This is a genomic window from Planktothrix serta PCC 8927 (genome assembly GCF_900010725.2).
GTDB classification, from domain to species: Bacteria; Cyanobacteriota; Cyanobacteriia; order Cyanobacteriales; family Microcoleaceae; genus Planktothrix; species Planktothrix serta.
In genome coordinates this window covers 346,028-389,108 of the sequence record NZ_LR734877.1, presented here as the reverse complement: position 1 = coordinate 389,108, position 43,081 = coordinate 346,028, and the positions used below count along the sequence as shown (strand labels likewise).

Here is a 43,081-nt window from a genome sequence, read left to right as displayed (position 1 = left end):
AGGAGGCTCTGCCTCCGATAACAGCAGGCGGAGCCTGGAAGAAGGCATTGCTAGGTAGAACCTAGCAACGAGGGGATATCCCTGGTTCCCTGGTTCCACCAGGGAATGCTCACAGGAGGCTCTGCCTCCGATAACAGCAGGCGGAGCCTGCGAGAAGGCATTGCTAGGTAGAACCTAGCAACGAGGGGTAGTCCCTGGTTTCCCTGGTGGAACCAGGGAATGTCCACAGGAGGCTCTGCCTCCGATAACAGCAGGCGGAGCCTGGAAGAAGGCATTGCTAGGTAGAACCTAGCAACGAGGGGGACGAGGGGTAGTATAATCATCAAATCACTTAACCCTAAAAACCAAACTAAAATTAAATCGAGATGGGACGTAGCCGCTATAAAGTATTAGAAGATAGACCCCATTTTGTGACTTGCACAACCGTTAACTGGATGCCCATTTTCAGCCATCCAGAATTTGCTCAAATTATCCTAAATTCCTTAAAGTTTTTACACGACCAACACCGCTTAATTTTACACAGCTACGTTTTAATGGAAAACCATCTGCATTTAATTGGAACTGCTGAAAACTTATCCAAAGAAATCAGAACCTTTAAATCCTTCACCGCTCGTTCTATTATTGATCAACTCAAGGAAAATCAAAGTCATCATCTATTAACTCAACTCAAATCCGCTAAACTCCCCCATAAAACCGATCAAGAATATCAACTTTGGCAAGAAGGCTTTCATCCTCAAGCCATCCTCACAGAAGAAATGTTATGGCAAAAATTAGACTATATTCATAACAATCCAGTTAAACGTGGCTATATTGACGATCCCCTCCATTGGCGATATTCCAGTTATCGAAACTATCAAGATTTACCCGGATTAATTCCCATCGAAATCATTTCATAAACCCTTCCACCCTCTGCTTCCCTGGTTCCACCAGGGAATCCTCACAGGAGGCTCTGCCTCCGATAACAGCAAAGCAGGCGGAGCCTGCAAGAAAGCATTGCTAGGTAGAACCTAGCAACGAGGGGATATCCCTGGTTGGATCGAAGTGCTGGAGCAGAAAATCTATTACTTTAGATCAAGAAAACAATCACCAGATATCAGATCAACATCTAGTTACTGTTCAGTCAAGTTGAAGGAAAAACATTATGACTGCCAACATTCTCGATAAAATTGATCTCCGCCAATTGGGTGAACGACTGCAACAAGCGCGTAAGAAATGTGGCATGACTCAAGCTGATGCTGCTCAAATTATTAATGCTGCAAGAACAACTATTGTTGCAATTGAAAAAGGAGAACGCCGCCTTAAACCCAACGAACTTATTAAACTGGCTCGTGCTTATGGGCAAGCTGTTAGTAATTTTGTTCGACAAAGCCCCATTATCGAGCCTTTTGAGGTTCAATTTCGCGCTGCTTATCGACGTAGTGAGACAGAAGAAGCTCAAATTAATCCTGCGATTTTGCGCTTAGAGGAACTCTGTCAAAACTATTTAGAACTTGAGAAGATTATGGATGCTCCTCTTCCTCGGAATTATCCTCAAGAATATGATGTCACAAATATGCCAATAGAGGTGGCAGCAGAAAGTATTGCTATTGCAGAACGTCAACGATTAGGGCTTGGTGATAGTCCAATTCCCATTCTTCGGGACGTTTTAGAACAGAGTGTAGGACTGCGTATTTTCTATTTAGAAATGCCATCTAAATATTCAGGTTTATATAGCTACGATGAACAACTGGGTGGCTGTATTGCGATTAATGCTAAACACCCAGAGGAAAGACGGCGTTGGTCATTAGCTCATGAATATCTTCATTTTCTTGCCCATCGACGGAAGCCTGTACTGGACTATGAAAATCAGTACCAAAGAAAGCCAGATACTGAACGACTAGCTGACAGTTTCCCTGACCATTTTCTAATGCCAACCAGTGGTTTATTGAAACGGTTTAATGATATGTACCAGACTCACGGAAAGTTTACTCCGACTAATTTATTTACCTTGGCTCATTATTATGGGGTGTCTATTGAAGCCCTGGGTAATCGATTAGAATCGATAAAATTGATCCCTTCTGGTACTGTAGAGCGACTGCGCGATCGCGGATTAAAAGTTAGAAAAGTGCAACAGGAACTTGAGTTAGAAGAAATTCCACAGCGCACTGATATGCTTCCCATTCACTATCAATACCTTGCCATTGAAGCGTTTGATCAAGGACTGATTACTGAAGGACGTTTTGCTGATTTCCTGGGTGTTGATCGCTTAGAAACTCGTCGTATTGCCGAGATATTACGACAGCATTCAAGTGGAATGATGGAGGAAATTGCTCATTTAGATTTGCGTCAAGGGTAAGATTGGGGAGAATTATTTATGTTGATTAAAAGCTCCCATATTGTTCTTGATACCTGTTGTATTTTGAACTTTTGCGCGTCGGGCAATTTCCTATCAATATTAAAGACTATTCCTGCCCAAGTTGTGGTAACAGAAGTAGTCAAAGAACGAGAACTATTGACCCTGCGAAGACTTGAAAATCAGGAAAATGAAGATGCAACTCAGTTAGAAAGGGCGATTGAACAAGAGTTACTTTTTGTTGTAGATTTTGAATCAGAAGCAGAGGAAGAAACCTTTATTAATTATGCGTTTGAACTGGGAGATGATGGTGAATCAGCGACTTGTGCGATCGCTGTTCATCGAGAATATGCTATGGCAACAGATGATAAAAAAGCAATTACATTTTGTAAAAAAGAAGCACTTAATCTACAAATTTTTTCAACCTTAGAAATTATTAAATATTGGTCAGAATCAGCTAATATTAATCCAGAAAAATTACGGACTGTACTTGATAATATCAACGTTAAAGGACGGTATATTCCCCATAGAAATCATCCTTTGCTGAGTTGGTGGGAAACTGCTACTATTAGATAAATCTATTTTTTCAATCATCTATCAACAACAGGAGGTTTATGGTTGGACTAGAAGAATGGTCAAAAACCAATATTATTTACCCCGATAGCGATGGAAAACCCATGTCCGATAATACTAAACAATTTCGCTGGATTACGGTGATTTACCATAATTTAGAATGGTTATTTGCTCATGATCCTAACGTATTTGTAGCGGGTGATTTGCTGTGGTATGCGGTTGAAGGAAATAATAAAATCCGTCAAGCACCGGATGTTATGGTGGTCTTTGGTGTTCCTAAAGGCGATCGCGGATCTTATATGCAGTGGAGAGAAAATCATATTTCTCCCCAAGTCGCCTTTGAAATTCTTTCCCCTGGAAATACCTTAACGGAAATGAATAAAAAGCAAGTATTTTATAACCGTTATGGTGTAGAAGAATATTATATTTATGATCCCGATAAGAATGATTTAACGGGTTGGTTACGCGGAGAAGAGGGTTTAGAAGTGATTGAAACAATGGAAAATTGGGTGAGTCCTCGTTTAGGAATTCGTTTTAATTGTTCAGAGGAAGAATTAAAACTTTATCGTCCCGATGGTCAACCTTTTGTTAGCTATTTAGACATTTCTCAACAACTCAATACCGCCTTACAGGAGGTTGAACAAACCCAGCAACGTTTACAAGCCGTTGAACAACGAGCAGAAAGGTTAGCAGAACAGTTGCGATCGCTCGGAATTAACCCCGAATAAAAAAGTAGGGTGCGTAAGCGCAGCGCACGCACCATCCCATCAACTTTATCTATTTCTTCCCCGTGCGATTATCTTGAAAAGATGTACCAATCCCTTGTAAAAGACCTTTTCCAATTAAACCTAATCCTCGACCGACAACATTCGTTAAAATATAAATAATTCCACTCCCTAAAAAGGAAATAGCTGATCGTAAACGAGGAGCAACAGCATCCCGCGTTTCTAATAGTAATGTTACCGCTAAGGGAATTCCTGATAATTTTTCTAATTCCTCCCTTCGGGGTGAATAAATCACTTGTTTTTGAATGCCTCTTTCCCCTAAAATAAAGAGTAAATATGAACTTTCAAAAATCGCTTTGGGTTCGGCTACATATTGATAAAGACGATATCGCCAAGATAAATTATTTCTAAATCTCTCAATTTCACGGGTTGACAATAAACGTCGATCATAAAATTTGAGTTTGATTTCTTCATAATCAGAAAAATAATTAAGTAAAGGTTGAATTACCGCATTAGCGACTTGAATTAATAAATTTTGTAATAACGCTTCTGAACGTTGCATGGCGTCTAAACCTCCAGCCGGACAGGATAAATTATCAATTTTTAAGGGTTTACAAAATACCAAATGCTCAAGTAAGTCCGCTACTAGAGGAATTTTATTTAAAATATCTCGTTGAATCAGGTTAGCATCTTTTAATAAAATCGGAATGATTTCCATATCTTTTTTATTGGTAGTCAAAGTATAATATTTCCCAAAAAAATCTGTTAGGGAAGATTGCCACAATTCTTGTACTAAATTAGGGATTTTTTCAGAAAATTGTTCGGGTTGAACCTCGGATAAAATTAATTCATCTAATAAGATTTCTAATTGTTTTAATAATATATATAATAATTCTCGTTTTTTAGACAATCTCAAAATATCGATTTCTAAAGGTATTCCTGTTGAATTGATTAATTCTGATTGTAATTTTAGGACGGTTTTATCAAATAAAATAGCTTTTAACTTACTGGTTACAATTGCTGAACTTTGAGAGATAATTGGGTTATTATTTAAAACTAATGCCCCTGCTGGAGAATCGTTTTGGGGTTCGGAATTTAAACGATTAAAGGTTGGTAAATCATCAGGAGTAAGAGTTGCAGAATCTTCACTAATTTGTGAGGTCGTATCCGGCAAAAGTTGACTAGCAATCCAACGCGCTGCTAAAAGTTCTCGCCGTTTTCCCGTCAGAATTAATTGGTTGATAATTGAGATTCTATCTTGTTGATTTAAGCCTTCTAAATTCTGTTCAATTTCTTGGTTAACTTCGGCGATCGCTTGCTCAATTTGTCGCAGTCCGGGTTGGACTAACAACCCTTGAATTTTTTGGAAAAAAGATCCTGTTTTAGGAGGGACAATTTCAGCAACAGGTTCTCGATTTAATACAGCTAAAGATTCTAACCAATAACGTTCTCCCGCAGCCATTTGACGAATAATTGAAACCAATTCTGTCACTGGAATTCCCTTAGCACAATAACCGTCTACCCCTAATTTTTGAGCATTTAGTAATAAATTAGGTTGTTTAATCGCCGTTAATAATAAAATCGGAATTTGAGGATATTGGGTTTTTAACTGTTGACAAAAATCGCAGATAGGATGAGTTTGAATCCCTGGATTTTGCTCAATTTTTAACCCTAACTCTAAAATAATTAAATCAACAGGTTTCTGATTATTGCCATCAATATTGATCTGACTGCGACTTTCTAACACCTGTAATGCAGCATCCCGACTTTCAACATCTGCGATGACTTCTAAATCAGAAAAGGGTTCTAATGCCGTTCGCAACCCCATCTGAAAAATAGGGTCATCATCGATTATCAGCAGTTGCACAGGAGATGGAGTCATAAACGAATTTAGGAGGCAGATGTCAGGTTAGGGCTAATTAAATCCACTAAAGTATTAATCATACGATCTCGTTCCATTGGAACAATCTCTTTTCCTTGTAAAATTTCTTGCAGTAATACATAGTGGGCTAATGTGCCAATAATAACTCGCGCCGTTGCTTCTGGATCACGAATCATAATATAGCGCTGATTTGTTAAATATTCTGTTAACACTTGAATCCCCGGTTTTCCTAAATTATGCACAAAGGTTTTAGCTAATTCTGGAAATCGCCCAGATTCTCCAATCACTAGGCGGATAAACGCTAAATATTCCTGATCTTGCATGGAATGATCTAAAATAGTATTAGCAAGTTTTCGCAATGCAATTGCAGGTTCAGCTTGCATCAATTCCGCTTTGTGAGACTCAACAAAAATTTGATATTTTTTCTGGGCTAACCGCTTCACTAAGGCAATAAATAACCCTTCTTTATCCCCAAAATGGTTATAAATTGTTGCTTTGGACACTCCCGCCGAGGTCGCAACCCGATCCATACTGGTTCCCGCATAGCCATGCACTAAAAATTCTTGCAGCGCCCCTTCAAAAATCTGTTCTGCCTTTTCACAAATAGTATCTAATTGAGAGAGTTCGGTCTGTTCTACTCCGTTCATAAAAACATAAAAAATAGGTGGGAGATTGGAAATCAGTTTATTTTCAGATCTGAGAGTAAAATTAACTCAGGTTAATCAATTCCAGGGAAATTCCTGATCTTAGAACTCCCTACATTCTAGCAATTCTAGCCGATAATCCTCCCTCAGCAATAATTAGAAAATTTTTTCTGGAATTTCTTGCCCAGTTTGTGTAGCAAGCGGTATCGGATTTGTGAAAAAAAATCTAGGGGTTTGCAAAGCAGTTACCCGATTTACCTTTGGGTTTGCCGGGACATTACCCCTGGGATAAAAATTAGAACCTCAACCCAGATTGCTATAATCATAGATTAGGAATCAATCAGTTTAGAGTCTAAATAATAAAATTAGAAAAAACTATCTAACTCACAGAAAACAACTTAAATTATGAACAACTTCTTTGAAAAACTTAGACAAAAACTAAGCAAACCTATACTGTTTGGCTTATATGGTGCATTGGGTTGTTTAGGGGCTGCAACGATATTGGGTGAACCTCTATTACTATTAACAAAACTTCCGCCTACTGTTGATCAAACGCCCTTAGCAATTCTGCTATTAATTGATACTTCGGGTAGTATGAATGATGATGGCAAACTGCAAGAAGTTAAAGCCGCTGCTCAAGCTTTTGTACAACGGCAAGATTTATCAGAAAATCGTCTGGCTGTGTTTGGTTTTGGGAGTAATATTCAAGCGGCTGCGCTTTTAACTGATAATAAATCAGTTTTAGAACAAGCGATCGCTCAAATTTCCGATGGTGGCGGTACGAATATGGATCAGGCTATCCTCGCGGCGACTCAAGAACTCCAGTCAACCTCCCACAAGCGCAATATTCTGCTGTTTACCGATGGACAACCTGGTCATGCTGGGACTAACCTCAACCGAGAACAAGCGAAAACCTTGGCGGCGGGGGAAACGGCTGCATCACAAGGGATTAACTTAGTTGCGGTGGCTACAGGGGATGCAGATACTAATTTTCTGGCTCGACTCACAGGCGACCCTTCCCTGGTGTTCTATGTCAACTCCGGTGACTTCGATCAAGCCTTCCGACAAGCCGAAAAAGCCATATATAGCAGTCAATTAGTCGAATCTGGCCCAACGGGAAATTATAGTGTTGTTTACTCAGTTTTACGGATAGGCGGGTGGACAGCACTTTTGGCCATTGGTACATCCCTGGCCTTAATTGTAGGTCAAAACCATTATCTCCGTCGCCGTCTTCTGACTCCCAAACAAGCGGGTATGGGTTTTACAGGGAGTTTAATCGCTGGACTGGTGGCCGGAGGAGTCGGTCAACTGCTGTTTATCCCCGTTGCGGGTATTCCGATTTTGGCCATTGGGGGCAGAATCATCGGTTGGGCCATTTTAGGCTCCCTCGTCGGAGGAGGAATGTCTTTGTTTGTGCCTAATTTGCAAAGAGGACGGGCTTTACAAGGAGGAGCAATGGGTGGGGCGACTGGAGCCATTGGATTTTTAATTATTTCTGCGGTATCGGGTGATTTAGTCGGGCGATTAATTGGGGCGGCAATTATTGGATTTTTTATTGGTTTAATGATCGCTTTAATTGAACAATTTAGTCGTGAATCTTGGTTAATTGTGTATTGGACTCCTAGCGAACAAACGAAGATCAATTTAGGAGCAGAACCTGTTTTATTAGGTAGTTCAGAAAACAACCATATTTACCTGAGAAAAAGTCAAGGATATCCTCCAATTACTGCCAAAATTTACACAGAAGGGGAAAAAATTATTATGGAATTTGACGAGGAAATGAAGGAAAGGGGGATGAAAATTCTTAAACAAGAACTCCATGACGGGGAGCAACGAAAATTAGGAGATGTCACCCTAGAAGTTAGAACTGCTAACAGCAATATTACTAAACAATTAGCAGATTCTTAAACTCTCACACCCCGTTGTTGGGCTTTAGCCCCTCTTGGAGCGCTGAAGCGCAACAACGGGATTTTAAATTAGGAAGAATGGTGAAAAGAAAGCCTCATCACCAGAAAAAAATTCACTGTTGTATTATTTTACCAACCTTAAAACAGGAGTTTCACCAGCGGTAACACTACCAGACATTTTGATCAGCTCTTTAATTTCATCCAAATTAGAGATAACAACCGGGGTTATAGTTGATTTTGCTTTTTCTTCTAAAAGAGCTAAATCAAATTCAAGAATAGTATCACCCACTTTTACAGTTTGACCTTCTTCAGCGATACGGGTGAAACCTTCACCTCTTAGTTCTGTGGTATCAATACCAAAGTGTACAAATACCTCGATACCAGTATCTGATTCAATAGAAAAGGCATGGTTTGCTTCAAATATCTTGCCAATAGTGCCATTGCAAGGAGCAACCATCTTGTTACCAGTCGGCTTGATAGCAATACCATCACCTACAATCTTCTCTGCGAAAACCACATCCGGGACATCTTCAATAGGAACGATTTCACCAGAAAGTGGTGCAAAAATTTCTATACCTCTGGTGTCAGATCTGTCGTCGGATACTAGTGTCTTCAATTTGTCAAACAAACCCATAATAAATCTCCCAAGAGTTGTTATGTTTCTGCTACTAATCTTAACAGATGTTATCAATCACAACTAATTTTGCTTGAACCTCGCAATCATCCACAAATTATTGAGGCATGATCAGGGCACGCTAAGGATTAGATACAAAAGATGGTATATTAGAGATCAATTATGAAAATTAACACCCCCAGGAAAACAAATCTATCTGTACACAATAATTAAGTAAAATCATGGCTAAACAATATATACCCAATGCCTTTTTAAAAGTAGAGAATTCTCAAGTTTATGGAGTATTTAGCTGGAGTCACTGTCCACCCGAACTAATTCTAGCCCAATCTTGGTTAGCAGTTCTAGAGATATTTATTTATCAACATGATATTGAATCAGCTTACAAAACTTTTCAAAACATAAAATCAGCCCCTAGCAGTGAGAAGATTACTGAAGCCATCCAAAACCATAGCTCTATCATCTCCAATCAAGCCTTAGTCTTATTAAGAGAAGGACATTTAACAATATTAGAAAAAGACTTTAGTAGTTTTTTTGACGCAACACAACAAGTTGATCTGAGTGCCTTAAGTCAGATTAATCCTCAAGTTCTCGTCCATTTATTTTCTCCCTTCTCCCTCAAGAATGATTTAGAAGAAATTAACAACATAGAAGACTTTACTAAAATAGTCTTTCATCTGGAAAAAGCGGGGTTATTATCTATTGCTAATAAATCCATAGACTGGGGTGATTTAAAGAGAACAAACCCCATTTGTCAAGCCTTCGGTTTTTTGAGGGGACAACCAATTGATCGGTATTATCTGGACAAGTTTATTGAAAAAATTAGGCCAGAAATTGTTGGTAATATTCTGGAAATCGGCGCTATAGAAACAGCCAAAGAATCTTATCAATTAACTGAAGAATCTTCCTATCATGTTCTGAACATGGATAGGTGGTCAGGAGTAGATATCGTTGGCGATGCTCATGATATTAACGTAATTCAACCGGAATCTTTTGATACAATCATCCTATTTAATGTTTTGGAACATTGTTATGCACCTTGGATAGTGATAGAAAATATTCACAGGTGGTTAAAACCAGGAGGTAAATGTTTTGCCAGCGTTCCTAGTGCTTTAAAAATCCATGATGCTCCTCAAGATTATTGGCGACCTCTCCCTGATGCTTTTGCTTGGATGCTGAGAAACTTTTCCCAACAAAAAATATATACTTATGGTAATCTGATCACTGTAGTAGCTGCCTATCATGGCATCGTTACAGAAGAATTGACAACTGAAGAATTAGATGCTTATCATCCAGATTATCCGGTTATTACTTGTATTTCAGCGACAAAATAGACACTCACTAAGAACTGGTTAAGTAGGTATTTATTCGAGGTTTCTTCATCCATACCTTTTTATGGTATACTAAACTAAACAGTTTAGTATCAGGTTAAGCGGGAGGCACAATTATGGTGCGCGAAGCGACAGTTGGTAAACTTTCAGCCCCGAAATTTCCTAAACCGGGGATTCTCATTGCTGCAACTACCCTAGCCATGACGGGTTTAATGGCTTATACCTTCTGGCGATATCGGCCCACTCCCGCCGAACCCGTAGCCATACCGGAAAGCATCGCCCCAGAAATCAAAACGGTGACGGCGTTGGGTTGGTTAGAGCCCCAAGGGGAGATTATTAAACTGTCAGCGCCCCAGTCCAACCAAGGGAGTCGGGTGGATCAATTATTGGTGAAAGAGGGAGACTGGGTAGAGGCGGGAAAAGCGATCGCTGTGTTGGATAGTCGAGATCGACTCCAAGCCGCCCTAGAACAAGCAAAAACTGAAGTGGAAGTCGCCCAAGCCCGTTTAGAGCAAGTTCAAGCCGGGGCGAAACAGGGGGATATTCAAGCTCAAAAAGCCCGATTTCAGGGCAACCAAGCGGAGTTAGAGGGGCAAATTATTACTCAAAAAGCCTCCATTGCCACCTTAGAAGCTCAACTGCGGGGAGAACGTAGCGCCCAAGAAGCCACCCTAGACCGCATTCAAGCGGAACTCAACAACGCCGAAACTAACTGTCAACGCTACGAAACCTTATATCGAGATGGGGCTGTGTCTGCCCAAGATCGGGATAGTCAATGTTTGCAAGCTGAAACCAGTCGCAAACGCTTACAGGAAGCCCAAGCTAACCTCAATGAAACCGTTACTAGCCGTCGAGAACAAATTCGAGAAGCTCAAGCCAACCTCAGCCGTACTATTGCCACCGTTGACCAACAAATTGCTGAAGCTTCGGCGACGTTAACGGCCGTTGCAGAAGTTCGTCCGGTGGATGTGCAATTAGCCAAAAGTGAGTTAACCAAGGCCCAAGCTGCTGTTAAACAAGCGGAAGCCAATTTAGAACAAGCTTATGTGCGATCGCCCCAAGCGGGACGGGTGATCGACGTCAATACCCACGCCGGAGAACTCATTTCTAATGAAGGTATTCTGGAATTGGGACAAACCGAACAAATGTATGCCGTTGCTGAAATTTATGATAGCGATATTCCTAAAATACATTCGGGACAAACCGCAACTATTGCCGCCGATGCGTTACCCCAAGCGTTAAAAGGGACTGTTGAAGAAGTTGGGTTAAGAGTCAAAAAACAAAGTGCTTTAGATATTGATCCGACGACAAATATTGATGCCAGAGTCATCGAAGTTCGCGTTAAATTAGATGAAACTTCTAGCAAAAAAGCGGCTAGTTTAACTAATTTACAAGTTAAAGTTACCATTCAAAATTGATTGGTTAACTGTTGACACCCTCCTTGCTAACAGTGTACGGGGGGTTTAGGGGAAGGTTGATTTTTGATTTTTGGCAGATGATCTGTTGGTGCGTGCGCTGCGCTTACGCACCCTACACACTGATAACTGATAACTGAAATTATGATTGGATTTATACAACGATTAACGAACAGAACACCGTTAGGATGGTTGCAATTAAGTCATGATAAAGCCCGAATGTTAGTGGCTTTATCAGGAATTGCTTTTGCGGATGTTTTAATCTTTATGCAATTGGGATTTCAAACGGCATTATATGATAGTAATACTCGCTTGCATAAACATTTGGATGCGGATATTTTTATTATTAGTCCCCAAGCGAGAAATTTAGTGAATTTATCAACCTTACCCCGACGGCGTTTATATCAAGCAATGGATGTTCCAGGGGTGAAATCCGCAGAACCTTTATATGTTAATTTTTCGGATTGGAAAAACCCGAAAACGGGTAAAAAAACAGCGATTTTAGTCATCGGATTTGATCCGCGTCAGTCGGCTTTTAATTTACCGGAAGTTCAACAAAATTTAGACGTGATTAAATTAGCGGATCAGGTGTTATTTGATCGAGCTTCGAGAGGAGATTATCAAGAAGTTATTGCTAAAGTTGATCAAGGTGGAATTGTTAGTACGGAATTAGAAAAACGCACGCTTAAAATTGCGGGATTATTTAAAGTGGGGGCTTCTTTTGCGGCGGATGGTACATTAATCACGAGCGATCGCAATTTTTTACGATTATTTCCCCGAAGAAAACCGGGCGGAATTAGTGCTGGACTGGTTAAAATTGAACCCGGTTATGATGTTGAAAAAGTTGCAACAGACCTACAAAATTATTTACCCAAAGATGTAAAAGTCTTAACCAATGAACAATTTTTAGCCTTTGAAAAGGATTATTGGTCAAAGAATACGGCTATTGGATTTGTGTTTAGTTTAGGGACAGCAATGGGGTTTGTTGTCGGGGTGATTATTGTTTATCAAGTTCTGGCTACGGATGTCGCTGATCATACCCCAGAATATGCTACTTTTAAAGCAATGGGATTTAGAAATGCCTATTTATTAGGGATTGTTTTTGAAGAAGCAATTATTTTAGCAATTATGGGATTTATCCCCGGTGCTACGATTTCTTTAGGCTTATATCGGTTAACCCGACAAGCTACAAATTTACCGTTATATATGACCTTATTTCGAGCAATTCAAGTGTTAGTTTTAACGATTATTATGTGTATGTTATCCGGTGCGATCGCTACTCGTAAATTACAAGCCGCCGATCCCGCCGATATCTTTTGATTCTTACTTTTAAGTGTCTGGTTGTGAATGAGGGGTAAAAGAACGGGGTTGATATTTATTTGAGTTCAAAAAATTGTTCAAATCCTTTATTTTTTAAGCCTAGTTTTAATTTTTTATCTCCAGTCCATAATAATCCATCCAATTGCAGCGTTAATGCTACATGAGGGGTATCACTCACATCAACACCTTGGCATAGTTCGTAAGCTATTCTACGATATTCTAAAGTAATTAAATCTTCTTTATAGAGATGAAGACGTTTTAGCAAAATATAATAGATTTGAATAATTTCTTCTTCGGTTAAATGACTAAGTTGAATAATTTTTTCCTTGCGCTTAAAGAGTTCTACAAATACAAGTTCGCAGACAAAAAACGCATACTCTGAAGTTAGCAATAATTCATTGAAACGAGAATTTTCCCTCAGTAATGCAGAAAACAATATATTGGTATCAACAATAATCGGCTTTTGAGTTAACATCATTAACTAACCCAAGACTTAGACGTTAAGTTATCCCAAACTTCTTGATTAACTTCTTGACTCAGGTTAATTATTTGTTCTGCTGTCAGTTGACTACGATTACGAATTGATTCTAACTCAAGATATTCTAAAAATTGAGTTAATAAATCCAAATTTACCATCTCTCGATTAAATTTAATAATAATATCTTGATTTTCCAGACTAATACTGTATAGACTTTGATTTGACATCAGTTTTATTCCAGCTAGACTTGATCATATCTATTATAGATTATAAAAGCCGTTATTGTGTAATTTTGAACGGGGTTTCTGAACACATCTTTAGTTAGAATGCAAAAGAAACCCTGTTTCTGGAGCGCGGGTGAGTTAGACACTTATCGCTATAATTATTAAGCAGTTTGAAGCGTCATGGCTTGAGGGATAATTTCGCCTTCTACTTGCCAAGCTTCCAAATACATTTCAATCACTTCTTCACCATTATGAATAGCTTCCTCACGAGTTTTACCATGAGTGCAAGGCATAACAACTTTGTCGGCAAACTCTGGGATTGTTACCAGAAAAAGTTGATCTTCATCAGACCATTGAATGATCATACTGTATTGATTCATAAGTTCTTATCCTCCTCATTGAGATTTTTTAGTTCAGTCAGTAACTTTTCGAGTTGTTTTTCTAGGTAAAATGGATACTATCTTAATATTACATACTATTTTATTCCTTGCTGTCCATTTTTGTGTAAAAAACTCAGCTTCTTAAAAAAATCCTTGTTAGGATGCAAAATTTATCGCAGAAACCCTGTTTCTAGGGATATTTCGGTATTTACCCACCCCGACTATATTTAACAGCTTGACGTTCTTCAAAGTTAAAATAGGGGAGTTGATGTTCACTAAATCTAAACTGTTTTTCTAAAGTTAATCCTAGCTTTTCCATCACTCGAATTGAACCTTGATTAGCCACTAATGCCCAAGCAATAACTCGTTTTACTCCCCATTCTAAAAAACCTTTATCGATTAAAATTTGACAAGCTTCCGTTGCGTAACCTTTCCCCCAACTATTATAAATTAACCGATATCCTAACGCAATTTCATCAGGTTGTACTAGATTTAACGCGACTGCAAAAGGATGATCAATCGCTGGAAAAAAATGTACCCAACCGATTAACTCTCCCGTTGCTTTTTCAACAACAGCCCAAACCCCAAAATATGAATATCTGCTATAATATCCCATAAATCTCGGTAATGTTTGAGTCTGAATTACTTCTTTGGGTGTGGGATGTCCCCCGTTAATATATTTCATCACCCTGGGGTCGTTATCTAAATTCCATAAAAAATCTGCATCCAGTTCAGTAAACTGCCGTAAAATTAACCGTTTTGTTTCTAAAAAAATATCCATTTTTAGGTTAACTCCATGCAAACTCAAATCCAAGATATCAAAGATTCCACAAAATGCAATGCTGCGATCGCCATTCAAAATTTAGATCATTATTTTGGTAAAGGGCAATTGCAGAAACAAGTGTTATATGATATTAACTTAGAAATTAGCATTGGTGAAATTGTGATTATGACTGGCCCCTCTGGTTCAGGAAAAACCACGTTATTAACCTTAATTGGAGCCTTACGTTCTGTACAGTCTGGAAGTTTAAATATATTAGGACGAGAACTTTTAGGTGCTAGTGCAGGAGAGTTAGTTAAAGCCAGACGAAATACGGGTTATATTTTCCAAGCTCATAATTTACATCGGAGCTTAACGACCTTACAAAATGTGCAGATGGGGTTAGAAGTTCAGGGGAAATTTTCTCGTTCAGAAATGCAGCAAAAAGCCACTGCAATGTTAGAAAAAGTTGGGTTAGGAGATCGCTTAAATTATTATCCTGATAATCTTTCTGGAGGACAAAAACAACGAGTTGCGATCGCCCGTGCATTAGTCAGTCATCCCCCCATTGTATTAGCAGATGAACCTACGGCTGCTCTTGATAGTCATTCAGGGAGAGATGTGGTTAATTTAATGCAAACCTTAGCCAAAGAACAGGGTTGTACTATCTTAATTGTTACCCATGATAATCGAATTTTAGATGTTGCTGATCGGATTATTCACATGGAAGATGGCGCATTAGTTACTAATTCCGAACTGACACCCAATAATAAGTTGAAATCAAACACTTAATCTGGGTGTCCTGTATTTAGAGTTAACTGTTCCCTGCTATATAGGGTTAAAGTTTTTGGGCTTGATAGAGTTGTTTAAACAGGCGTTGCTGTTGATTATGATCAACAATAGGTTCAGGATAATCGCAGGATTGGCGATCGCGGGATGATATTTTTCCAGTGACTAATTGTTCGATTTCTAAACTTCTTAATTCTGGCAACCATTGGCGAATATATTCGGCTTCTGGATCGAATTTTTGGGCTTGACTGGCGGGGTTAAAAATCCTTAAAGGTTTCGTATCCATCCCACTGGAAGCACTCCATTGCCATCCCCCATTATTAGAGGCTAAATCTCCATCTATTAAGGTTTGCATAAAGTATTTTTCTCCCCACTGCCAATTAATAATTAAATCCTTAGTCAAAAAATTAGCAACAATCATTCGACAACGGTTGTGCATCCATCCGCTTTCGTTTAATTGTCGCATTGCTGCATCAACAATCGGATAACCTGTTTTGCCTTCACACCAGGCTTGAAAATGTTGTTCATTATTGTTCCAAGGAAAGCTTTTAAAGGGTTCTCGATACGGCCCTAATTCTAATTCTGGAAAATGATATAAAGCGTGTTGATAAAATTCTCGCCATGCGAGTTCCTGTTGCCAAGATTGAATTTGCTTTCTACCTTCATCGCTGCGAGAATTTTCCATCGCTTCAACGGTTTTTTCCCAAACGTTTCTAATACTAATTACTCCAAATTTTAAGGGGGCACTGAGTTGAGAAGTGCCATCAATAGCCGGAAAATTTCGCTGTTCATCATATTCATATAAGGCGCGATCGCAAAATTCCTCTAGGCGTTCTTGGGCGGCTATTTCTCCCGGTTCTAAGATTAAGGGATTTTCCCAAATAAAGCCTAATTCTTGAGCAGAAGGTAAAGAAATTACACCCATTGTTTGGGCTAATTCTTGTTCTGTTTCTGTTAAATTGATTAAAGTTTGAGAGACAGTAGATTTAGGTTTGGCTTTGGGTTTAATACTCCAATTTCGCCAAAACGGAGTATAAACTTTATAGGGTTGTTGAGATTGGGTTGAAATTTGATCAGGAGCATGAAGTAACTGATCCCAAGTGGTTTTTGTAATTATTCCTATAGAATTTAACGCTTCTGACACAGTGCGATCGCGTTCTCTAGCAAAGGGTTCAATATCTAAATTAAAGTAAACAGCTTTAGCATTTAATTCTCTGGCTAATTTAGGAATAATTTCTTGAGGGTTTCCTTGTAATATTAATAATTGACTCCCTAGTTTTTGATATTGTTCTTGAAGATATTGCAAACAGCCGATCATGTATGTTACCCTTACAGGGGCAATATCATCTCGGTTTAAAATATTGGGATCTAAACAGAATAGACCGACAACTTTAGAACTAGATTGAGAAGCGTTTGTCAGTCCTAAATTATCATTGATTCTTAAATCCCGTCGATGCCAAAATAAAATTAAATCTTCAGACATAAGATTAGATAACGGTAAAGGCTAATTTAACCACAAAGACACAAAGACACAAAGAAGTTTTAAAATTGCAAATGAGGTTTAGCTAATAGAAAACTAGAAATTGTTTTAGCATCCACTGGTTCACCGTCTAAAATGGCTTGTTCTAGTTCTTGAGGAGTCATTAAAATGGTATCAATATCTTCATCATCATCCTGTTCGGGGGGTGTTTCTAATTTCTCTAAATCTTGGGCTAAAAACGCATAAATGATTTCATCGGAATAACCTGGTGCTAATATAAATTGCCCTAGTTTTTGCCACCGATGGGCACGATATCCGGTTTCTTCTTCGATTTCTCGCTTAATAGTTTCGGCGGGATCTTCATGGGGTTCAACAGTTCCAGCCGGAAATTCTAAGGTACGTCCTTCCACCGCAAACCGATATTGTTTAACTAAGACTAATTTTCCCTCTGAAGTTACGGGAACAACTAAGGCTCCACCCGGATGACGAATACATTCCCAGTCTCCTTCTACTCCATTGGGAAGACGTAAAGTATTGACATCAAAATTGAATTTTCGTCCTCGATAAAACAGACGATTTTGTAACATAATTGGCGGTTCAGACCCGGGTTTTGTCATAATATTTAATAAAAAATCAAAGTTTTTGAATGCCTGAATAATCGATAGTTTTCAACAGTTGATTGATGGTTTTTCCGGTGACAGGATCAACCCAATTCGGGGCAATTTCTGCTAGGGGAACTAATACAAATGCTCGTTCTCTCATCCGAGGATGGGGAATTTCTAGGGTTGATGTTTCCCAGATTAAATCATCGAACAAAAGTAGATCTAGGTCAAGGGTTCTTGGCCCCCAACGTTCTCGTCGAACTCGTCCTAATTGGGTTTCAACGGCTAACAGGGTCTCTAATAGAGTATCCGGTTTGAGTTGAACATCCAGAATAGCACAACCATTAATATAATCGGGTTGCGGGGGGCCGATCGGGGCGGTTTGATACCAACTGGAACAGGTTTTTACTTGAATATAGGGAGTATGATTCAGAAGATCTAATGCGGTTTCAACTAGCGTTTTAGAGTCTCCTAAATTACTCCCTAATCCGATCGCAACGGGCGTGAATTTCATCTTTTTATGTTCCTTCTGTGCTCCCCCCAGCAAATTGAATCGGACTACCCGGTAGACCAATATTCGTATCAAATTGAAAATCAACAATCCCATCAAGAATTGCAATTAATTCGGTTTGTTCTCCAGTTAACAAATAGATCGCAGTTCCTTCTGGTAAACCATCTGGCCCTCCGGCGGCTAAATAATTACCAGGGCCTAAAAGTAGCACATCTTCGCTAGGATTAAAATTGAGAATCAAAGCATAATCAACAAATCCAATTTCACTTCCGGCGCCATTAACATAATAGGTTTGAGTGCTATCCCCCAAAACAAAGGTATCATTGCCAATACCTCCACTCAAAGTATCAATTTCAACAAATCCAGCAGGTACAGAATTAGGGTCAACGCCAATCAGAATATCATTCTCTTTATCACCACTGAGGAAGTCATTTTCTGTTCCCCCTGTTAGGGTATCATCTCCTTGACCTCCATAAAGGCTATCATTACCTTTGGAACCAGCGACAATATCATTTTGCTGATCTCCTAGCAGAAAATCATTCCCCTGACCCCCCTCAACGGAATCTTGACCTTGGCCCCCATAGCCAAAATCATCATCCTCTCCCCCCGATAGGGTGTCATTATCTTGTCCGCCATATAGGGTATCGCTGCGGAGTCCGCCATCAACACTGTCATCCCCGGTATCACCAAAAATCAGATCTCGACCATCCTCACCCAATAAAGTGTCATTATTAACCCCACCATAGAGGGTATCGTTATCCACGCCACCATTAATAAAATCATCGCCTTTATTCCCTTGTAGAAAGTCGTTTCCGCCTTCCCCAACCAGGGTGTCGTTATTTTGACCCCCATAAATAATGTCATTCCCGCTATTTCCATTCAGGGAGTCATCCCCTTGAAATCCTAAAATACTGTCATCCCCGCCTAAACCTGCGACTAAATCTTGTCTCTCGGTTCCTGATAGAATATCATTCCCCTCGCTTCCCTGAACTAGGGACGCTGTTACTGGGGTAGGTGTGGGAGTTGTGGGAGTTGTCGGGGTTGTGGGAGTTGTCGGAGTTGTGGGAGTTGGAGTTGTGGGAGTTGGAGTTGTGGGAGTTGGGGTTGTGGGAGTTGGGGTTGTGGGAGTTGGAGTTGTTGGCGTTGGAGTTGTGGGGGTGGGAGTAGGAGTTGTGGGAGTGGGAGTTGTTGGGGTGGGCGAAGGAGACGGGGGGAGGGTGGGAATGGGGGGAGTTACAGGGGGTTGAGGTTGAGGAATAACTGGGGTAGGAGGTTCAACAACCCCGTCTAAAGGTCTGGGAATTAGTCGAGTGGACAATAGAGATGTATTGGTAGAATTCGTTTCTCCCTCCCTACCTTGGGGAATAGGAGAGAGGATGTCTTTGTCCGGGTTGAAGGTGATGGCAATTTCGGGTTGGTGATTAGAGGAAGGGTTAGAGTTAAACAGGTTAAATACAATATTTGTGCTATTATTTTCTCGAATACGGTGGGCTTGGAATTCGTTCATAGAATTGACCTCAGTTGTTGTTTAAGATTAACTTGATCCTTATATATCTCATAACTTTAACGGCTTGTAAATTTTTTTGCTAAAGTTTCTATTGTGCTTACTGCCAGAACCTCTGACTTTTGACCAAATTCTGTCTAACAATCTTAACCCAATTGCTCCAAAATAGCATTGAGATAAAATCCTTTATTTTTTAGCTAAACTCAATGAGTCGTGAAAATTTCTATTTTTACCTATTTTTTAAAAGATTAAAAGGTTATATTCAATCTTTTATCAATCTGAAACGGATTAAAAATTTTGCTTTCTGTGGTGTAGTCATTGCTATTTTTTTATTAATTAATTTTCAGCAATTGTGGAGTCAGAGTTTACCAAATTCCTCAGAAATTCGTGGAGTTTGGTTGACTAATATTGATAGCGATGTTTTATATTCTTCCCAGCAGTTAACCTCTGGATTAAAACGTTTAAAATCTCTGAATTTTAATACCCTGTATCCGACTATTTGGCAAGGAGGTTATACTCTCTATCCGAGTTCTGTTGCTCAACAGGTTTTTGGAGTCTCTATTGATCCTAACCCCGGATTAAAAAACAGAGATGTTTTGCAAGAAGTTGTGACTCAAGGACATCAACAGGGTTTCACTGTTATTCCTTGGTTTGAATTTGGGTTGATGGCACCTGCTCATTCTAAATTAGCACAACAACATCCTGATTGGAGAACTCAGAAACAAGACGGTAGCTTGATTAAAAAAGAAGGGGTTGAAGAACGGGTTTGGTTAAATCCTTTTCATCCTGAAGTCCAACAATTTATTTTAGATTTAATTGCCGAAATTGTTAAAAATTATGATATTGATGGCATTCAATTTGATGATCATTTTGGCTTACCTGCGGAATTTGGCTATGATGATTATACCGTAAAATTATATCAACAGGAACATAACGGACAATCTCCTTCTTCAGATTTCTATGAGACTTATTGGGTGCGATGGAGGGCGGATAAAATTAATCAATTGATGAAAAGAACCTTTGAAACGATTAAATCAATTAACCCTAATTGTATTGTCTCTTTATCCCCAAATCCTTTACATTTTTCCTTACCTGCTTATTTACAGGATTGGTTTACTTGGGAACGAAAAGGATGGATAGAAGAACTGGTTTTACAAATTTATCGTCCTGATTTGAATCGATTTATCACGGAGTTAGAACGTTCGGAAGTGACTTTAGCTAAAGATCATATTCCTGTAGCCATTGGAATTTTAAGCGGGTTAAAAAATCGTCCAACTTCCCTAGAAATTATAGAACAACAAATCGCAGAAATCCGCCAGCGAAACTTTGCAGGGGTGTCTTTCTTTTTTTATGAAAGTTTATGGAAATGGTCAGAAGAATCGGAACAAGAACGTCAACGGAAATTACAAATTTTATTTCCTACTTCTGTTATTCGCCCCATTATAGAGAGACTTATTGATACTGGAGGGTAGAATTGATTAAATAGTCAAGAGTATAGACGAATGACCCCCTATAAATATTATCTCTCTCGCCGAGAAGTTTGTCAAGGGCTTACCCAATTTTGGAAAAATTATAATCGTGTCAGAGTCAGAGATAGAGATAGAGATAGAGATAGGGGCAGGTTTAGGTAAATGGGAGTGATTGCTATAGATTGTATCAAACCCGCCCCTACTGGGGGAATTTATTGTTTGTTGGAATTAGGCGTTGATTCAGTAACGGGGACGTTAGAAGGAGTCGGTTGATTGTATTTTTCTAACCAATCTTTCCCAACTTGAATTGTAATATCAGATTCTAAATAACCCGTACTTTCCACAACAACTTTACCAAAACCCAATGATCTTTGTAATGCTTCTGCACTTTTAATATCCCCATCCTGAGCCACAATTTTAGTTTCTTTCAAGGGTTCTGTCCAAGGTTTAGAAATTTTTACATTCCAGAATCCTCCATCATTCAAATTCCCGACTAATCGATCAATTGCGTCCGAATTATCATTACTATCTTGAAGCGCAATTCTTAAATCTTTGGGGTCAATATTATCAAATTTCCAAACATCCTGACCAAAATCAAAATGTTGAGAAACTAGATTTTCTAAGCGGGTTGCATCCGGCAACCAATAGCTGGCTCGATATTCTTTCGGGTCACTAAATTCGCCCGGAACCATGAGCATTTCGACATTTTCGCGCTGAATACCCGCCGCAAAATTTACTAACGCGACTAATTCTTCCAAGCTTAAATTCGTATCAATATGAGATTGAATAATCGATACAACTTGAGGCAATTTAGAAATGGTACTCACATCTAACGCCTGTTCCATAAAGGCTCGAATTAACATTTGTTGACGTTGTACCCGTCCAATATCTCCTAGGGCATCATAACGAAATCGTAAAAATTGTAACGCTTGCGCTCCAGTTAAGTGTTGTTCCCCTTGTTTTAAATTAATATAGAGATGCTGACTATCATCTTGATACTTCATATCCTTGGGAACGTAAATACTAACGCCTCCCATAGCATCAATTAATTTTTCTACCCCTTGAACATTGACTCGTACATAACGGTCTATTCCCACACCTCCTAATAATTCACTGGTGGCTTTTGCACTTAAGGCAGGGCCGCCATAATAGTTAGCATCATTAATTTTAGTCATTCCCCGATTTTCTACATAGGTGCGAGTATCACGAGGAATTGATAAAACTTTTAACTTGTTGTTAGCCGGATCAAAGCGAATTAATAGCATTGTATCCGATAACCCTTTAAAGGAATCGACCAACGCATGGTATCCCAATTGCGGGTGAGTTTCATCTTCCAAATCTGAGGTTAAAACCTTCACCCCCATCACCAGAATATTCACCGGACGGGTTAGTTCTGGCAACTTCATATTAGTAGTTGCCATTTGACTTTTAGAAAAAACCGCCGCTTCTTCTGGGGTTAACTTTTGCTGTAATAGGGGGGTTGTGGATAGAGACACCGCTAATAAAGCTCCGGCGGTGGCTGAAATCATGGCGACTCCAGCGAGACCCAAACCTAATCCCAGCCATCGACCCGGACTAGATTGAGCTAATTTTCTCAGGCTAGGTTTTGACAGTTTTGGCAATGGCTTTTGACTCTGATATCTTGGTACTGACACGGACTTCCTCACACACTCAATAAATAATCTAAATTAGAAATAACCGACTTCCACCAAAAGAAAGAATTCTTTTAGAACCAACTTATTATGGCAGATGTTTGCCTAATCCTTGTTCAGCAATTCGGCTGAGTCCCGGCAGCCAAATCGGTTGACGTTTCCACACTCGAATCATTAACCCTAAACTGACAATAAAATAGCTGGTTGTCAAGAGACTACTGGTTAATAACATCAGTAAGGTGAACGATTCCGCACTTTGATAGCCAATTTCTAACAATAGCAGTCCTGTTAACCAACTGAACGCTAATACAATTACTAATCGACTCACTGCTTGTTGTTGTCGTGTGCCTTCGTGTCGATATAATGTCCACAATGCGGGGAAAAAACCCAAGATGGGAATTAAATACACAAACAACTGTAAACGTTCTTGTTCAGGATTCTCGTAGAGGTCATGCGTTTTCATAGTGAAAAATAAAGAAGGTAAGCAGAAAAAAATAAAATATTTCCGAAAGACTCAATACCCGAAACCCAATACCCAACACCCGACACCCCGATTCTGATACACTGGTTACAACTTGAGATGCAGGAGAACAGATTCCCCAATGACCACAACCCAAAAACCGATTGTTATTGCTCCTTCTATATTATCAGCCGATTTTAGTCGTCTGGGTGAAGAAATTCGAGCCGTGGATGAAGCGGGTGCTGATTGGATTCATGTTGATGTAATGGATGGTCGCTTCGTTCCCAATATTACGATTGGGCCATTAATTGTGGAAGCCATTCGTCCGGTGACGCAAAAACCTCTGGATGTCCACTTAATGATTGTGGAACCGGAAAAATATGTCGAGGGTTTTGCCAAAGCTGGTGCTGATATTATTTCAGTTCATGCTGAACACAACGCTTCTCCCCACTTACATCGAACTCTTGGCCAAATTCGGGAGTTGGGTAAACAAGCGGGTGTGGTTTTGAATCCTTCTACTCCCTTAGAATTAATTGAATATGTGTTAGAGCTTTGTGACTTGGTGTTAATCATGAGTGTTAACCCCGGTTTTGGCGGTCAGAAGTTTATTCCGGGAATTCTGCCCAAAATTCGTTCCTTACGCCAAATGTGCGATGAACGGGGTTTAAATCCCTGGATTGAAGTCGATGGCGGTTTGAAAGGAGATAATACTTGGCAAGTGTTAGAAGCGGGTGCTAACGCGATTGTTGCAGGTTCTGCGGTCTTCAATGCGCCAGATTATGCGACCGCAATTGAAGGAATTCGTAATAGCAAACGCCCTAGCCCTGAGTTAGCAACTGTCTAATCTTGATGAGATTGAATGTTTTTACATAATTAACCCTTTTGAATGATCAGGAGGGTTAATTTTTTAGGGTTTCGGGTTTCGGGGTGTTAATTACTTTTTTATCTCTCCCTCTCAGGTGCTTCCTCTTTTTCTATCTGCCTCCTGATGCTAAGATTCAATCAAGAAACTTAAATTGAATACAGTCAAACTTTACAAAAATAGGGTAAAGGTCATGGGTATCAGAACTGCTATTATTGCTGGCTTGTTTTCTTTGGTTCTTCCTGTCTTTGCTCCCGTAGCATTAGCGACGTCGGGTTCAGGACTAACAGAATCATTGGCCGAAGGCAGCAATTCTGGGTTAACCTCCAGCTTTACTGGCACAGAAAATGCCACACGGGAACTCTTTTCTGAGCCATTCTATCAAGTTCAGCCTCAACCGTCTCGCCGACGGGAACGGGTGTTATCCCAGGGAACCGAAGGCTCCCAAGTAACGGGGTTACAACAACGCTTAAAAGCGCATGGCTTTAGTCCGGGGAAAATTGACAGTGTTTTTGGCCCTCGGACAACCTCTTCGGTTCGGGCTTTTCAGGAGGCTAAAGGATTAGAAGTGACGGGGGCTGTAGACCGCAACACTTGGCAGGCGTTATCGGCCGATCCTCAAATTGCGAATCCCGTTAAACAGGATAGCATTTTAGCGAAAGGTTCACGGGGAAGCGATGTCCGCGTCCTACAAGCACGTTTAGAGGCGAAAGGGTATAATCCTGGCCCCATTGATGGGATTTTGGGTTCTCGCACCCTCTCAGCGTTGCATGAATTCCAAACCGCGCAAGGGTTAGAAACGAGTAACCGAGTTAATGAAGCGACTTGGACAGCTTTAAATGGAAGTTCATTGCTTCAAGAAACCCCTGCTAATTTGACGGAAGAAAAGGCGATTTCTCCCGAAGAAAATTCTAATTTATCTGAACAGGAAAATCGGGATTTAGGGAGTAATTCTGACGAAGAAGTTTTCAATTTAGATGGGTTCACAAATTAAACCAAAATCAAACATTATTGTAGAGACGTGCCCCGGCGCGTCTCTATGTTAAACTTAAGATAAGAAAAAGTATGTAAATATTATTTCAATGGAAATTACTAAATTGTCAAGTCAAGGTCAAATTACTATTAAGTCAGGGAGAACATGGACTCCTTGATGAGTATAGTATCAATTTAAACTTTATTTAGAGGAAGGTTTTATGGCTTTTTATGTAATGTTAATTAAAGTCAACGAAGATGAGCAAGGTGTTACTTATAATTTTGGAAGTGACTCTGAACATTTAGGAAAGATTCATCTTGATAAACATCAGGGAACAATTCAAGAAATTGAACCTATTAATAGTGAAAATTATCAACATCTTTTAGTTAGAGCAGAGGTTAAGTTACGTCAACATTGGAAAGCGGGTAACTTTCCTGACCACACTTGTTGGGCTTCTTGATTTTTAAATTGTTGTCTAATAATTTCAGGAATTTCAATAAATCCTGATTGATTTAAGGTGACTAAGTTCATAATTTTTTCCTAACCTAAAGTTACCTGTGTATATTATAGCAGCGATCGCACTCCTAACTCCTTTACACCCTATATCCCAAATTCTCCTAAACCCCTTACGCCAACAAAAGGATATCTTTGGACATCATCGGGCAAGATTTCTGTAATATGCTAAGATTAGAATGGTTATATAATTGTATTTGAACGGAGGCAATCAATATGTTATCAACTGATATTAGACAAGAGTCCATGATGAAAAGAATTGAGCAAGTTGTTTCGATTTTAATGGAAGAACGCCCTTTATTTAAAGAAGAACTGAATCAGTCAGAAATGATTGAAGAGTTATTTAAACTCTTTCAAGAAAACTTACCTTTTGAAAAATTTAACACGATGTCAGATCAGGAATTAAAGAAACATTGTAGTCTGATTATGGTGACAGAAGCAGTGGCGGGAACTTTGAATGAATTAACACCTGAACAAATGGCTATTTTTGATGAAGTAATTAAACGAAAATAAATCAGTATGAGTTATTTATTAGATACTAATATTGTTTCCTTATCCCTGAAAAATAATCTTAAAGTTAAGGAAAAGCTCAAACAATTAGAATCTCAAAAAGAATTACTCTGTATCAGTTGCATTACTTATTTTGAAATTAAAAGAGGATTATTTGCAGTAAAAGCAACTAAACAACTAGAGAGATTTAATGAATTTTGCCAAGATTATCAAATTATTTTATTAGATGATTTAGCAATTTTAGAGAAAGCAGCCGAAATTCATGCTAATTTAAGGTTAAGAGGATTACCGATACAAACTGAAGATATTTTAATTGCTGCTACTGCTATTGTTAAAGGTTTAATTCTGGTTTCTAATGATAGTGATTTATTGAGAGTTGATGGTTTAAGTTTAGAGAATTGGGTAGAGTGATAAGTTAAGTTTTGTTGAAGGTGTTATATTAGCGATCGCACTCCTAACTCCCTTACACCCTAAAAAGCGATCGCATTAAAAACTTTATTCCAAATCAAGGGGATTAAAAGTAATTGTAGATTCTATTTCTAGTTTAGCATTCTGGGTTAATTTAACTTGAAATTCCATGTTTATGCTGCATTTCTTCGATGAATTGATTTAGGGGTTGTGTGTCACCTGTTGCTATATCTTCTAATCCTTTTTTAATCCCAATAATAGTTTCTAATTTCTCTATAAAATCTAGTAATTTTTGATAAGATCCAGCATCTTGTACTACTAATTCGGCTTTCCCATTAACAGTTAAAACGATAGGATTACCTGTTTCTTTCATCTGGGTAATCATTTCATTTGTATTCCGTTTAAAGGTTGAGAGGGATTGAATATCTCGATTTAGATTAATCATGGTTGGGGACTTTGCACTAAATTTGCATTAAATTTAATGTTAGCACAAAATAGCAAAAGCGATCGCACTATGAAGGAACTTCTACTAATTCAGCAATGCGATCGCCCAGACGAATAAAATGTTTAGGATTAAGGGTTAATATTTTATCAATTTCCTTTTTCATGGCTGCATGAGCGATTAAATTATCATAAATTGCTCCACCAGTCAACCCTAAATTCACCATATTTTCTATGATATTAATTGATTTCTTCTTTCATTTCTAAGTTCTTCAATTACTGTATTAGCATCGGTTAATAGTTCTGCATCAGAAACTAATACATGACCTTCATAGTAAAGTAATGCTTCTTCTTTAATCGGGTTTAAGATTATTTTTCCATCTTGAATTTCTAAAGATAGTTTTGAGTCGTTATCTAAACCTAATTGTTGTCTAATAATTTCGGGAATTTCAATAAATCCTGATTGATTTAAGGTGACTAAGTTCATTATGTTTTCCTAACCTAAAGTTACCTGTTTATATTATAGCAGCGATCGCACTCCTAACTCCCACACATCCTAAAAACCCGGTTTCTTAAAGAAACCGGGTTTTTAATCCCCATAGTGGTTGAGATTATCAAATATCTAAGTCTAACTCCATCTGATTAACTTTCACTTCTTTTTGTTTTTCAGCACTTTTAACAACTTCTAAACTCAAACGAATATTTAATCTTTTTTGATTTTCAATAATATCTTGGACTGTGACAATTTGAATCTTATCACAACTTTGACTCATGTATTGACTTTGATAAAAACCAGCAGATTTTGCCGTTTTTATCATATCTTTAGTGGGATTTTCTAAAGTTATAAATATGGCTATACTAGCATTTTCTAGTGTCATTGTTCCTATTAAATCTCGGATATCTCCTGGTTTTACTTTTCCTGATTTGACTTGAAAAATTATCTTTTCAGGTTCATTTTGATTACCTTGAAAGTAAGCAATTCCGTCTACACCTTGATCAGAACCTTTTTTTGTGTTAATTATTGCTCTATTATTAGTATAAGTTAGGATTGCCCATTTTTCAAATTCTTTTCGAGTGCGATCGTCTGCTTTATTTGCTAATGCTGTTGCACTTTCTATATCTTTAGGAATACCATGCAGTTTAATCGTATCTAAAACCCCTTTACCAAAGCTATCTTCTAATCTTCTTAAGATTAAACTAATACTTTGATAAGTAATATCAATTCCTATCCATTTTCGGTCTAATTTTTGGGAAACTGCAACGGTTGTACCACAACCACAATAAGCATCTAATACTATATCATTTTCGTTAGAACTTGCTTTAATTATTCTTTCTAATAATCCTTCTGGTTTCTGTGTTGGATATCCTAAATATTCCTTACCACGAATAAAAGGAATATTAATCCAATCTTCAGGAAATTTTCCCCCTTCATTTAACTCACAAATTTCGCTTTTAGGTTTACCACCACCTAAATTAGTTTTCTTATACCCAGCACGGGCTTTACTTGTTTCTGCATAAGGTAGTCTAATTTCATCTACATTAAAAACCCATTTTTCAGATTTAGAATACCAAAAAATTATATCATGACATTTACTTAATTGCTTTTGATTTTTAGCAGCCATACGAGAATAAATCCAAACAATTTCATTTCTAAAACTACCCACTTTTGCACAAAAAACAGCATCTAATACTAATTTTAAATAATGACTTGCATTGGGATCACAATGTAGATAAAAACTACCTGTAGGTTTTAAAACTCGATGAATTTCTGTTATCCTTAAAGTCATACTCACTAAATAAGCAAGTAAACTTCCTTTTCCTAAAACATTCCTTAAACCTATAATTAAATCAATACATTGCTGGGTAAATAAACCATGATAATTAGTGATAATTTCCTCTATTCCATGAATAGCGTGATCATCCCATTCCCAGGTATCAATAAATGCCTGTGCTTGAGCTTTATCCTCGGAACCAATATTATTATAGATTTGATTATAATTGCGTTTAGAATTAAAAGGGGGATCAATATAACATAAATCAACTGATTCATCTTTAATATAACGTCTTAAAACTTCTAAATTATCGCCATAATAAAGTTGATTAACCATTATTTTTAGCAAATTACTTTGCTTGAGTAAAACCGGATTAATCATTTTTATACTAAATTGATTTTTTGTGATACCAGAAAATATCTGATATTACCTGATGTTTTATTAAGAAGTATTAATAAAATATCTGAAAAAACCTGATAATCTGGAAGGAAATTGAGTTATAATGACTAAAAGTGTTACACCATTTAACTTTTATGACTGTTACAGAAATTTTACAATTTGTAGATAGCTTAGTATTTTCTGAGACAGAGAAGCATTTAGATGATCTGCAAAAAAAGATTATTGAAGAAGTATTTAAAGGTAAAACTTATAAGCAAATAGCAGACATTTATGATTATGATGAGGGTTATATTGGTGATGAATGTAGGAATTTATTTAAAATTTTATCTGAACAGTTAGGAGAAAATATTAATAAATCTAATTTTTGTTGGACTATAGAAAGAGTGATAAATTCTCATAAAGTTAAAATTATTAATTTTGAAAACAACCAAATAAATTATTGTCCTAATTATCCCTCGCCAAATCAATCAAAAAATCCAGATAATAGTATTATTGAAAACAATAAAAAAGCTAAACATTATTTAACCCTAGCTCCTCAAATAATAAATTTTTATAACCGAGAAACTGAACTTAAAACCCTTTCTAATTGGATATTTAAACAAAATAGTCGTTTAATCTCAGTATTAGGATTATCGGGAATGGGTAAAACAGCTTTAGTTAAAAGATTTATTGATTTAAACTTAGAACAATTTGAGGTAATTATTTGGAGAAGTTTAAAATATCCTAAACCCTTAGATTTACTTGTTAAGGATTTATTGAATATTATTAAACCCGAAGAAAAACAGACTATAGATGAGCAATTCAAAGAATTATTAGATTTTCTCACAAATAAAAAATGTTTAATTATCCTTGATGATGTTCAAAATATCTTTACTCCGGGTGAATTTGCGGGACAATATCAACCGGAATATCACAGTTATCAAAACTTTTTTACCCTGATAACAGAAACCGAACATCAGAGCAGTTTAATTTTAATCAGTCAAGAAAAATGTGCAGAAATGGAATGTTTAGATAACGACTTATATCCGATTAATTGTTTAGATTTATCCGGTTTATATGATCTCGAAATTCTGAATAATAAAAGATTAGAAAATGACGAGTGTTGGTTAACATTAATTAATTTATATGAAGGAAATCCCGTTTATTTAAAAAGTATTGCTATTTCAATTAAAAATATCTTTGATGGTGATGTTGCTGAGTTTTTAGCTGAGAATGAATTAGTAATTACTCAAGAAATGCGATCGCATTTTAACCAACTCTTTAACCGACTCTCACCTATTGAACAACAAATCGTTTTAAAATTAAGTCAATTTGAGCAACCCTTATCCAGAGAAACATTGAGAGAAAGTGTAGAGTTATCATCAACGGATTTAATTAATGGGTTACAATCTTTACAACAACGGTATTTAGTTACTAAAATAAAACAGGATAAAATTATGTTTAAATTGTCTTCTATTTTTGGGAAATATGTAATATGAAATCTAATTATAAACGAACCACGATGATCCCCCCTAACCCCCTGTAGAGACGTTGCATGCAACGTCTCTACAGGGGGAATGTTTAGAAAACATTTACAGATTGGGCTGCATAGATGATAATATTACTATCAAGTAACATACTTTAATCTCGATTAGGAAGCAAACGATCTTGACGAATTTCTTGTTGCCATTTTTGAGGATTAATTTTAGAATAGACATTGTTTTTTGATAATTTATTTAAAGCTTCAGTCATTTTTTTACCATTAGACTTGCTTTCCGATGTAGATACTTCTTCTAAAAAAGTGATTTTAACTTTAACTGAACTCTCTAAATTGATGTCGGGAGTTTGATCCAGCCATTGAATAGAATTGTTTTTTAAAATAGCGTTGAAAGTTTTTGGCATGATTTTTTAATAATTAATAATAGGCTAATTCTGGTGAACACCCACAAGAAACATAAACTAATACTTATACTATATAGCATTAAAATTTTTTAGCATCATTTTTTGGCTTTGGGCTGCTGAGAGCGATGATGGCTGTATTCCCGCCCTCCTGCTGCTCTCCCAGATCAGCGACCCTGCTTTTTTCCATAGACCGTTAGCAGGCGGGACGCCTACTCCACAGACCCGCCCTCTTGTTCTTCACAAAATTTACACTTTTTTGTCTCTGCACCGCCCTATACTTCTAAATGTAGGCTATTGCAGGATAATGTTGAACAGGAATTCAAGACTTCAGTGTTTTGAACCAGCAGGCAAACGGATAAGGTAACATCCCGCCACAACCCAATCTAACCTAACCCTCCTGTTGACTTAGTTTATTGAGTTAGCAACTTTGGGGGGTTAGGTTTAACAGCATATTAAAGCTGAAACCCCTACAAACATCTATCCTCCACCGAAAGTCTACCGCCATCCAATCCATAAATTTGGGATAAATGCTTTTAGATTTGGGGTTGAGTTCTCTCTCAAACCTTTAAAATCTAAAATTCTGGGCTCTTAAGTGAAATTTTTAAGGAATATAGTCTCATGTCCACTAATAGAAAAAAACGCACTCCTTCTACTTCCCGTCCTACTTCTGCCATTAGTGACAAAGTAAAAGTTACGGTTTCTTTAACGGCTGATTCTGCTCAACAAGTAGAAGCTATGGCTAAAGAATTAGGATTATCAAAATCCGAGTTATTTGAACATCTTGCTAAAGAGAAGTTAAACCATGGGACAGAACAAAAAGAAACAACCCCTTCTACTTCCTCGGAAACAACAGAAACCGTTAATGTAGAATCTGCTGCACCCTCGACTAAGGAAGCCGAGCTAAAACAGCAGATTGAAGAACAGGCGAATACCATTCAAAATTTACAGCAACAACTCGCTAGGGTATCGGAGTTAGAAGCTCAACTGGCACAAACCGTTACTTCTGCAACCTACGAAGCCTTAAAACAAGAAGCAGAACAGCTAAAACAAACTGTTGCTGATTTACAAGCTCAACTCAAACAAAAAGTAACACAAACGGTTGACTCAAAAACGTATAAGGCTTTACAAAAAGCCTCTGAAAAACAACAATCAACGATCACTCAATTAGAAACTCAATTAACTCGAATTTCAGAATTAGAGCAACAATTAGCCGCCGCTATTCCAGCAGAAACTCACCAAGCCTTGCAACAGGAGTTAGAACAGGAACGAAACACCAAAGGGCAATTAAATCAGCAGATTGAAGCTCTGGAAAAAGAAATCCATGAAAGCAATAGTTCTCTAGCTCAACTCCAAATGAAACAGGAGAAGATTACCGAATTAGAAGCAAAATTAGCTCACAGTATTCCGGCGGAAACTTATAAGCAGTTAGAATATCTTTGTACAAACCAAAGAACTCAACTGGCGACACTGGAACAAAAATTAGCGGATTTAGTTTCGACTAAAATACAACAGCAAGAAACCACGAATCCAACGGTTAATTATGATGCCCTCAAAAACTATTTGCAAGAACAAGATAATTTAATTAACGTTTTGCAAAAACGGGTTGTAGAATTGCAAGGGTTAGCTTCCTTTGGAGAATCTCAACTGTCTAAATGGCGAAATCGTAGCTATAACAGTTAACCCAAAGTAGGATGGGCTATGCCCATCTTCAGCCTCAAACCCGTAAAGGTTAAAACCCTCTAAGACTGTAACCAACAGAACAATATTAAAATAAATTAAGTTTTTCCGGTTTTTTGACCGAATCCCTAACCCGGTAACTGTAACTGAAGTTTAGAATCAAGTGCAAATGGTTTAATCATTAACACAACTATGGTAACTCTTTACGTTAACCCCGCCACTGGAAACGATTTCAGTTCCGGGGAGTCAAATTCCCCCTTTAAAACCTTAAAAAAAGCCCTGTCTCAAGCCCAGTCGGGAACAACGATTTACCTCGAAGCGGGCACTTATAACAGTTTCAGTGGTGAAGCGTTCCCTCTGAATGTGCCTTCTGGGGTAATTGTTATTGGCAATGAATCAGGGAAAGGCAGTGGGATTTTAATCGAAGGCAATGGACTTTATACCAGTCCCAGTGCGGCCAGTCAAAATATTACTATTTTGATGCAAAATAACGCCCAATTGCGAGGCGTCACCGTCACCAATATTCAAACCAGAGGAACAGGCATTTGGATTGAATCTCAATCTCCGATTATTGCTAACTGTACGTTAACCCGATGCAAACGAGAAGGGGTTTATGCCGTCGGTGCAGGAAATCCTCAAATTCTCAATAGTATTTTTATTCAAAATGAAGGGTATGGGGTTTCTATTGAAGGGGAAATCAAAGGAGAAATTCAAGGCAATACCTTTCAAAATACCGGATATGGTCTTTCCATTAAAGATCAAGCGGCTCCCTTAATTCGAGATAATGCTATTGTAGAAAATCGTTCTGGATTATTAATTGCCGATCACGCTAAACCCATTCTGCGTCAAAACCTCATTGAACGCAATAGCGGCGATGGGGTTGTGATTATGAATCAAGCCACACCCGACTTAGGAACAGTACAAACTCCAGGGGGAAATACAATTCGCAATAATGGCGGTTTTGATATTCAAAATGCCGGAACTGCCAGCTTAACTTCTTTTGGAAATATTATTAGTCCTACTCGCGTTAAAGGAACTCTACAAGTCGTGACTCAAACTGTACCGATGGCTGCATCTGCTACCTTATTTGTTAATTCTGCCACAGGCAATGATTCCGCCACAGGTGGTCAATCTGACCCCTTGAAAACCATTGCTAAAGCGATTAGTCGTGCCCAATCAGGAACCCTGATTCAAGTCGCCCCAGGAAGCTATAACGCAGCCAGTGGGGAAGTATTTCCCTTCATTGTGCCATCGGGAGTTACAATCGTCGGGAACGAAGCCACAAAAGGCAAAGATGTAATGATTGTGGGGAGTGGTACGTTTACCAGTCCCAGTGCAGCGTCTCAGAATATTACGATTTTGATGCAAAATAACTCGACGGTCAAGGGTTTGAGTATCACCAATCAGCAAACGCGAGGAACAGGAATCTGGGCTGAATCCGTTTATTGTACCGTTGCCAGTTGTACTTTATCAAAATCTAAACGAGAAGGGTTATTTGCAACGGGAACAGCTATTCCTGCGGTGCTGAATAGTGATTTTATTGAAAATGTTGGCAATGGTATCGCTTTAGCGGGAAATGCGAAAGGAGAAATTCGGGGGAATAAATTCCAAAATACCGGATATGCGATCGCCGTGCAAGCCTCTGCCGCCCCATTAATTATTGAAAACGAAATTTTAGAAAACCGTTCTGGTCTGGTGTTATCAGGACAATCTAAACCTGTATTACGGAAAAATCAAGTTAAGAAGAATCTCCAAGATGGATTAACCGTAATTGCTGATTCTACCCCGGATATGGGCAACCCTCAAGATAATGGCGGGAATGTGTTTGTTGATAATGGCAAATATGATGTGCAAAATGCCAGTAAATTCACCTTAGTTTCAGTGGGAAATCAAATTAACCCGACTCGGACATTAGGAAGTATTGAATTTAGCGCCAATGAAAGTCCGACTCCCTCCCCCACCCCAACCCCAACTCCTGGCTCCAGTCCCACACCGACTCCGGTTCCTGGGGGGGCAAAATTCAGCGATATTGGTTCTCATTGGGCGAGAGCATTTATTGAACGGTTAGCAGAGATGGGAATTATTAGCGGGTTCCCCGATGGCTCATTTAAACCCGATGCGACCTTAACTCGCGCCCAACACGCCGCGATGTTAATGAAAGCGTTTACACTCACCCCTATTCGAGAAGCCATCGCCTTTACCGATGTTCCGGCGGATTTTTGGGGGAAAGAAGCCATTGATAAGGCAAATCGGGGGGGTTTTCTATCAGGTTATCCTGATAAAACCTTCCGACCCAATCAAAATTTAACTCGGTCTCAAGGGATTGTTTCTTTAGTGAATGGGTTGAAATTAACCGGGGGAACCTCGAATAGTTTAAGTGTTTATACTGACCGTGCTCAAATTCCGGCTTTTGCTGTTAATGCCATGATTACAGCAACGGAATTAAATATGGTTGTTAATTACCCGAAAAAAGAGGTATTTAATCCGTTAAGAGATGTCACCCGTGCGGAAATTGCGGCGATTTTCTATCAAACGTTAGTGGCTGTTAATCGGGCGCAAGCGATTGATTCTCCTTATATTGTTTAATTTCCTCTGGTTCCCTGGTTCTACCTGGGAACCCACTCAGGGAGGCTCTGCCTCCCGTTAACAGCAGGTAGAGTCTGCTAAAAGGCATGGCTAGGTAGAATCTGGCAACAATAAAGCATTAAAGTTAGGAAATGTGTAGCACTGTAATATCATTTAGGGTATCATTGTTGAAGATATGAGGAATTAACCCCAGTAGATCGAGAGGATGTTAAATTATGACAAAGAAAACCTATCGAGATAAAAACTGCGATCTAGATGTCTTAAATAAACAGATCGAATCCTGGTTTTTAGATCAAGGATATGAAGTCCAATCAAATAAAGCTGAAGGCTCTTGGTGCTTACAGGCTCAGAAAACAGAAGGCTGGAGAAAAGCAGTCGGAGCATCTAGAGCTTTTACGATTTTGATTTTGGGACAGCCAAATGACTTTTCTGTTGAAGTCGGAACGGGAGAATGGGCTAGCAACTTAGTGGCTGGTGGAGTTGCCGCCGTGCTGACTGGAGGTGTTAGTATTATTGGGAGCGGATTAGCAACGGGATGGGCTAAAAAGATAGAAGGAGATATCTGGAAATTTATAGAAGAACAGATCATCTTTAAAGCACAGATAAAATCTGAACGAGAAGTTACAATTTTAAAAGAGAAAGAATCTATACAAGAAAAGCTGAAGCAGCTAAAAGATGCTTTCGACCAGGGTTTTATTGATGAAGTAGCCTATCAAGCAAAAAAAATAGAAATCGAAAATAAAGCTCAGGATACCCAAAAGAATAGTGATCTAAATGAGAAATTGCTAAAGCTCAGAAAGGCTTTGGAAACTGGTATTTTAAGTCAGGATGAGTATGAAAACAAAAAAGCTGAATTAATGGCTCAGTCATCCCATGCCGAACTGGATAGTAAACTGTCTCAACTTCGAGCAGCTTTGGCGTCGGGAATTTTGAGTCAAGAGGAGTTTGATCGTAAAGCTGCCCAAATTCAGAAAGAGATTACCTTTGCTGAAAAACTAAAGCAACTAGAAAATGCCAAAAATGCAGGCATTATCACGTCAGAAGAATTTGAGCAAAAGAAAGCAGCATTACTTTCGTAGACATAACGAATTCTGTAAAGACATTTCTCTCGGTATAACTTAGCAATTTTAATGACTGTAGAGACGTTTCTCCCTAGTTCCCAGGTAGAACCTGGGAACCTTGTTCAGGAGGCTCTGCCTCCGATAAACAGCAGGCGGAGCCTGATTAGAGTATTGCTAGGTAGAACTTAGCAACAAGAAAAAAGAAATGAGCAATTAAGCAGAAATTTGGCTAAAAAAATCAATCATTTTTTGCTTTTGTTCAGAATCAACTGTTTCCCACTCCCTAGCAATATTAAAATCTTTATTAACCTTAGATAATTCTAATAAATTCGGCTCAATTCTATTTCGATAATTTTTCTCCTCATATAACCAGTTCAATATATCTGATAAGTGCCAGATCGAAGGAGTTCCCCCATAGATAGGTTTTGGAGATTTTAGTTCATCCTTGCTCATCAAATTACGAATATTTTGCCGGGTACATCCGAGCAATTTAGCAACATCGGTTAAACTAACAAAATCCGGGCTAACTTCAGTTAAAACTGCCTGGGGAATAGCCCGTTTTACATCTCGAATTGCGCTATAAACCGCTTCTGTTGCTGATGGTGATTTTCGTATAAAATTGAGAGCAATTCTTCCTTTTTTCCCAATTCCAATTAAGGCATCATCACAACCTTCTGTTGCTAAAGTCTCTAAATAATTACAGACATTGACCTGAGTATCGGGAAGATTAAAGTTTAAAATAAAATCATATTCTAGCATTTTTTAATTTTCCTCTTCCTCTTGTGCTTGATGATGAACGGTGCAGTTATCAATCACACGACGGATTTGTTTAGCATGATTGCCTGCATTGCTAGGGGTACTCCAAACACTGACAATACAAAATTCTCCACAGCGACAATCGTTGTTATTATAAGGACAGTAAATTTTTCCCCAAGCATGAGATCCACCCACTTCAATACGCCATCCATTTTGTTTAGCATACTTCAAGGCTTTTTCAATATCTGGGTTAGGATGTTTTTTTTAGACATAAAACTTTGAGTTTGTATAAACTATAGTTTATTGTACTCAAATTGTCAAGTGACAACTTCAATCCTGATTTTAATTGGTGTGGAGCAGGTGGGCCTAAATCAATGTAAAGTATTGCTAGGTAAACTTGTTTCTGTAATTCTGAATGGAGCGTTAGCTCAGTATGACAATAGAAAAGATTCTAAAACTTGTTCCTGTCATTCTGAATGCAGCGTTAGCGAAATGAAGAATCTATCAAATACTAATCTGCAAGAAACCAATATCTCTAAGATACTTCGCTTCACTTTGTTACACTTAGTATGACAATAGAAAAATATTGGTCTAGAAACCTGGTTTCTGATCTTAATCGGAAAATGCCAGATGGGGTTTATGGTGCGTGCGCGTTGCTTACGCACCCTACGATAGTTTAGAATGTTTATTATTGTGGAAAATTATGAATAATCCTCAAGTGATTTGTATGGGTGAAATGTTGTTTGATCGGTTATCGAATGAATTAGGACAACCGTTAGAACAGGTTAAATTGTGGACAGATTACCCCGGAGGTGCCCCCGCTAATACCGCTTGTGGATTAGTTAAATTAGGAATTCCGACGGCGTTTATGGGATGTATTGGGGAAGATACACCCGGAGATCAATTAGTGGAATTATTAACGAAAACTGGGGTTAATATTACAGGAGTTCAACGTCATTCTAGCGCACCGACTCGAATTGTTTATGTGGTTAGAGATGAAGGGGGCGATCGCAGTTTTGCTGGATTTGGAGATAGAGATACAAGGGAATTTGCCGATACCTATTTACAAGCTGAACAACTTCCAGAGAATTTATTTAAAACCGCAGAATATTTAGTTTTAGGAACCTTAGAATTAGCGTATCCAGAAAGTCAACAAGCGATTTTAAAAGCTATTCAGTTGGCAAAAAATTATCAGGTTAAAATTTTTATTGATATTAACTGGCGACCCGTGTTTTGGGAAAATCCTGATCAGGCAATTGAACTGATTTTAAATATTGTTCAAAATGCTGATTTTCTGAAATTAACCAATGAAGAAGCAGAATTATTATTTAATACGATAGAACCAGAAGCGATCGCTCAACAGTTACAAATTCAAGGGGTATTTATCACCGCCGGAGAACAAGGTTGTGCCTATTATTTGGCAGGAAATTCAGGAAGAATACCCGCATTTTCTGTGAATGTAGCAGATACAACCGGAGCCGGAGATGGATTTACCGCCGGAATTCTTGATCAATTCTGTACATTAGGATTAGAATCGATTAATTATGCTAAAATAGCTGAAGAAATTGTGAGATTTGCCAGTGCAGTCGGGGCCTTAACGACAACAAAACCCGGTGCTATTGCTGCCCAACCCACCTTAACAGAAGTTGAAACTTTTTTAAAGCCCTATTTGTAATAATCATCCCCCATTGTTAACGGGAAATAGGCAGAAATGAATAAAAATCTATTTTGGTCTGGGGATAGATCCTGATTTTGACTATAATTTTTAATGCCAGTTCTCATCAAGATCATGAAAAAATACATTTCTCGCCTGTTAGCTCTTGTTCTTGTAGCTGCCATTACTTTAGTCGGATGCAGTGGGACTACCACTGGAATGTTGACAGGTAATTATCCTCAAGATACTTTAGCCGTTGTCGATAGCTTAAGAACCGCGATTATGTTACCTGAAGATGCGCCGGACAAAGCAGAAGCCCAAGGCCAAGCGCGTGAGGTGATTAACGAATTTATTGCCCGTTACCGTCGGGATAGTTCGGTGACCTCCCTGAGTTCCTTTACCACGATGCGAACGGCCCTCGATGCCTTAGCAGGTCATTATAGCTCCTACCCCAACCGTCCTATCCCTGATAAGTTAAAACAACGTTTGGCGCAGGAATTTAAACAAGTGGAAATGGCTGTTAACCGAGGAGCGTAATCAGTTATCAGTTATCAGTTATCAGTTATCAGTTATCAGTTATTAGTCAAAAGTCAACCCTCAACACCCTTTTTTCCTACGGATGTCTTTGAGGATGTTGTGAATCATTTAATATAATGAAATCCTGTAAGAATTTATGTTTGGTTTAATGATTCATCAACGCCGTTTTTCTAGCTTCTTATTCAGTTGTTTGATAGGTTTTTCCTTGAATCCCTTGCTATTAGTTTCCTTAGCCCGTTCTCAAACCTTAGCCTATTGTAAATTATCTCCGCAAGCGATCGCACAAAAAGAAAGTTTACGACAAACTGCCTTAACCGGAAATCCTGAAGGGATAAAAAACTATAATACTATTTTAACTCAACACGCCCAACAAATCAATCAATGTCGTCAACGAATTAACCCTAAAAATCAAGCCATTTGGTTAAGATTATATCCCTGTGATACTCGACCCGGAGAAATTGATCGGATTTTAGATAATATTATTAATCGAGGATATAACAAGGTTTATTTAGAAGTATTTTATGATGGTCAAGTCTTATTACCTTCTGGGAAAAATCCTACTGCTTGGCCATCGGCAATGCGATCGCCTGGAATGGAAAACCAAGATTTATTAGCAGAAACCATCCAAAAAGGTAGACAACGGGGCTTAAAAGTTTATGCTTGGATGTTTATGTTAAATTATGGTTATACCTATACCTTAAAACCTGATAAAAATTCAGTTTTGGCGCGCAATGGTAAGGGAGAAACCACCACAACCGCAGTTATTGACCAAACGAAAATAGACGAATATGGGGAAAGTTTCGTCAATCAAGGATTTGTTGATCCCTATCACCCCACTGCTAGACAAGATTATTTAACCTTATTAAATACTATCTTACAACGTCGTCCAGATGGCGTTTTATTTGATTATGTTCGCTATCCTAAAGGGTTAGGAGGAGAGTCCGTTGCTACCAAAGTTAAAGATTTATGGATTTATGGAGAAGCCTCTCAACAAGCCTTTTTAAATCGGGCTAGTAGTCAAAAAGGGAAAGACTTAATGCAGCGTTTTATACAGCAAGGATTTATTACTGAAAATGATGTTAAAGCTGTGAATGAAAAGCATCCCGATGAAAAGGATAAACCCTATTGGCCAGATGAGAAACAATGGAAAACCTTAGCCTCTATTCCCAAAATGGGAGAAACCCTACAATTACAATTATGGCGGCTCAGTGTTGCCCATGCCAGACAGGGGGTTTTAGATTTTTTAGCCCTAGCAACCCAACCTATTCAACGCCAAGGAATTCCTGCGGGAGCAGTGTTTTTTCCTGAAGCAAATCGTAAAATAGGAGGGATGGGTTTTGACTCCAGAATGCAGCCTTGGGATCAATTTTCCTCATCAATTGAATGGCATCCAATGTCCTATGCGGTTTGTGGTCAAGTTAACTGTATTACGGCGCAAGTGCAGCAAGTGATTCAGCAAGCTCTCCCAGGAACTCAAGTTATCCCAGCCTTAGCAGGAGACTGGGGAAAATCGATCAAAAATCGCCCTTCTTTAGAACAACAAATGGTTAATATTTCTGCAACAATTCCTCAAATTAATGCGTTTAGTCATTATGGTTATGATTGGCAGGATTTAGAAGAAACCCGACAACGAAAATTTTGTAAACGATCCTGATCAAGATGATTAACTCTAAAAAATGACTTGTTATAGTTCATATTGGGTAAATCCCGCTATAATGAGTTTATCAATTGGAGTGAACCTTATGAAAAGAGCAGAACCTCAAGCAGGTTTAACAGGTATTATTTTAGGAATTGCCTTAGCAATAGTGGCATTGATTTCAGTCAATTCCTTTGTGATTGTTAACCCTGGCCAAGCGGGAGTATTGAGTATTTTAGGAAAAGCTAAGGATGGGGTATTATTAGAAGGAATTCATTTTAAGCCCCCTTTAGTTTCTAATGTTGACATTTATGATTTAACGGTGCAGAAATTTGAAGTTCCCGCCCAAAGTTCTACTAAAGATTTACAACAATTATCAGCCAGTTTTGCCATTAACTTTAGGCTTGACCCGATACAAGTAGTTAGAATTAGACGAGAACAGGGAACGTTACAAAATGTTGTTTCTAAAGTAGTTGCTCCCCAAACCCAAGAATCTTTTAAAATTGCCGCAGCAAAACGAACGATTGAAGAAGCAATTACTCAACGGGAATTATTGAAATCAGATTTTGATCAAGCCCTAAATGAACGATTAGATAAATATGGAATTATTGTATTAGATACCAGTGTAGTTGATTTGTCATTTTCTCCTGAATTTGCTAAGGCAGTTGAAGAAAAACAAATTGCTGAACAAAGATCAAAACGGGCGGTTTATATTGCCCAGGAAGCAGAACAACAAGCTCAAGCTGATATTAATCGGGCAAAAGGAGCGGCGGAAGCACAACGTTTATTAGCAGAAACTTTGAAAGCAACGGGAGGGCAATTAGTCTTACAAAAAGAAGCGATTGAAGCCTGGAAACAGGGAGGTTCTCAAATGCCAAAAGTGTTAATTATGAATGGAGATAATAAAAGCATGGTTCCGTTTTTATTCAATTTAGGAAATCTGGCAGAAATGAGTTATGAATAACCGTTAGGGTTCAGACTCTTGTGAGGGTTGATATTCCCAAATTTTGTTTTTTTGGATTATCCATAATTTACCTTCTAATTCTGCTTCCTCTAACCCGCTAATTAGGGTATCAATTGCCTTATCCAAATCTTGTGGGGTAGGTTGAGAAGGTAAACGGATAACCACAATTCCTGAATAATTAGAGGGATTATAGCGGAAAGAATTGCTAAACCCTCTATCCAAAGTAATTAAACATCTTTCTTCAAGATGGCAAATTTCAATTAAGCTTAAATCATCCGTTGAACTCAGATTTTGACTTCTGACGGTTTCAACATCATGACCTCCTAAACGTAAGCGTGCTACAACACGAATATTACCTAAGTTTTCATCAAGTTTTGTTTTCATTTTACGACTAATTAGCGAGTTCTAACCGGAATTTCCACATAACAATCACGCGACATTTCAGCGCCATAAGCAATACAAGCTAGAATATCTTCACGTTCTATTCCAGGGTACTCCTCTAAGAGGGATTCAAGGGTAACTCCACTGGCTAAAAAATCTAAGATGAGAGAAACCCAAATTCGATGACCCCGAATGCAGGGTTTTCCAAAACAAATGTTAGGATCAATGGAAATTCGAGACAGTAAACTTGTGGGTGTCATACTTCACCTATTGTGATCCGTTTCAGTTCGACTATTTCATAGTATAATTATACTAGATTTCTGTTAATTAATTGAGTCTGCTGAATTCATCTATTTTAAAACTCTTAAAAATCATGTCTATTTTTACATTACAATCCGTTCAAAAAGAATTTGGAACTAAAGAAATTTTGCGAGAAGCCTCTTTTAGTTTAGATGCGGCGGATAAAGTAGGTTTAATTGGCATTAATGGGTCGGGAAAATCGACCTTATTAAAAATGATTGCGGGACAGGAATCTATTGATGCTGGACAACTGTGGGTTAATCCCAGAGCAAAAGTGATCTATTTACCCCAACAACCTAATTTAGATGAAAATCGTACTGTTTTAGAACAAATTTTTGCTGATAGTGGCGAACAAATGCACTTAATTCAAGAGTATGAAGACCTTTCCCACAAATTAGCAAAACATCCTGAAGATTCCCAACTGTTAACCCGATTTTCCCAGGTGACTCAAAGAATGGATGCGACCAATGCTTGGGAATTGGAAAACCGGGCTAAAATTATTTTAACAAAATTAGGAATTGAAGATTTTGATACTCCGATTCGACAGTTATCTGGGGGATATCGCAAACGAATTGCTTTAGCAACGGCGTTATTAGTTGAACCCGATGTTTTATTAATGGATGAACCCACGAACCATTTAGATGCAATGTCCGTTGAATGGTTACAAGATTATTTAAAAAATTATCGCGGAGCTTTATTAT

At 38.3% G+C, this 43,081-nt stretch carries 46 protein-coding genes (1 of these 46 only partly in view); 24 read left to right on the top strand and 22 right to left on the bottom strand.

Annotation, left to right across the window (positions count from 1 at the left end):
* Positions 1-365 precede the first annotated feature (365 nt).
* The 4 genes from PL8927_RS18350 (at position 366) to PL8927_RS18335 (ending at position 3,633) form a co-directional block, all read left to right on the top strand.
* Positions 366-896 carry an REP-associated tyrosine transposase gene (locus tag PL8927_RS18350; RefSeq protein WP_083624485.1) on the top strand — a complete coding sequence of 177 codons (531 nt, stop codon included), beginning with the start codon at positions 366-368 and terminating at the stop codon, positions 894-896.
* A gap of 245 nt (positions 897-1,141) precedes the next feature.
* Positions 1,142-2,335 carry an XRE family transcriptional regulator gene (locus PL8927_RS18345; protein WP_083624482.1) on the top strand — a complete coding sequence of 398 codons (1,194 nt, stop codon included), beginning with the start codon at positions 1,142-1,144 and terminating at the stop codon, positions 2,333-2,335.
* Between the two features lie 18 nt (positions 2,336-2,353).
* Complete coding sequence (locus tag PL8927_RS18340; RefSeq protein ID WP_083624479.1) at positions 2,354-2,908, top strand: hypothetical protein; 555 nt, start codon at positions 2,354-2,356, stop codon at positions 2,906-2,908.
* Positions 2,909-2,946: 38 nt separating this feature from the next.
* Positions 2,947-3,633: a Uma2 family endonuclease gene (locus PL8927_RS18335; RefSeq protein ID WP_083624477.1), complete on the top strand. Its 687-nt coding sequence runs from the start codon at positions 2,947-2,949 to the stop codon at positions 3,631-3,633.
* 49 nt (positions 3,634-3,682) lie between these two features.
* Here PL8927_RS18335 and PL8927_RS18330 read toward each other — a convergent pair whose 3' ends face one another.
* A complete protein-coding gene (locus tag PL8927_RS18330; RefSeq protein ID WP_083624474.1) occupies positions 3,683-5,512 on the bottom strand; it encodes a DUF3685 domain-containing protein in 1,830 nt (609 codons plus the stop codon).
* Positions 5,513-5,520: 8 nt separating this feature from the next.
* Positions 5,521-6,159 carry a TetR/AcrR family transcriptional regulator gene (locus PL8927_RS18325; protein ID WP_083624471.1) on the bottom strand — a complete coding sequence of 213 codons (639 nt, stop codon included), beginning with the start codon at positions 6,157-6,159 and terminating at the stop codon, positions 5,521-5,523.
* A gap of 402 nt (positions 6,160-6,561) precedes the next feature.
* Between PL8927_RS18325 and PL8927_RS18320 the strand changes: the two genes are divergently transcribed.
* Positions 6,562-8,064, top strand: coding sequence for a vWA domain-containing protein (locus PL8927_RS18320; protein WP_083624469.1), 1,503 nt, complete (start codon positions 6,562-6,564; stop codon positions 8,062-8,064).
* A gap of 123 nt (positions 8,065-8,187) precedes the next feature.
* Here the strand turns inward: PL8927_RS18320 and crr are convergent, their stop codons facing one another.
* Positions 8,188-8,697: a PTS glucose transporter subunit IIA gene (crr, locus tag PL8927_RS18315; protein ID WP_083624467.1), complete on the bottom strand. Its 510-nt coding sequence runs from the start codon at positions 8,695-8,697 to the stop codon at positions 8,188-8,190.
* Between the two features lie 221 nt (positions 8,698-8,918).
* Here crr and PL8927_RS18310 point away from each other — a divergent pair, with 221 nt between their 5' ends.
* The 3 genes from PL8927_RS18310 to devC all read left to right on the top strand — a co-directional run bounded on the left by PL8927_RS18310 (position 8,919) and on the right by devC (position 12,760).
* Positions 8,919-10,028: a class I SAM-dependent methyltransferase gene (locus PL8927_RS18310; protein ID WP_083624465.1), complete on the top strand. Its 1,110-nt coding sequence runs from the start codon at positions 8,919-8,921 to the stop codon at positions 10,026-10,028.
* Between the two features lie 113 nt (positions 10,029-10,141).
* Entirely contained in the window at positions 10,142-11,443 is a 1,302-nt protein-coding gene (locus PL8927_RS18305; protein ID WP_083624463.1) for an ABC exporter membrane fusion protein, read from the top strand.
* Positions 11,444-11,584: 141 nt separating this feature from the next.
* Positions 11,585-12,760, top strand: coding sequence for an ABC transporter permease DevC (gene devC, locus PL8927_RS18300; protein WP_083624460.1), 1,176 nt, complete (start codon positions 11,585-11,587; stop codon positions 12,758-12,760).
* Positions 12,761-12,815: 55 nt separating this feature from the next.
* Here devC and PL8927_RS18295 read toward each other — a convergent pair whose 3' ends face one another.
* The 4 genes from PL8927_RS18295 to PL8927_RS18280 all read right to left on the bottom strand — a co-directional run bounded on the left by PL8927_RS18295 (position 12,816) and on the right by PL8927_RS18280 (position 14,623).
* Positions 12,816-13,238: a PIN domain-containing protein gene (locus PL8927_RS18295; protein ID WP_083624457.1), complete on the bottom strand. Its 423-nt coding sequence runs from the start codon at positions 13,236-13,238 to the stop codon at positions 12,816-12,818.
* Positions 13,238-13,465 (bottom strand): hypothetical protein, encoded by a 228-nt coding sequence (locus PL8927_RS18290; protein WP_083624455.1) that lies wholly within the window; start codon positions 13,463-13,465, stop codon positions 13,238-13,240. Before PL8927_RS18290 ends, PL8927_RS18295 begins: the two co-directional genes overlap by 1 nt.
* A 158-nt stretch (positions 13,466-13,623) precedes the next feature.
* Positions 13,624-13,842, bottom strand: coding sequence for a type II toxin-antitoxin system HicB family antitoxin (locus PL8927_RS18285; protein ID WP_083624452.1), 219 nt, complete (start codon positions 13,840-13,842; stop codon positions 13,624-13,626).
* Positions 13,843-14,050: 208 nt separating this feature from the next.
* Positions 14,051-14,623, bottom strand: coding sequence for a GNAT family N-acetyltransferase (locus tag PL8927_RS18280; RefSeq protein ID WP_083624450.1), 573 nt, complete (start codon positions 14,621-14,623; stop codon positions 14,051-14,053).
* A 15-nt stretch (positions 14,624-14,638) separates the two neighbouring features.
* Here PL8927_RS18280 and PL8927_RS18275 point away from each other — a divergent pair, with 15 nt between their 5' ends.
* A complete protein-coding gene (locus tag PL8927_RS18275) occupies positions 14,639-15,394 on the top strand; it encodes a DevA family ABC transporter ATP-binding protein (RefSeq protein ID WP_083624448.1) in 756 nt (251 codons plus the stop codon).
* Between the two features lie 46 nt (positions 15,395-15,440).
* Here the strand turns inward: PL8927_RS18275 and PL8927_RS18270 are convergent, their stop codons facing one another.
* The 4 genes from PL8927_RS18270 to PL8927_RS18255 are packed head-to-tail and all read right to left on the bottom strand — an operon-like array spanning position 15,441 to position 19,491.
* Positions 15,441-16,874 (bottom strand): FAD-binding domain-containing protein, encoded by a 1,434-nt coding sequence (locus PL8927_RS18270; RefSeq protein ID WP_083624446.1) that lies wholly within the window; start codon positions 16,872-16,874, stop codon positions 15,441-15,443.
* Between the two features lie 59 nt (positions 16,875-16,933).
* Positions 16,934-17,488 (bottom strand): NUDIX hydrolase, encoded by a 555-nt coding sequence (locus tag PL8927_RS18265; RefSeq protein ID WP_083624444.1) that lies wholly within the window; start codon positions 17,486-17,488, stop codon positions 16,934-16,936.
* A 16-nt stretch (positions 17,489-17,504) separates the two neighbouring features.
* The gene (gene folK, locus PL8927_RS18260) at positions 17,505-17,987 is read right to left on the bottom strand and encodes a 2-amino-4-hydroxy-6-hydroxymethyldihydropteridine diphosphokinase (protein WP_083624441.1); all 483 of its coding nucleotides are present in this window, start codon (positions 17,985-17,987) and stop codon (positions 17,505-17,507) included.
* 4 nt (positions 17,988-17,991) lie between these two features.
* Positions 17,992-19,491, bottom strand: a complete 1,500-nt coding sequence (locus PL8927_RS18255) for a calcium-binding protein (protein ID WP_083624438.1) — start codon at positions 19,489-19,491, stop codon at positions 17,992-17,994.
* A gap of 203 nt (positions 19,492-19,694) precedes the next feature.
* Between PL8927_RS18255 and PL8927_RS18250 the strand changes: the two genes are divergently transcribed.
* Positions 19,695-20,960, top strand: coding sequence for a glycoside hydrolase family 10 protein (locus tag PL8927_RS18250; RefSeq protein ID WP_083624435.1), 1,266 nt, complete (start codon positions 19,695-19,697; stop codon positions 20,958-20,960).
* A 209-nt stretch (positions 20,961-21,169) separates the two neighbouring features.
* Here PL8927_RS18250 and PL8927_RS18245 read toward each other — a convergent pair whose 3' ends face one another.
* On the bottom strand, positions 21,170-22,579 hold the full coding sequence (locus PL8927_RS18245) for an LCP family protein (protein WP_231506056.1): 1,410 nt from the start codon (positions 22,577-22,579) through the stop codon (positions 21,170-21,172).
* A gap of 118 nt (positions 22,580-22,697) precedes the next feature.
* Positions 22,698-23,072, bottom strand: a complete 375-nt coding sequence (locus PL8927_RS18240) for a hypothetical protein (RefSeq protein ID WP_083624432.1) — start codon at positions 23,070-23,072, stop codon at positions 22,698-22,700.
* Positions 23,073-23,211: 139 nt separating this feature from the next.
* Here PL8927_RS18240 and rpe point away from each other — a divergent pair, with 139 nt between their 5' ends.
* From rpe to PL8927_RS18215, 5 genes are all read left to right on the top strand, one after another.
* Complete coding sequence (gene rpe / locus PL8927_RS18235) at positions 23,212-23,913, top strand: ribulose-phosphate 3-epimerase (RefSeq protein WP_083624430.1); 702 nt, start codon at positions 23,212-23,214, stop codon at positions 23,911-23,913.
* A 211-nt stretch (positions 23,914-24,124) separates the two neighbouring features.
* Complete coding sequence (locus PL8927_RS18230; protein ID WP_083624428.1) at positions 24,125-24,925, top strand: peptidoglycan-binding domain-containing protein; 801 nt, start codon at positions 24,125-24,127, stop codon at positions 24,923-24,925.
* Positions 24,926-25,124: 199 nt separating this feature from the next.
* Positions 25,125-25,364: a hypothetical protein gene (locus PL8927_RS18225; RefSeq protein ID WP_026787697.1), complete on the top strand. Its 240-nt coding sequence runs from the start codon at positions 25,125-25,127 to the stop codon at positions 25,362-25,364.
* A gap of 269 nt (positions 25,365-25,633) precedes the next feature.
* A complete protein-coding gene (locus PL8927_RS18220) occupies positions 25,634-25,930 on the top strand; it encodes a hypothetical protein (protein ID WP_083624426.1) in 297 nt (98 codons plus the stop codon).
* A 6-nt stretch (positions 25,931-25,936) separates the two neighbouring features.
* Complete coding sequence (locus tag PL8927_RS18215; protein ID WP_083624424.1) at positions 25,937-26,338, top strand: type II toxin-antitoxin system VapC family toxin; 402 nt, start codon at positions 25,937-25,939, stop codon at positions 26,336-26,338.
* A gap of 151 nt (positions 26,339-26,489) precedes the next feature.
* Here the strand turns inward: PL8927_RS18215 and PL8927_RS18210 are convergent, their stop codons facing one another.
* The 4 genes from PL8927_RS18210 to PL8927_RS18195 form a co-directional block, all read right to left on the bottom strand.
* Entirely contained in the window at positions 26,490-26,780 is a 291-nt protein-coding gene (locus PL8927_RS18210) for a type II toxin-antitoxin system Phd/YefM family antitoxin (RefSeq protein ID WP_027250070.1), read from the bottom strand.
* 67 nt (positions 26,781-26,847) lie between these two features.
* Positions 26,848-27,003 (bottom strand): hypothetical protein, encoded by a 156-nt coding sequence (locus PL8927_RS18205; RefSeq protein ID WP_197047468.1) that lies wholly within the window; start codon positions 27,001-27,003, stop codon positions 26,848-26,850.
* A gap of 5 nt (positions 27,004-27,008) precedes the next feature.
* A complete protein-coding gene (locus PL8927_RS18200; RefSeq protein WP_083624422.1) occupies positions 27,009-27,263 on the bottom strand; it encodes an AbrB/MazE/SpoVT family DNA-binding domain-containing protein in 255 nt (84 codons plus the stop codon).
* Positions 27,264-27,390: 127 nt separating this feature from the next.
* Entirely contained in the window at positions 27,391-28,929 is a 1,539-nt protein-coding gene (locus PL8927_RS18195; protein ID WP_231506055.1) for a DNA methyltransferase, read from the bottom strand.
* Between the two features lie 152 nt (positions 28,930-29,081).
* Between PL8927_RS18195 and PL8927_RS18190 the strand changes: the two genes are divergently transcribed.
* Positions 29,082-30,425 carry an ATP-binding protein gene (locus tag PL8927_RS18190; protein ID WP_083624419.1) on the top strand — a complete coding sequence of 448 codons (1,344 nt, stop codon included), beginning with the start codon at positions 29,082-29,084 and terminating at the stop codon, positions 30,423-30,425.
* Between the two features lie 142 nt (positions 30,426-30,567).
* On the opposite strand, the gene PL8927_RS18185 is transcribed toward PL8927_RS18190, so the two are convergent.
* Complete coding sequence (locus PL8927_RS18185; protein WP_083624416.1) at positions 30,568-30,828, bottom strand: hypothetical protein; 261 nt, start codon at positions 30,826-30,828, stop codon at positions 30,568-30,570.
* Positions 30,829-31,446: 618 nt separating this feature from the next.
* Between PL8927_RS18185 and PL8927_RS18180 the strand changes: the two genes are divergently transcribed.
* The 3 genes from PL8927_RS18180 (at position 31,447) to PL8927_RS18170 (ending at position 36,170) form a co-directional block, all read left to right on the top strand.
* Positions 31,447-32,508 (top strand): ribbon-helix-helix protein, CopG family, encoded by a 1,062-nt coding sequence (locus tag PL8927_RS18180; RefSeq protein ID WP_083624413.1) that lies wholly within the window; start codon positions 31,447-31,449, stop codon positions 32,506-32,508.
* A gap of 189 nt (positions 32,509-32,697) precedes the next feature.
* Entirely contained in the window at positions 32,698-35,091 is a 2,394-nt protein-coding gene (locus tag PL8927_RS18175; RefSeq protein WP_083624411.1) for a DUF1565 domain-containing protein, read from the top strand.
* Between the two features lie 215 nt (positions 35,092-35,306).
* Positions 35,307-36,170: an SHOCT domain-containing protein gene (locus tag PL8927_RS18170; protein WP_083624408.1), complete on the top strand. Its 864-nt coding sequence runs from the start codon at positions 35,307-35,309 to the stop codon at positions 36,168-36,170.
* A gap of 195 nt (positions 36,171-36,365) precedes the next feature.
* Here the strand turns inward: PL8927_RS18170 and PL8927_RS18165 are convergent, their stop codons facing one another.
* Together PL8927_RS18165 and PL8927_RS18160 are read right to left on the bottom strand one after the other, a co-directional pair.
* Positions 36,366-36,911: a helix-turn-helix transcriptional regulator gene (locus PL8927_RS18165; protein ID WP_083624405.1), complete on the bottom strand. Its 546-nt coding sequence runs from the start codon at positions 36,909-36,911 to the stop codon at positions 36,366-36,368.
* A gap of 3 nt (positions 36,912-36,914) precedes the next feature.
* On the bottom strand, positions 36,915-37,139 hold the full coding sequence (locus PL8927_RS18160) for a hypothetical protein (RefSeq protein ID WP_197047467.1): 225 nt from the start codon (positions 37,137-37,139) through the stop codon (positions 36,915-36,917).
* A gap of 472 nt (positions 37,140-37,611) precedes the next feature.
* Here PL8927_RS18160 and PL8927_RS18155 point away from each other — a divergent pair, with 472 nt between their 5' ends.
* From PL8927_RS18155 to PL8927_RS18140, 4 genes are all read left to right on the top strand, one after another.
* Positions 37,612-38,583 carry a carbohydrate kinase family protein gene (locus tag PL8927_RS18155; RefSeq protein ID WP_083624899.1) on the top strand — a complete coding sequence of 324 codons (972 nt, stop codon included), beginning with the start codon at positions 37,612-37,614 and terminating at the stop codon, positions 38,581-38,583.
* Positions 38,584-38,697: 114 nt separating this feature from the next.
* Entirely contained in the window at positions 38,698-39,099 is a 402-nt protein-coding gene (gene psb27, locus PL8927_RS18150) for a photosystem II protein Psb27 (protein WP_083624401.1), read from the top strand.
* A 136-nt stretch (positions 39,100-39,235) separates the two neighbouring features.
* The gene (locus PL8927_RS18145) at positions 39,236-40,753 is read left to right on the top strand and encodes a family 10 glycosylhydrolase (RefSeq protein WP_083624399.1); all 1,518 of its coding nucleotides are present in this window, start codon (positions 39,236-39,238) and stop codon (positions 40,751-40,753) included.
* Positions 40,754-40,841: 88 nt separating this feature from the next.
* Positions 40,842-41,699 carry a prohibitin family protein gene (locus PL8927_RS18140; protein ID WP_083624397.1) on the top strand — a complete coding sequence of 286 codons (858 nt, stop codon included), beginning with the start codon at positions 40,842-40,844 and terminating at the stop codon, positions 41,697-41,699.
* A gap of 3 nt (positions 41,700-41,702) precedes the next feature.
* Here PL8927_RS18140 and PL8927_RS18135 read toward each other — a convergent pair whose 3' ends face one another.
* Positions 41,703-42,083 carry a DUF5615 family PIN-like protein gene (locus PL8927_RS18135; protein ID WP_083624395.1) on the bottom strand — a complete coding sequence of 127 codons (381 nt, stop codon included), beginning with the start codon at positions 42,081-42,083 and terminating at the stop codon, positions 41,703-41,705.
* Between the two features lie 11 nt (positions 42,084-42,094).
* Positions 42,095-42,340, bottom strand: a complete 246-nt coding sequence (locus PL8927_RS18130; protein ID WP_083624393.1) for a DUF433 domain-containing protein — start codon at positions 42,338-42,340, stop codon at positions 42,095-42,097.
* Between the two features lie 113 nt (positions 42,341-42,453).
* Between PL8927_RS18130 and PL8927_RS18125 the strand changes: the two genes are divergently transcribed.
* Positions 42,454-43,081, top strand: partial view of an ABC-F family ATP-binding cassette domain-containing protein gene (locus tag PL8927_RS18125; protein ID WP_083624390.1) — the beginning only. 1,313 nt of this gene lie beyond the right edge of the window; the window shows 628 of its 1,941 coding nt (coding positions 1-628); its start codon is at positions 42,454-42,456; its stop codon lies off the right edge, out of view.

Coding starts and splice junctions, on each gene's coding strand:
- PL8927_RS18185 (WP_083624416.1), bottom strand. CDS start 30,828: ATGCCAAAAACTTTCAACGCTATTTTAAAAAACAATTCTATTCAATGG.
- PL8927_RS18325 (WP_083624471.1), bottom strand. CDS start 6,159: ATGAACGGAGTAGAACAGACCGAACTCTCTCAATTAGATACTATTTGT.
- devC (WP_083624460.1), top strand. CDS start 11,585: ATGATTGGATTTATACAACGATTAACGAACAGAACACCGTTAGGATGG.
- PL8927_RS18320 (WP_083624469.1), top strand. CDS start 6,562: ATGAACAACTTCTTTGAAAAACTTAGACAAAAACTAAGCAAACCTATA.
- PL8927_RS18280 (WP_083624450.1), bottom strand. CDS start 14,623: ATGGATATTTTTTTAGAAACAAAACGGTTAATTTTACGGCAGTTTACT.
- PL8927_RS18155 (WP_083624899.1), top strand. CDS start 37,612: ATGAATAATCCTCAAGTGATTTGTATGGGTGAAATGTTGTTTGATCGG.
- PL8927_RS18230 (WP_083624428.1), top strand. CDS start 24,125: ATGGGTATCAGAACTGCTATTATTGCTGGCTTGTTTTCTTTGGTTCTT.
- PL8927_RS18335 (WP_083624477.1), top strand. CDS start 2,947: ATGGTTGGACTAGAAGAATGGTCAAAAACCAATATTATTTACCCCGAT.
- PL8927_RS18175 (WP_083624411.1), top strand. CDS start 32,698: ATGGTAACTCTTTACGTTAACCCCGCCACTGGAAACGATTTCAGTTCC.
- PL8927_RS18195 (WP_231506055.1), bottom strand. CDS start 28,929: ATGATTAATCCGGTTTTACTCAAGCAAAGTAATTTGCTAAAAATAATG.
- PL8927_RS18265 (WP_083624444.1), bottom strand. CDS start 17,488: ATGACAAAACCCGGGTCTGAACCGCCAATTATGTTACAAAATCGTCTG.
- PL8927_RS18180 (WP_083624413.1), top strand. CDS start 31,447: ATGTCCACTAATAGAAAAAAACGCACTCCTTCTACTTCCCGTCCTACT.
- PL8927_RS18215 (WP_083624424.1), top strand. CDS start 25,937: ATGAGTTATTTATTAGATACTAATATTGTTTCCTTATCCCTGAAAAAT.
- PL8927_RS18200 (WP_083624422.1), bottom strand. CDS start 27,263: ATGAACTTAGTCACCTTAAATCAATCAGGATTTATTGAAATTCCCGAA.
- PL8927_RS18225 (WP_026787697.1), top strand. CDS start 25,125: ATGGCTTTTTATGTAATGTTAATTAAAGTCAACGAAGATGAGCAAGGT.
- PL8927_RS18240 (WP_083624432.1), bottom strand. CDS start 23,072: ATGAAAACGCATGACCTCTACGAGAATCCTGAACAAGAACGTTTACAG.
- PL8927_RS18310 (WP_083624465.1), top strand. CDS start 8,919: ATGGCTAAACAATATATACCCAATGCCTTTTTAAAAGTAGAGAATTCT.
- PL8927_RS18170 (WP_083624408.1), top strand. CDS start 35,307: ATGACAAAGAAAACCTATCGAGATAAAAACTGCGATCTAGATGTCTTA.
- PL8927_RS18145 (WP_083624399.1), top strand. CDS start 39,236: ATGTTTGGTTTAATGATTCATCAACGCCGTTTTTCTAGCTTCTTATTC.
- PL8927_RS18350 (WP_083624485.1), top strand. CDS start 366: ATGGGACGTAGCCGCTATAAAGTATTAGAAGATAGACCCCATTTTGTG.
- PL8927_RS18295 (WP_083624457.1), bottom strand. CDS start 13,238: ATGATGTTAACTCAAAAGCCGATTATTGTTGATACCAATATATTGTTT.
- PL8927_RS18140 (WP_083624397.1), top strand. CDS start 40,842: ATGAAAAGAGCAGAACCTCAAGCAGGTTTAACAGGTATTATTTTAGGA.
- PL8927_RS18210 (WP_027250070.1), bottom strand. CDS start 26,780: ATGATTAATCTAAATCGAGATATTCAATCCCTCTCAACCTTTAAACGG.
- PL8927_RS18250 (WP_083624435.1), top strand. CDS start 19,695: ATGAGTCGTGAAAATTTCTATTTTTACCTATTTTTTAAAAGATTAAAA.
- PL8927_RS18190 (WP_083624419.1), top strand. CDS start 29,082: ATGACTGTTACAGAAATTTTACAATTTGTAGATAGCTTAGTATTTTCT.
- PL8927_RS18135 (WP_083624395.1), bottom strand. CDS start 42,083: ATGAAAACAAAACTTGATGAAAACTTAGGTAATATTCGTGTTGTAGCA.
- PL8927_RS18205 (WP_197047468.1), bottom strand. CDS start 27,003: ATGGTGAATTTAGGGTTGACTGGTGGAGCAATTTATGATAATTTAATC.
- PL8927_RS18305 (WP_083624463.1), top strand. CDS start 10,142: ATGGTGCGCGAAGCGACAGTTGGTAAACTTTCAGCCCCGAAATTTCCT.
- psb27 (WP_083624401.1), top strand. CDS start 38,698: ATGAAAAAATACATTTCTCGCCTGTTAGCTCTTGTTCTTGTAGCTGCC.
- PL8927_RS18345 (WP_083624482.1), top strand. CDS start 1,142: ATGACTGCCAACATTCTCGATAAAATTGATCTCCGCCAATTGGGTGAA.
- PL8927_RS18275 (WP_083624448.1), top strand. CDS start 14,639: ATGCAAACTCAAATCCAAGATATCAAAGATTCCACAAAATGCAATGCT.
- PL8927_RS18130 (WP_083624393.1), bottom strand. CDS start 42,340: ATGACACCCACAAGTTTACTGTCTCGAATTTCCATTGATCCTAACATT.
- crr (WP_083624467.1), bottom strand. CDS start 8,697: ATGGGTTTGTTTGACAAATTGAAGACACTAGTATCCGACGACAGATCT.
- PL8927_RS18165 (WP_083624405.1), bottom strand. CDS start 36,911: ATGCTAGAATATGATTTTATTTTAAACTTTAATCTTCCCGATACTCAG.
- rpe (WP_083624430.1), top strand. CDS start 23,212: ATGACCACAACCCAAAAACCGATTGTTATTGCTCCTTCTATATTATCA.
- PL8927_RS18255 (WP_083624438.1), bottom strand. CDS start 19,491: ATGAACGAATTCCAAGCCCACCGTATTCGAGAAAATAATAGCACAAAT.
- PL8927_RS18220 (WP_083624426.1), top strand. CDS start 25,634: ATGTTATCAACTGATATTAGACAAGAGTCCATGATGAAAAGAATTGAG.
- PL8927_RS18330 (WP_083624474.1), bottom strand. CDS start 5,512: ATGACTCCATCTCCTGTGCAACTGCTGATAATCGATGATGACCCTATT.
- PL8927_RS18270 (WP_083624446.1), bottom strand. CDS start 16,874: ATGTCTGAAGATTTAATTTTATTTTGGCATCGACGGGATTTAAGAATC.
- folK (WP_083624441.1), bottom strand. CDS start 17,987: ATGAAATTCACGCCCGTTGCGATCGGATTAGGGAGTAATTTAGGAGAC.
- PL8927_RS18285 (WP_083624452.1), bottom strand. CDS start 13,842: ATGAATCAATACAGTATGATCATTCAATGGTCTGATGAAGATCAACTT.
- PL8927_RS18340 (WP_083624479.1), top strand. CDS start 2,354: ATGTTGATTAAAAGCTCCCATATTGTTCTTGATACCTGTTGTATTTTG.
- PL8927_RS18290 (WP_083624455.1), bottom strand. CDS start 13,465: ATGTCAAATCAAAGTCTATACAGTATTAGTCTGGAAAATCAAGATATT.